The following is a 56330-nucleotide window of genomic DNA, read 5'->3' as shown; positions in this document are numbered from 1 at the left end:
ACCGCCAGACGCTCCGGCACCTGCGGTACCCCAATGTGTGGTCCTTGGGCGACGCCGCGGGGACCACCAACTCCAAGTCTGGCGGCGCCCTGCGCAAGCAGACCAAGGTCCTGGCCAGGAACCTGGTGGCCGCCCGCAAGGGAAGGCCGCTGCGCGCGAAGTATGACGGCTACTCGGTGTGCCCGTTCACGGTGTCGCGGGACACCGTGGTGTTCGCCGAATTCGACGACCAGTACCGGATCAAGCCCACCATCCCGCAGGTCCCCACGTGGAATGAAAGCAGATTGTCCTGGATGGTGGACCGGGATCTGTTCCCGAAGATCTATTGGAACCTGATCCTCAAGGGCCGGGCGTAGGGTTCCTGTCCCGGCTCCATTCGTCGGCCAGGACGGCATAGACCAGTTCGGTGGCCCACTGGTCTTTGTAGAACCACTTGTCCACATGCCGCGCTTCCAGCCGCATCCCCAATCGCTGGCAGATGCCGGCGGAGGCGGTATTGAGTTCGTCCAGCCGCGCCTCGATCCGGTGCAGGCCGAGCTCCCCGAAGCCGAGGTCCAGGACCGCCGCTGCCGCCTCGGTGGCGTACCCCTTGCCGCGCGCCTGCGGTGCCATGGACCAGCCCACCTCGGCCTGCCCGCGGCCCGGGAGCCACTTGAGCACCACTTCGCCCAGGAGGCCCGGCTCCTCCTTGGCCTCGATGGCCAGGCAGATCCAGTCGCCCTCCTTTTCGTACACGAAGTTGGCGTACTTGCCCACAGACTCCATGGACTTGGTGTAGCTCTTGGCCGGCCCGGGCAGGAACCGGGCGGTCTCCGGCAGGCGATGGTAGGCGTGGAAGGCGTCCAGGTCGCTTCCTTCGAAGCGCCGCAGGACCAGCCGGTTGGTGCGGATTGGCAGCAGAATGTCCGGCATGCCGGCTACCGGGTTGAACTTACGACGGCGGCCGTCGCCTCGGCGATCGCGCGTTCCTCGTCCGTGGGAACCACCAGGACGGGAATCGCGGAGGACGGCGTGGAAATCACGCGGGGTTCCTTTGACCGCCCGGCGTTCAGGCCGGCGTCGAGCTCTATGCCCAGGGCGCCCAGCCGGTCCGCCACCAGGGCCCGGAACTGGGCGGAATTCTCACCAATGCCCGCGGTAAACACCACTGCCTTGGCCCCGCCGACTGCCACGTGGTAGCCGCCGATGTACTTGGCCAGCCGGTAGGACGCCACCGCCAGCGCCATGGAGGCTTTGGCGTCGCCGGCTTCGGCGGCTTCCACCACGGAGCGCATGTCGTTGTTGCCGGCCAGGCCCTTGAGGCCCGATTCGCGGTTCAGCATGGTGTCGATGTCCTCCGGCGACCATCCGGCGCGACCGAGGAACACCAGGATGGAGGGGTCCAGGTCGCCCGAGCGGGTTCCCATCACCAGGCCCTCAAGCGGGGTGAATCCCATGGACGTGTCCACGGAGTGTCCGCCGCGGATGGCAGTCACGGAGGCGCCGTTGCCCAGGTGGGCGATCACGCCGTCGAACTCCTCCAAGGGGAGGTCCAGCAGCGCGGCGGACCGGCGGGCAACGTACTCGTTCGAGGTGCCGTGGAAGCCGTACCGGCGGATCCCATGGTTGGTGTACAGCTCGTCCGGGACGGCGTAGCGCCAGGCATGCTCTGGCAGGGTGCGGTGGAAGGCGGTATCGAACACGGCCACCTGGGGCATCGAGGGCCACTTTTTGGTGATGGCGCGGATCCCCAGGACGTTGGCAGGGTTGTGCAGCGGCGCCAACGGGTTGAGGCGTTCGATGGCACGGGTGATCTCGTTGTCGATCAGCACCGGCTCGGCGAACCGCTCGCCGCCGTGGACCACCCGGTGGCCCACCGCCTCCAGCTCCAGGCCGCCAAGCTCCCGGTGGATGGCCGCGTCCACTTCCTCCAGCGCCTCCGCATGGTCCCGGGGCCCCTCGATCTCGCCGTCGCCGCTGCCACCGTTGCCCATGCCGATCTTCTCGATCAGCCCCTCGGTGAGGACCGTCCCGGCCGCCACGTCGCGGACTTGGTACTTCAGCGACGACGAGCCGGAGTTGATGACGAGCACGAGCATGCGGGGCCTCCTCAGCCTGGCGTCAGCAGTTCAAACCCCACTATATGTGCCGGGCTACAGCGAGCCCTTCCTTGCGCATGCACCCCGGCTGTGCCTATGGTCGGCGGACAAGGCTGGACCACGCCGAGAGGACATTTCCATGACGAACGAGCCCACTTCGATCGACGAGAACGACCCCACCAACACGGGATCCAGCAGCACCGCCCAACTCAATGCAGGCTCCGGTTCCGGCTCCGGGAAGAAGGACCCCACCGTCGTGGAGGGCGCCAACCCGGCCCTGGACGACACCGGCAACCTCAAGGCAGCCGAAACCGGTGAAGCGCCGGAGGCCCCGGAGAACACCGAGGACCTGGACCTGACCCCGCAGGGCCTCTCCGACGAACCCGCCAAGCAGGAGGACCCGGAGAGCCCCGCCAAGCCGGACAACAGCTAGGCGCCTCAGGCGCCAAAACACCCCCAAGCGACGAAAGACGCCGGCACCCACCAGGGTGCCGGCGTCGTACGTTTTTGCATCACAACTACGCCCGCGCCTCCTGCCGCTGCGCGGCCAGGTACGCGAACAGCCGGCGAAGGCCGAATGACCACTCCGGCAGTTCTTCACAGGGCCCCACCCGGTTCATCAGGGCGCCCAGGTGGCGGCTGCGAATGGTCACCCGGTCACCGTGTTTGTGGGTGAAGCCCTGGCCGGGCACGTCGCGGTCCTGCGTCGGGGCGAACAGGGTCCCCGTGAACAGTGCGAAACCGTCCGGATACTGATGGTGCTTCCCGTGCGTTGCCGCCACGAGCTCCTCGAACGGCCTGCTGATCCGGGACACGCTGTTCCGGCCCTCCAGCAGGTAGCCGTCCGGGCCTTCGACGCGCAGCAGGATCTCCTCGTCGCGAAGCGTATCCAGGGTGAATTGCGCGTCGAACAGCCGGATCAGCGGTCCCAGCGCGCTGGAGGCGTTGTTGTCCTTGGCCTTGCCCAGCAGCAGCGCGCTCCTGCCTTCAACATCACGCAGGTTCACGTCGTTGCCGAGCGTCGCACCCACCACTGTGCCGCCGGAGGTGGCGATCAGGACCAGCTCCGGCTCCGGGTTGTTCCAGGACGAGAAGGCAGGGATGCCGATCTCGGCGCCCAGGCCCACCGAGGAGAGGACCGGGGCTTTGGTGAAGACCTCCGGGTCCGGGCCGATCCCCACTTCCAGGTACTGCGACCACAGGCCTTCGGAGACCAGGACGCGTTTGGCTTCGGCGGCTTCCGGCGATCCCGGCCGCAGGGCGGAAATGCTTCCGCCCAGGGCGCGGCCCACCAGCTCCCGGACCTCTGCTGCGCGTCCGGCGTCGCCCCCGCAGCGCTCCTCGATGACACGTTCGATCATGCTGTCCACGAACGTGACGCCGCAGGCCTTGATGACCTGGAGGTCCACGGGGGCCAGCAGCCGGGTCCGGGTGTAGTCACCCTCCAGGGAGGCGTTGATGACGTCGGCCGTCTTCCACCGCGGTTCCGCCAGGGTGGGATCTGTCAGGGCTACGCGGACGGCTGCGGCGGGATCGGGCAACTCCAGGAGATCCGCGACCGTTTCGGCGAGGCGGTGCAGGTCAAAGACATTGCTTCCGCTGACGGCCACGACGCGTGGTCCGCCGCTGCCGACATCCCAGACCCGCCCGATCAGCAGGGCCTGGTCCGCGTCCTCGGGAAGGACTGCGTGGACGTCCTCCAGGCCCATGCCGTTCATCGCTTGTCCTCCTGGATGGCCTCGGCCCCGGCTGCGGCGCCGGACGGGCGCTGCCAGACGCCGTCGACCCTTTGCGGGACCTGCCAGGGATTGCTGTCCCGCAATGGTTCGGGCAACCGCTGGGCGGGGAAGGACTGGTACGCCACAGGCCGCAGGAACCGGCGGATCGCCGCCGTCCCTACCGAGGTGGTGTTTGAGGTGGTGGCCGGGTATGGGCCGCCGTGGTGCTGGGCGTAGCTGACGGTGACGCCGGTGGGCCAGCCGTTCCACAGGACCCGGCCGCTGATGTCCGCCAGCCGGGCAGCGAGCGCGGCGACGTCGTCGTCCGCTTCTGCCTGGAGCGTGGTGGTCAGCTGCCCTTCCAGCAGTCCGGCCAAGGCCGGCAACCCGGACTCGTCGTCGTACTCGACCAACAGGCTGGCCGGCCCGAACATCTCCTGGCGGAGCAGCTCCGGGTTCTTCCGGACCTCGTCGGCGGTGGTGAGCAGGACAGTGGGGGCCGGTTCCTCGGCAAAGTTGCCTTCCACCAGGACGTCCACGCCGTCGGTGTCCCGGAGCCGGCTGACGGCATCGCTGTACCCGTCGTGCAGGCGGGGGCTGAGCAGCCGGGCGGGTGTGAATCCTGCCAGCGCCTGCGCCAGCTCGCGGCGAATGGTGTCAGCCTGCCCTGCAGGGACGAACAGCAGCCCGGGCTTGGTGCAGAACTGGCCCATGCCCAGGGTGAACGAGGCAGCATAGTCGGCCAAGATTTCCGTGCGCCGGGCCGCCCAGGCCCCGGCCGTGACGAAGACAGCGTTGATGCCGCCGAGCTCGCCGAAGAACGGGATGGGCTCGGGCCGGGCGGCGATGCGGTCGAGCAGGGCCCGGCCGCCCGCGGTGGACCCGGTAAAGCCGATGGCTTTCACCGAGGGGTGGTCCACGAGTGCCTCGCCGGCCTGCCGCCCGGTCACCATGGAGAACAGGCCCGACGGCGCCCCGGTACCCTCCAGGGCACGGATCACCGTGGCCGCGGTGCGGGCCGCAAGTCCGCCGTGGGCATCATGGGCCTTGTGGACCACCGCGCAGCCGGCCGCCAGGGCCGACGCGCTGTCCCCGCCCATCACGCTGAACGCAAAGGGGAAGTTGGAGGCGCCGAAGACGCCGACGACGCCGAGCGGGACGTTGTAGCGCCGAAGGTCCGGGCGCGGGCCCATGGGCCAGTTGGGGTCGGCGTGGTCGATAGTGGCGTCGAAGTGCTCACCAAGGCGGATTTCCGCCGCGAAGAGCCGCAGCTGGAACACGGTGCGCTTCAGTTCGCCTTCGAGCCGAGCCGTCCCGAGGTGCGTTTCGGCCACGGCGGTCTCCACCAGTCCCGCAGCGTCCTGCTCCAGGCCGGCGGCAATGGCTTCAAGCCAGCCGGCGCGCCGGTGAGGGTCCGCCATACGGGCCTGCTCAAAGGCGCGGCGGGCGGCCCCGACGGCGGCATCGAGCTGCTCCCCGGTGGTGGGTTTGGCGGGGGCGGCCGTTGCCTGGGGGGCCGCGGTCATCGGCCGGCTCCTGCCGCCGCGGCCAGGGATCCGCCGGTGACGGCGGCCCGGTTGCCCACTTCCTGCCAGCCTGCGCCGCTAGGGAATTCCCAGCGGGCACGGGAGGCGGTGAGCATCTCGGCGCCCGTGCCGGGCAGTGCCGGTGCGGCATAGCGGCCGTCGATAATCCGGACGGGTTCGGCAAAGTGCTCGTGCAGGTGGTCCACGAATTCGATCATGCGGTTTTCCTGGCTGCGGCCCACCACTGCGTAGTCGAAGAAAGAGAAGTGCTGGACCAGTTCGCACAAGCCCACTCCCCCGGCGTGCGGGCAGACGGGGACCCCGAACTTGGCTGCCAGCAGCAGGATGGCGATGTTCTCGTTGACGCCGGCCACGCGGGTGGAGTCCAGCTGCAGGACATCGATGGCGCCGGCCTGGAGGAGCTGCTTGAAGACGATCCGGCTCGCCACGGCCTCTCCGGTGGCCACCCGTACCGGGGTGACACCCTTGCGGATGTCGGCGTGGCCCAGGATGTCATCCGTGCTGGTGGGCTCTTCGATCCAGTAGGGGTTGAATTCGGCCAGCTGGTTCACCCACTCGATGGCCTCGGAGACTTCCCAGCGCTGGTTGGCGTCAATGGCGATGGGCAGGGCGCCCACTGCTTCCCGGGCCAGGGCCATGCGCCGGCGGTCATCGTTGATGTCGCCGCCCACTTTGAGCTTGATCATGGAGAAGCCTTCCGCGGCCGCCTCCTTGCTCAGCCGGACCAGTTTCTCATCGCTGTAGCCGAGCCAGCCCGGGGAGGTGGTGTAGGCAGGGAAGCCGTCTGCCTTGAGGGCGGCGATCCGTTCGGCCTTGCCTTCCTGGCCAGCGCGGAGGATCTCAAGGGCTTCCTCCGGGCTGAGGGCGTCGCGGATGTGGGTGAAGTCCACCACGCTCACCAGTTCCTCGGGCGTCATCTCGGCAAGGAGGAGCCAGAGCGGCTTGTTTTCGCGGCGGCCACGGATGTCCCACAGGGCGCTGACCAGGGCGCCGCAGGCCATCTGGGTGACCCCCTTCTCGGGCCCCAGCCAGCGGAGCTGGGAGTCGTGGACCAGGAGCCTGGAGGCGCCACCCAGGTCCTGGATGAGTTCGTCGATGTCACGGCCAATCAGAAGGCGGGCGTAGGCGTCGATGGCGGCGGTCAGAATTTCATTGCCGCGGCCGCAGCTGAAGACGAATCCGTGGCCTTCGTCGCCCGCATCGGTGCGGATGACGACATAGGCGGCGGAGTAGTCGGGGTCAACGTTGACCGCGTCGGAACCGTCGAGCTCCAGGGACGTGGGGAAACGGACGTCCTGGGTCTTGATGGAAGTGATGGAGGGCATTGGAACTCAACTTTCGGTGCAGTGCTGGGAAGAGAAGGGAAAGATTCGATTCCTATACGAATTAGAAAAATCATATAGGACATGTGACGCAGGTCAACCCCCGCCGCTTCTTTAAGCGCGAACAGCCCCGGCGTTGCAGGCCGGGGCTGTTGGCGTGGTGCTCCTAGATGATGATGCGCCTGCGCGGCTGCCCACCGTCTTCCAGGGGTGCCAACTCGCCCTTGAAGGCCTGCGCAAAACGGTCGAAGGAGTTGCGGATGTGGGTAGTCATGGCCGCCTCGGCCCCCTCGGGATCGCAGGCCTCGATGGCCGCGCGCACAGCCGTATGCTCGGCCACTGTGATGGCGCCGTCCACGTCTGCCGGGTACAGCCGGAAGGTGTGGAGGTGGCAGTGGGTCTGGGCGAAGGCATGCCGGACCACGGGGTTGCCGGAGGCGGCGAGGATGGTGTCGTGGAAGCGGGTGTCATGGGCCACCAGGTCCTGCCGCAGGTCCTTGGTCTTGCGCATGGTGCTCCGGAAGCCGGCAAGCTCCTTTTCCAGGGCCGCCGCCGGGTTGGCGAGCCGGTCCACGGCTGCCGCCCGGGCCGCCCACGGCTCCACCAGGAGCCGGAATTCGAACAGGGCCCGAAGTTCCGGCAGGTCCAGCAGTGGCGTTGTGCTGTAACCGCGGCCAGGGCTGTACACCACCAGATTGTCCCCCTCCAGGCGCTGAAGCACCTCGCGGACGGGGGTCTGCGAAACCCCAAGGCTTCGGGCTACGGCGTCGATGTTGATCCGGGTGCCCGGGGCGATCTCTCCCTCCAGGATGGATGCGCGCATGGCGGAGTAGACGTCGGGGACGGCCGCCTTGCCGCGGGAAGTATCGGACGGTTGACGTGGGGGCACGCGGTTACCTCTTGCCTTGGGGCCGGACTTGTACTGGATCGGCCTGGAGTCGCTGGGGGAATCATAAGCCACGAGCTTCCCTGGGAACTTTTTTGCCATTGCACTTGATCCCCATCACATTATCTATATGATTAACCCGATTCCTATATGATTTGGCGTCGATATCTTCGGCGTCTTCCCCTCCCGCCGGTGCGCCCCGCACCCGAAGCCATGTATATGTCGAAGGAGACCGCATGACTACGCTCGGAAGTAAGACAGCCATCAACACCTCACCGCAGCCCCGCCTGATGACCCGCAAACGCTGGGTGATCATCTGGCTTGCGTTCCTGGGACTGAGCATCAACTACCTGGACCGCTCAAGCCTCAGCGTCGCGCTGCCCTTTATGGGCAAGGACTTTGAGCTCACGGCCACGCAGCAGGGCCTCATCTTCGCGGCCTTCTTCTGGGCCTACGACTTCTGCCAGCTCGCCGCTGGCTGGTATGTGGACAAAGTGGGCCCGCGCCGGTCCTTCTCGCTTGCAGCGCTCTGGTGGTCAGTCTTCACCATGGTCACCGCCGCGGCCTCCAGCTTCTGGTCGCTGTTTGCGGCCAGGTTCCTGCTGGGCGCCGGCGAAAGCCCGGCCCCGAGCACGGCAGCCAAGGTGGTGGCCACCTGGTTCCCGGTCCGGGAACGTGCCTTCGCCACCAGCATCTGGGATTCCGGTTCACGCGTCGGCGCCGTCATCGCCCTGCCGATCGTTACCCTCATCGTGGCCGTCACCTCGTGGCACGCCGTGTTCATCATCATCGGCGTCCTGGGAATTATCTGGGCGGCCGCCTGGTGGAAGTACTACCGCAGCCCCGAGGAGCACACCGGCGCCAACGCGGCCGAGGTCAGCTACATCCAGGAAGGCGGAGCACGCGGAACGGCAAGCGATGACGAAGGGGCCACCAAGCTTCCCTGGCGAGCGCTCTTCAAGTACCGCACCATCCTCAGCATGATGTTCGGCTTCTTCTGCCTGAACAGCGCCATCTACTTCTTCATCACGTTCTTCCCTAGCTATTTGGTGAAGGAGCGCGGCTTCAACCTCCTGACGCTCGGTTTCTTCGGTGCCATCCCGGGCATCTGCGCCGTCCTGTGCGGCTGGCTGGGTGGTTACGTGGCCGATCGCGCCGTCCGCGCCGGAGCCTCAGTGAGCAAGGTCCGCAAGACCGCGATCGCCGGCGGCCTGGCGGGCGGCTCGGTCATCATGTTCGCCGCACTCGTCCCGGAAGCCTGGATGGCCCTGGCTCTGCTCTCCATTGCCTACTCCAGCCTCACCGTGGCCGCCACGGGCATCTGGTCCCTGCCGGCCGACGTCGCACCCAGCTCCCGGCACGTGGGCTCCATCGGCGGTCTGCAGAACTTCGCCTCCAACCTCGCCGGCATCTTCACCCCGATCCTGATCGGGGTGCTCGTTGACCAGACCGGATCCTTCGTTGCGCCGCTGGCGGTGATCGGCGCCGTATCGCTGATCGGGGCGGCGAACTACCTGTTCGTCATGGGCAAGATCGAGCCGCTGAAGGTCACGGCGGCAGCCTAGGACACAGCACCCCCCAAAAAAGGCCGACGGCGGCACCCACCCGGGTGCCGCCGTCGGCCTTTGTCAGGCCTGAGCCTGGATTGCGGTGATGGCCACGGTGTTGACGATGTCCTCCACGGTGCAGCCGCGGGAGAGGTCGTTGACCGGCTTCCGCAGCCCCTGCAGGACCGGCCCGACAGCGACGGCGCCGGAGCTTTGCTGGACCGCCTTGTACGTGTTGTTGCCGGTATTCAGGTCCGGGAAGATGAACACCGTTGCCTGGCCGGCCACGGTGGAGCCGGGCATCTTGGACGCCGCGATGGAGGCGTCCACGGCGGCGTCGTACTGGATGGGCCCCTCCACCGCCAGGTCCGGCCGCCGGGCCCGCACCAGCTCGGTGGCCTGACGCACCTCGTCCACCGCCTCGCCGGACCCCGAGCCGCCGGTCGAATAAGAGAGCATGGCCACCCGCGGCTCCACTCCAAACTGGGCGGCAGTCTCGGCCGAGGCCAGGGCAATGTCCGCCAGCTGCTCAACGTTCGGATCCGGGTTCACGGCGCAGTCCCCGTACACCAGCACCCGGTCCGGCATGAGCATCAGGAACACCGAGGACACGATCTTCACCCCGGGGCGCGTCTTCACGAACTCCAGGGCGGGCCGGATGGTGTGCGCGGTGGTGTGCGCGGCGCCGGACACCATGCCGTCCACCACGCCCAGCTGGACCATCATGGTGCCGAAGTAGCTGACGTCCTGCATGATCTCCAGGGCCTTGGCCAGGTCCACCCCTTTGTGGGCCCTCAGCTCGGCGTACTTCTCCGCGAACTTCTGCCGCAGCTCGGAGATGGCGGGATCGATGACGTTGATGCCGGACAGGTCGATGCCGTTGGCTGCTGCCAGCTCGCGGACGTCCGACTCGGGCCCGAGGAGGGTGAGGTCGCAGACGTCCCGTCGGTGCAGGATCTCTGCCGCGCGCAGGATGCGGACGTCCGTGCCCTCCGGCAGGACCACATGGCGGCGCTGGGCCCGGGCGCGCTCGATGAGGTCGTGCAGGAACCGCAGCGGCGTCATCCGTTCCGCCCGCGGCAGGTGCAGCCGTTCCACCAGCTCGGCCTCGTCCACCCTGCGGGACCAGAGGCCCAGCGCGGAGGCCACCTTGCGACGGTGCCCGGACCAGATCTCGCTGCGGACTTCGGAGACCCGGCGGGCCGTCTGGTAGGTGTCCTCGTCTGCCGCGAACACCGGGAACGGCGCCTGGGCCAGCAGCGGGTAGATGTTTGCGTCCGGTGCCAGGCCGCCGGTGAGGATCAGCGCCGAGGCCACGGGAAACTCGGGTGAGAAGGAAGATGCCAGGCAGGCCACCATCACGTCCGCCCGGTCCCCCGGCACGATCACCAGGGCGCCCTCGTCCAGCACATTCAGGAAGTTGCCCACGTTCATGGCGGCAACCTTGATGTCCTTGACGTCGCGTTCCATGTCCGGGGTTCCCGCGATCTGCCGGACACGCAGGGCCGTTGCCACCTCGCCCGTAGTGGGCCGGGCGATTTCTTCGAGTTCGGGCAGGATGTACACGGGCCGACCGGAGGCTCCCGGTTTCAGCGCCGCCGCGATGGCGTCCAGGTCTTCGGCGTCGGCCCTGTTGACCATGATGGCCAGCAGCGAGCACCGTTCGGCGGCAAGTTCCTTGCGGGCAACTTCGACGGCGGCGGCAGTTTCGGCGACAGTCCGCCCTTTGGCCCCCACCACAGCCACCACGGGCGTGGCCAGGTTGTTGGCCAGCCGGGCATTGAGGTCGAACTCGACGGCGGAGTCCTGGCCCACCAGGTCCGTCCCCTCCACGATCACCACATCGCAGTGCCGGGCGATGTCCGCGAAGATTTCAACGCACCTGGCATCAATCTCGGCCCGGTTTCCTTCCGCGAGAAGCCCACGGACTTCCGCATACGTCAGGCCGCCGCGGCACCGCTCATCCTCCAGCGCGAAGCGGGCTTTCATCAGCGCCACCATGGGGTCATCCGCGGACGAGGGGCCGTGGACCACCGGTTTGAAGAAGCCGATCCTGTCCGCATGCCGGTGCAGGGTGTCCGCCAGGCCCAGGGCCACCAGGGACTTGCCCGAGCCGGGGGTGGTTGCGCTGACGTAGATGCCTTTGGCCATGGTCCGCCCTTTGCTGTTCTTGCTGCTGCCGGTTCTCCCATCCTTGCACTTCGCGGCAACCTGCAGGGCACCCCCTCCATAACTGCCGCCAAGTGCCCTCTCGCCCAGGGGTGCAGCGGAAGGTGCCGGCCGCCGTCGTGCATTCCCGCCCGGTTGCTTTCAACGCATCCCAGCGGCGCACCGCGCACCACGGCGTGTCCCCGGCCGAGCCACGGGAAGTCGCGGAGGTAAGCGGGCAGGAGCGCCCGTCCCGATGCCGCATCCCCTTGACACCGGACCCCCTCATGGGATTACCTAATGAACATTCGGTAAATAAAGCTGGAGGCAATGACGCATGGCTGAAGCAACACTTTCCGGGGCCCCCCACCCCCTCCTGGACAACGACTATGCCTCCGAATGGATGGGCATCGAGGTCCTCGCCCTCAGCGACGGGCACGCCACCATCCGGATGACGCTCCGGCAGGAAATGCTTAACGGCTTCGGCATGGCCCATGGCGGAATGATCTTCGCCTTCGGCGACACTGCTTTCGCCCTCGCGTGCAACCCCATCCACCCTGCACCGGGCGAGGAAAACACCATCACCGTGGCGTCCGGCGTCGACATCAATTTCCTCAAGCCGGCGTTCCGCGGCCAGGTGCTCACGGCCGTGGCGGAACGCCGTTCCAGTGCCGGGCGCAGCGGCCTGTACGACATCCAGATCTTTGCCGCCGACGCCGCCCCGGCCTCCGAAACCCAGCCCAGCTCCCCGGGCGAACTCATCGCCGAGTTCCGCGGACGCAGCCGCACCATCCCCAAGAAGTAGGACAACCATGACCCTGCATGCCCCCGAAACCCCCACTCCCGCAGCCGCCGGCATCGACCCCGGCCTGGACCGCGAGGAAACCATCTCCCGCGACGAGCTCGAGGCCCTCCAGCTCAGCCGCCTGCAGCACACGGTGGCCTACGCCTACGACCGGGTACCCCTGTACAAGCGCAAGTTCGACGACGCCGGCATCCACCCCAGCGACCTGCGGGAACTCGAGGACCTGGGCAACTTCCCCTTCACCACCAAGGAAGACCTGCGCCAGGAATACCCGTTCGGCATGTTCGCGGTGCCGCAGAACGAAGTAGCCCGCATCCACGCCAGCTCGGGCACCACCGGCCGGCCCACCGTCGTCGGCTACACCAAGCAGGACCTGGCCGACTGGGCCAAGCTGGTGGCGCGCAGCTTCCGCGCCTCCGGCATCCGACCGGGCATGAAGGTCCACAACGCCTACGGCTACGGCCTGTTCACCGGCGGCCTGGGCGCGCACGCCGGCGCCGAAGCCCTGGGCTGCACGGTCATCCCCATGTCCGGCGGCCAGACCGAACGCCAGATCCAGCTGATCCAGGACTTCAAGCCGGACGCCATCCTGGCCACCCCCACCTACCTGCTCACCATCGCCGACGCCATGGCGCACATGGGCATCGACCCCGCCTCCACCTCGCTGAAGTTCGCCGTCCTGGGCGCCGAGCCGTGGACCGAGGAGATGCGGCACGAGCTCGAGGTCATGATGAACATCAAGGCCTGCGACATCTACGGACTGTCCGAGGTCATGGGCCCGGGCGTCGCCGGTGAGGCCGTGGAGACCCAGGACGGCAGCCACATCTGGGAGGACCACTTCCGGCCCGAGATCATCGACCCGTTCAACCCGATCGCTGGCAAGGAAAACGTCCTGCGGGACGGCGAAAACGGCGAGCTGGTCTTCACCTCCCTCACCAAGGAAGCGCTGCCGATCATCCGGTACCGCACCAAGGACCTCACCCGCCTGCTCCCGGGCACCGCCCGCCCCGCCCACCGCCGCATGGGGCGCATCACCGGCCGCAGCGACGACATGATCATCCTGCGCGGCGTGAACCTCTTCCCGTCCCAGATCGAGGAAATCGCCCTCCGCATCCCTGAGCTCAGCCCGCATTTCCAGCTCGAGCTCACCCGGCCCGAGGGCCAGCGGATGGACCAGCTGACCGTCCGGATCGAGCGCCGGGACACGGTCACCGTTGAACAAAGCACGACGGCGGCACGCACCTTGAAGGAGCAGATCAAGATCCACGTGGGTTCTTCATGCACGGTGGACGTGGTGGAACCGGGCGCGCTTGAGCGGTCCAACGGCAAGCTGCGCCGCATCTATGACCTCCGGCCGAAGGGCTGAAGTTCCGTTGGTGGCGGGCCGTGCCCGGACTTACCGACCGTTCGTGAGAAACTAGCGATTATGCCCAGCGCCAGCAGAACTGCCAGCACCGACGCCCCAGCCGCCAATGGAACCAAGCGGGGGCGTCCCGGCTATGACCAGCAGTCGGTGCTGCGGATTGCTGTCGACGTCTTCAACCGGCACGGCTACGACGCCACCTCGATGGGCATTCTGGCGGAAAACCTGGGCATCTCCAAGTCCGCCATTTACCATCATGTGCCGTCCAAGGGCGATCTCCTCAAACTCGCCCTGGACCACGCGCTGGGCGGCCTCGAAGCCATCCTGGAGCGTCCCGAAGCAACCTCCGGTGCGGCCGACGCCAGGCTGGAGTTTGTGCTGCGGCAGACGGTTGCCGTGCTGGTGGAGCGCCTGCCGTTCGTCACCCTGCTGCTGCGCCTTCGTGGCAACACGGACATCGAGCGGGACGCCCTGGAACGGCGCCGGGCATTCGACCACAAGGTGGCCGGCCTGATTTCGGCGGCCCGCGACGAGGGATCGCTGCGGGCGGACATCGACCCCCGCACCGTATCGCGGCTGCTGTTCGGGATGATCAACTCCATCGTGGAGTGGTACAAGCCGGGCGGCCCCCTCTCGCCGCAACGGCTGGCTGACGACGTCATCACCATGGCGTTCGACGGCCTGCACACCGAAGCGTAGGCTGCCGCTATGGCATGCCGCCGTTAATAATAAGCGTGCTTGGTATTTCTCCTGCTCTCCCGTTACGGTGGGGGGAAGACACCACCCGCTGGAAGGAATTGAACATGAGCCACTCCAAGGAAGAGCCGGACGCAGGATTCATCGTTCCGGATCCATCGAAGCTCCGCGAAGACATTCAAGGCGACTCGGGCGACGAGGCCAACGCGATCCGCTTCAGCGAGGAGCAGGCCCTGATCGAGGAACAGTCACACGGCATCCGGCCGGATACCTACAGCGTTCCGCCGGGCGGCCCCACCATGGAGGAGGCCCGCGGCAACATGGACCTTTCCGACCGCAGCGAAGAAGGCCACGGTACGGGCCGCGAGGACGACAGCAGCGACGACGGCCTGCACGGCGGCGCCGAGAACTGACCGCAAGGTCCCAAGCGTTCCACAACAGGCAGCAGGGGTGCCCCGATCCGACCGGGGCACCCCTGCTTCTGTTTGCGCGTGAACGCGCTTCCTAGACCTGGTATTCCGGATTGGCCGCGAGGCTCTGGTGGACGCAGAGGATGTTGTGCTCTGTGTCCATGAACCATGCGCATTTTTCGGATTCCGTGGTGCAGATGTGGTTTTCCGTCTTCAGGGTGGGCAGGTCGTAGTCCTGGAACATGACACCCCTGGCTTCCATATCGCGGACAGTTTCTTCGATGTCCGTGACCTCGAAGCTGAGCGCCGTATGGTCGGAGTGCTTCCCGTCCGAGACCGGCATCAGCTGCAGCATGGGGCCGCCGTCGGTGCCGAGTAGTTCGCTTCCATCATCTGTCTTTCCGCGGTGCGGGAGTCCGAGCTTTTCGGTGTAGAAGCTGCGGGCGCGGGCTGCATCGTCGACTGGCAGGATGGTTGTGGCTGTGCTCATTCTAAGGGTCATGTGGCCACCTCCTACGGGCAGAATCTTACGCCCGGCCGGCCCAAAAAGCCCCCGACCCCAAACGCCCGCTCACCTTTGACCACCAACGGCCAAACGCCCGCTCACTTTCCCGAGAAAAGTGAGCGGGCGTTTAGAGAGACGCTGCCAAAGGTGAGCGGGCGTTGGGGGGTTACTTCTCCACCAGGGTGAGGACGTCGTAGGTGGCCACGATTTCGTCGTTCTGGTTGGTCAGGACCGCGTCCCAGGCCACCTCGCCGTACTCATCCGTTTCGCGCGGGGTGATCTTCTTGGCGGTCAGGGTCACCCGGATGGAGTCGCCTGCGGCCACCGGCTTGGTAAAGCGGCAGTTTTCCAGCCCGTAGTTGGCCAGGACGGGGCCCGGGGCCGGCTCGACGAACAAACCTGCCGCCCAGGCCAGGAGCAAGTAGCCGTGCGCCACAATTCCCGGGAAGATCGGGTTGGCCTCCGCCGCCTCTTCGTTGGTGTGCGCGTAGAACGTGTCGCCCGTGGTCTGCGCAAAGGCGCTGATGTCCTCCAGCGTGACCTGCCGCAGGTCCGAGCGGACGGCGTCGCCGATCCGGAGCGTGGAGAGGGACTTCCGGAACGGGTGCTCGCCTTCGGTTTCCAGCGTGAAGTTGCGGTCCGCGCCGGTGTGCCAGACGCCGGTGACGGCTGTGAGCATGTTGGGCGAGCCCTGGATGGCGGTGCGCTGCATGTGGTGTAGCACCGACCGTATGCCGCCGAGTTCCTCGCCGCCGCCGGCGCGCCCCGGGCCACCGTGGACCAGGTGCGGCACCGGCGAACCGTGACCGGTGGATGAACGGGCATCCTCACGGTTGAGCATCAGGACGCGGCCGTGGTGGGCGGCGATCCCGGTGACCAGTTCCCGCGCCACTTCGGGGTCGTTGGTGCAGACCGAGGCCACCAGGGAGCCTCCGCCGCGGGCGGCGAGGCGGACGGCGTCGGCCAGGTCCCGGTAGCCGATCACGGACGATACCGGCCCGAACGCTTCGAGCGAGTGGATCGCCTCCGCCTCAGGGTTGTCCCAGTTCAGGACCACGGGGGCCATGAATGCCCCGCCCTCCACCACTCCGGTGGTTCCGTCGGCTGAGGTGACCGACGGCGAATCGAGGGTTCCGTACGCAAGCTCACCGCCGGCGTCGAGCATGGACTGCACGGCCGCACGGACGTCCTCCAACTGTTCCACCGAGGCCAGCGCGCCCATGGTGACGCCCTCGCCGCGGGGGTCGCCAAGGACGATGCGCTCCGCTATGCGCTTGCCGATGGCGGCGGAAACTGCGGGAACCAGTTCCTGCGGCACGATGGCGCGGCGGATGGCCGTGCACTTCTGGCCGGCCTTGACGGTCATTTCGGTGACCACGGACTTGACGAACGCATCGAATTCGGGAGTGCCCTCCGCGGCATCCGGGCCCAGGATGGCAGCGTTCAAGGAATCCGTCTCGGAGGTGAAACGCACACCGCCCTCCACCACATTCGGGTGCGCCTTCAGCGACTTTGCGGTGGAAGCGGAGCCGGTGAAGGCCACGAGGTCGCGGTAGTCCAGCACGTCCAGCAAGCCGCGGACGGATCCTGAAATCAGCTGCAGCGAGCCCTTGGGCAGGATGTTGGATTCAACGATGGCCTTGACCACGGCTGCGGCGACGTAGCCGGTGGGGGTGGCCGGCTTGACGATGGTGGGGACGCCGGCCAGGAACGCCGGGGCGAACTTCTCGAGCATGCCCCAGACCGGAAAGTTGAAGGCGTTGATCTGCACGGCCACCCCGGGGATGCGGGTGTAGATGTGCTCGCCGGCGAAGGACGCGTCCTTGGACAAGACCTCCATGGGGCCGTCCACCACTACCTGGGAGTTGGGCAGTTCGCGCCGGCCCTTGGATCCGAAGGTGAACAGGACGCCGATGCCGCCGTCGATGTCCACCATGGAGTCGATCCTGGTGGCGCCGGTCTGGAAGGAGAAGCCGTAGAAGTGCTCGCGGCGGGCATTCAGGTACTGGGCAAGTTCCTTGAGCTTGAGGGCGCGCTGGTGGAAGGTCAGCTTGCCGAGTTCCGCCTGGCCGGTGGTGCGGCCGTACTCGACGACGGCGGCCAGGTCCAGGCCCTCCGTACTGACCTTGGCCAGGATCTCCCCGGTGCTCGCATCCCGGACGGGCACCGCGGAAGCCGACGAGCCGGCGTCGGGCGTCCACCAGGCATCCCTGACGAAGCTGGGCACTGTCTCCACGGTGTCGACCGTGGCCTGGGGAGCTGTGGCTGTGGTGGTCATCGTTGACGGGTCCTTCCAACACGGGGGCAGGCGAACAGCAGTCATTACTGACCGTCCGTTCGGTAATATATTCACCATACATGAAGTGCCATGCCGCACACTAGAAGGCCGGGACTGAAATGGCCAACCCAAAGGAGAACGTATGAGCGCCCCGCACGAGGATTCCGGCGACAACCAGCCATCGCAGCATGAACTGTGGAAGATCACCCTGGGCGAGCTGGACGAAAAGATGGGTGTGAAGATCCTGGAGGAGTCCGTGGAGCGGGTGGTGGCCACCATGCCGGTGGAGGGCAACCGGCAATCCTTCGGCCTCCTGCACGGCGGCGCCTCACTGGCCGTCGGCGAGGCCGTGGGCTCCTGGGCCGCCGTGATCCATGCCAGCACCATGGGCAAGACCGCGGTGGGGGTGGACGTTTCCGCCACCCACCACCGTTCCGCGCGGGAGGGACAGGTGACCATCACGGCCACGCCCATTCACCTGGGCGGCACGCTGACCACGCACGAGGTGCTGATCACCAACGAGGCGGGCCAGCGGCTCTGCACCCTGCGCATCACCAACCTGCTGATGCGCCGCCACAAGTAGCGGTAGCTGGACCTGGCGAAACCTAGTCGGATCCCCGCTTCCGGCGCCTCACCAGCAGTGTCAGCAGGATCCCGACGACGAGCGCGGCCGCGGCGGCAATGGCTGCGGGAACCAGCGCAGATGATCCTGTGGCGGCCAGGCTCCCGGCCGTAATGTTCCCCACAGGGAGCACGGATGGCGGCGCATCGATGGTGAACGCGAGCTGCGTCGAAGTGGAGGCTACTCCGTCCACGGCCTGCGTTACCGACACCGTGTGGACGCCAACGGCCAGTCCGGCGGGGAACGGAACCTGCCAGGTTCCACCAGCGGCCAGGACCAACGGCGCCAACAGCGTTCCGACGGCACGGGATCCCGTTGCCCCTGATCCAGCGGCGCCGCCCGCCGCCGCGCCGGAGAGTGGCTTCCCGTCGACGGACACCGTCACGTCCGCACCGTTCACTCCCGTTCCCCCAATGATTGCCGGCAGGGAGTCCCGTTGGAGGTGCTGTCCGTCGGAAAGGCTGGTGACGCCCGGTGGCGGAGGCATGACGGCAAAGGCCACCGTGGTCGCCGGGCTGTCGGTAAGGCCCGGGTAGGACTGCACGGCGGTGACGTCCACTTTGCCGGCCGGGGCGGGGGCGGCCAGGGCAACAGTCCAGTGGCCGTCCGACCCAACTAGGACCGAGCCGGGGGCGTCACCGGACAGTGTGATGGTGGCGCCCGGCGTTCCCGTGCCGTCAATGGCCTCCAGCCTGGCCAGCGGCTGGTTGGCACTGGTGGTGATGGTGGGTGCGGGAAGGAACGATGGCGAAATGGCGATGTCCAGTGACACCGGACCGGAGCGGCTGAACCCGTTTACGGTCTCTGCCGTGAAGCTGAACGGACCCGGCGCGTCCGGTGCCGTAAAGGACCAGGTGCCGGCGTCAATGTCCGCGTCGAACGGCTGCCGGCCGGCATAGGTGATACGCACTTGGGAACCTTGGGCTACGGCGGAGGCGGGTGCGGCCGGAACCCGGCCCGTGACGCTGGTGCCGGCTTTGAACGTCTTGCCTGCCGGGGCTGCGAGCTCGGGCTTGTTGAGGAAGAGTTCCAGCTGGTAGCCGGGCAGCACTTTGAGGGAGTCCTCGAGGGTGGCTGCGACGGCGATCGTTTTAACAACGTTGCCCAGCCTGTCCCTTTCGACGGCACCCGCCGAGTGGGTACCCACGGCGTAGTTTCCACTGATCCATGGGCCGCCGGAGTCTCCCGGGCCGGACTGGACGTCATATGACAGGAAACCGTTGAACGCCCGGACGTCATTGGGATCCGCGGGGTAATTCGGACCGCCCACGAGGATGATTCCTATCGCGTCGATGTGGCCGCAGGACCAGTGCGTGGCCCATCCCGAACGGCAAACGGCCTCGCCAACCACTGGGGCCTTGGTACCTATGATCTTGGCGTCAAGCCCGGTGCCGTATCCGTAAGTGTCAGTAGCAGGCGCAGGATCCCAGTTAGGTCGAATGGCTCCGATGACAGCAATGTCAGTGCTAACGTTGCCGGGATCGGTGACGGCCGTGTAGTCGGGGCCCGTAGGAGTGTTTGGATTAAGTACGGGGGAGTTTCCCGGGCCACCGAACTGGCTGAACTCAAAGTTGCCCAGCAGGCTGTCGGACGCACGGGGAAGCAGTGTGGCCGTCTTGGAGGCACCGTCCCCACCACAGTGCCCAGCGGTAAGGACGGCTGGGAGCCCGCTGCGGTCGAAAGCGGAAAAACCGGTGGAGCAGGTCCAGTTCTGGTCTGTCTGGTAGCCGACCCCGCCTGCAACGTCCGCTTCCGGTTTGAGGGGAGCGCCGCCGTCGAGCTCCACATTCGCATACCGGGAGACGAACTGCGTTGGGGAAATCTTGCCGGGGGCGGCCGTGTCCGGCGTGCCGGCCGGGGTGGAGGCCGTTCCCGTGCGGCCACCCTGCGTTGACTGCGCGGACGTAATGCCCCCCGTCCTGATGACGAATTTGCCGCCGGAAGTGACCACTGCCTGCAGCCCTGCCGTCCCCACCTCGCGGACGTACTCGTGGAAAAGCTGTTCGGTGCTCACCGCCACCTGCGACCGCACGCCCTTCGCGGGTGCCGCGGGCGCATCTCCCTGTGCCGTGGCGGCCGGGGAAGCGGCCGACGACGGCGCAACGGCGGATGCCCCGGCGGAAGGCCGGGTAGAAGGCTGAGCAGGGGGCGCCTCGAGGGACAAGCCGGGAATGGTCCCCGCGAGCGCGGCCACAGCAGCCTGCAACGCATTTCCGGAGCCGCTGACAATGATGGAGCCGCCCTCGATCCGGATTCCCACGTTGCCCGGGACCTGGCGCAGCTGAACGGCTGCCGCTGCCGCCTGCGCACCCAGCTCCCCGGCCGCCTCGAACTGCTGGGGGGTGAGCTTGAGGTCCCGCCGTACGGCGTCGTCGAGGGCAGCCTGCGAGAGGCCCGTGGATGGCCCGGAACCCGAGGACGAAGAGGAGGGCGGCGGGCTGGTTGGTGCCGCAGGAGCCGCAGCAGTGCTGCCTGGCGTCGGGGTGGGGGATGCCTCACCGGCGCCGAAGGCGGGATTGGCCACCAATGCAGAGGATGCCAGCATCCCTGCGGCGGCGCCCAGTGCGAGTACCCGGCGCAGGGTGTCGGCGCTGACCCCCCGCCGTTGCTCCGGGGAGGTCCTTTTCCTTGGTGCTGTTGTGTTGCTCATGTCCGTCTCTCTGCCGGTCAACGTGACTGAGGAAACAACAGCACCTCACGTCACATGCGTCACATTGATCCCAGTGTATCCGCGCCTGTGCGGCAAATGGCCAGGACGGCGTCCAGTTCCGCCTCCGGCAACCCGTTGGCCAGGAGGTAGCTCCGGGTATCCAGGCCGCGGACGAACGCCACCACCGCGAGCCCTCGCCGCTCCAGCAGCGGCGCGAGTTCCGCCTCCGCCAGGTACCGTTCGCGGCTGTGCGGCGGTCCGTGCGTGCGGTACCGCTCGTTAATGCCGCGGGCAGCCCGCCGGTATCCCTCGGCGATCGCTTCGTCTGTGTCCCCCGCCAGGTCCTGGACCATGGCAGCGACCAATCCGCTGCGGTCCCGGCCCGCAGCGCAGTGCAGCAGGACGTCCCCCTTCGGCGCTGCCCGGGCTATGCTCCGGAAGATGGCCACCAGATTCTCGGGAAAGAGCCGGGCGTTCTCGGCGTAATGGGCGGGATCATTCATATAGGGGCCGGTAACTGTGGTGAAGCGTGGGTCATCGGGTTCCTCTGTGGGTGCCTGCACCAGGTCGATATCGGACCAGGCCGCGGCCGGAACCACCGGGTCGGTGTCCCGGCGCCGGACCTCCGCTGTGTTACGGAGATCCACGACGGTGCGGATGCCGTCGTCGAACACCTGCCGCCACCCTGACGCCGTCAGCCACTCACGCCGCCCCATGCGGTAGACGCCGCCGGCCACGTGCCACGCGTTGACCGCTCCATCCCAGTCCATGGGCCTGCCAGGTTTTCTTGGCGTCATCCGTGGGCACCCTCGCCGCGGCGGTCCAGCCGGTACTCGAGCCCGGCGCGGACGGCGGGCCATTCGTGGTCAAGGATGGAGAACACCACCGTGTCCCGCAGGTTTCCGTCGCTGGTCCTTGAGTGGCTGCGGAGCACGCCGTCCTGCTTGGCGCCGAGCCGGGCGATGGCCTCCCGCGACTGGCGGTTCAGCCAGTGCGTGCGGAATTCCACGGCCGGGCAGCCTACGGCCTCGAAGGCGTGCCTGAGCAGCAGGAGCTTGGAGTCGGGGTTGGTCCCGGTCCCCTGGACGGACGCCGCGTTCCAGGTGGAGCCGATCTCCACCCGGGGCGTGGCGGCGTCGATGTTCATGTAGGTGGTCATGCCGATGATGCGGCCCGGGCCGCCGGTTGCCGGGTCGATCAGCCGGGTGGTGAACGGCAGCATGGATCCCTGTTCCTGCAGGGCAAGCCGTCGCCTGATTTCGGCGGCCATAGCATCAGGAGCGGGGACCGACGTGTACCAGAGCTTCCAGAGCTCGCCGTCCCTGGCGGCGGCCACCAGGCCGTCGTGGTGCTCCGCGGTGAGCGGCTCCAGGATTACGTGCCGCCCGGTCAGGGTAAGGGGTTCAAGGAAAGTCACTGCACCAGCCTAGGCCCACTCGTTCGGCGGTTAGGCTGGGCAAGCACCTGGACGGCGAGCGAGGGAGTTATTGTGTCAGGAACCAACCCGGATCCGGAGGACGACAAGATCACCGGCCTGGAGCCTGGCGGCGGAGTGCCGCCCGGCGAAACCCCGCCGGGCGAAGCATCCACAGTCGGCCCCCAGGGCCGTGAGGAGCGCGCGCCGCGGAAGGGCACGCAGTTCCTTTGGATCGCCATTATCGGCGTGGTGGTCCTGCTGTGCCTGCTGTATTTCATCGGCTACATCGTGGGCTTCTTCGACTAGGACCGGCAATCCTTAGCTGGGCCAGTCGAAGAAACCTTTGCCGGCCTTGCGGCCCAGTTCGCCGCGGGCCACCTTGTCCCGCAGGATCTGCGGTGGGGCGAACCGGTCACCCAGGGTGGACTGCAGATACTCGGCGATGCCCAGGCGGACGTCCAGGCCCACGATGTCAGTGGTCTTCAGCGGCCCGGTGGGGTGCTTGTAGCCCAGGACCATGGCGTTATCGATGTCCTCCGCGGACGCCACGCCCTCTTCCACCATCCGCATGGCCTCCAACGCGATGGCGACGCCCAGCCGCGAGGACGCGAACCCCGGAGCATCATTGACGACGACGGCGGTCTTGCCGAGTGCCTCCACCCACCTTTTCGCCTCCGCGGCGAGTCCGGGCGAGGTTTGTTCGCCCAGGACCACCTCGATGAGCGTGGACGCCGGAACCGGGTTGAAGAAGTGCAGTCCCAGGAAGTTCTCGGGCCGCTTCAGCTCTTTTGCAAGCCCGTTGACGGACAGCGAGGACGTGTTGGAGGCCAGGCAGGCGTCCTCCGCCAGCCGCTCCTCGATGCCCCGCAAGGCTGTGACTTTCAGGTCCCAGTCTTCCGGGACGGCCTCCACCACCAGCTGGCGGTCCTTGAAAGCGTCATAATCCACGCCGACAGCCAGCCGGGAGACCAGCTCGTCCAGGTTTGCGTCCGTTGCCCCGCGTTCGATGCTCTTCGCCGCCGCGGATTCCACCCGCTCCCGGGCAGCCTCCGCGGACTGTTCGTCGCGCTCCACCACCAGCACGTCGGCACCCTTGACCAGGAAGGCGTGCGCAATCCCGGCACCCATCCGGCCACCGCCCAGGACACCCACCCGGGCCGGGAGGGCTGGGGTCACTTGCGATTTACTCATGGTCTACTTTCCGTCTGCGGGGTTGGCCGGGTTGGACTTCTTCCGGGCACTGCGGTCGAGGAACGCCTGCATGCGGTCGAACTTGGCCTGGGACTCGAAGAGGATGCCCTGGGCCAGCTGGTCGATCAACGGGTGGGCTTCGGCGGGGGCGTGGAACACGGACTTGGTGATACGGACCGCCAGCGGGTCCTGGCGCCCGATCCTGTCAGCAAGGCTGTGGGCGGCGGCCAGCAGGTCTGCGGGGTCGTGGATTTCAGTAATAAGGTTGGCTGCCCGCGCCTCGTCAGCGCCGAGGACCAGGCCGGCCAGGAGGATCTGCTTGGCCAGCGGTTCACCCACGAGTTCCCTGAGCCGCCAGCTGGCGCCGGCGGCGGCCAGGATGCCCAGCCCTGTTTCGGGGTTGCCGATGCGCACGTTGGGGGTGCCGATCCGGAAATCCGCCGCGTAAGCCAGTTCCGCCCCGCCGCCCAGGCAGTAGCCGTCCAGCGCGGCGATGACCGGCATGGGCAGCTTGGCGATCCGGACAAAGATCGTGGAATTGATCCCCTGCAGGGCATCGTCCCGCCGCCGCTCGCGCAACTGGGCAATATCGGCCCCGGACGCGAACACCCCGTCCACGCCGGCAATGATCAGGACCCTGGGATTCTGCTCCAGCGCCGCGCACACGGTGTGGAGTTCGTCCACCATCTGTTGATCGATCGCGTTCTTCACCCCGGGCCGGTTGAGCAGGACCACAACCCGGTCCTCCCGCTCCTCTACCAGAAGGGCCGAAAAGTCCTCGGTGGAGAGGTCCGCCGCGGCCGCCATCAGATCTTCTCCAACAGCATCGCGGTGCCCTGTCCGACTCCCACGCACATGGTGGCGAGGCCGATCTTCGCGTCCTCGCGTTCCATCCGCCCCAGTAGGGTGATGGCGATCCGGGACCCGCTGGAGCCCAGCGGGTGGCCCAGCGCAATGGCGCCGCCGTCGCGGTTCACGATTTCCGGATCCAGGCCCAGGCGCCGGATGGAGGCCAGTGACTGGGTGGCAAAGGCTTCGTTAAGTTCGACGGCGGACAGGTCACCAACGCTGAGGCCGCTGCGCTTGAGCACCTTTTGGGTGGCGGGGACCGGGCCGATGCCCATGATCTCGGGTTCACAGCCGGCGGAGGCGCCGTCGATGATGCGGGCACGCGGTGTCAGGCCCAGGCGCTCTATCGCGGCTTCGGAGGCGACGATGATGGCCGAGGCGCCGTCGTTGAGGGAGGACGAGTTTCCGGCGGTGACCACGGATCCGCCGTGTGTCACCGGCCGCAGGCCAGCGAGAACGTCGAGGCTGGTGCCTGTGCGCGGGCCTTCGTCCGTGTCCACCACGGTCTCGGACTTGCGCGTCTTCACCGTGACGGGGACGATCTCATTCTTGAAGCGGCCGGCGGCGATGGCGTCCAGGGCCAACTGGTGGGAGCGGACGGCGAATGCGTCGGCGTCCTCGCGGGAGATGCCGTCCACGCGGGCCACTTCCTCCGCCGTTTCCGGCATGGAGTAGGTCATCTTCCCGTCACGGGAGAGGCCGCCATGCTGGAACTGGGGGTTGGTGAATCGCCACCCGATGGAGGTGTCGAAGATCTGGCCGGGTTTGGCGAACGCGCTGGTGGGTTTTTCCTGCACCCAGGGCGCCCGGCTCATGGACTCCACACCGCCGGCGATGACGATGTCCGCGGCGCCGGCCTTGATCATGTGGCTGGCCTGGATGATGGCGCTCAGTCCGGAGGCGCACAGCCGGTTGACGGTAATCCCTGGAATGTGGAGCGGAAGGCCTGCCAGCAGGGTGGCCATGCGGGCCACGTTCCGATTCTCCTCCCCCGCGCCGTTGGCGTTGCCCAGGATCACCTCGTCGATGCCCTCCGGGTCCAGGCCGGCGCGGTCCACGGCCTCGCGGACCACCAGGGCGGCGAGGTCGTCCGGCCGCACGGCGGACAGGGCACCCCCATACCGGCCCACCGGTGTTCGGACCCCGCCTACAAGGAAAGCCTGCGGACCTGCGGTTGCAGCCATGGAAACACCCTTCACGCGATAAACAGCACTGTCATCGGCGGCCGGCTGAGCAGACTAGTCCACTTACCGACCGTTCGTTCTGTAAATGGTACACGGCAAGGTTCTGCTCCGCACCCGGCTAGAGGACCGTGACACCCAGGTGCCCGGCAATCAGTGGCGCCAGGAGGCCCAGCTGATACTCGTCTATGACCAGGCCGGAGAGGCTTCCCAGGCCGCTGACCTTGCGGAACTCCGTGCCGCGTATGTCAAAGTCCTTCAGCTTGGCGCCGGCAAGGTCCAGGGATCCAATGGTGCAGTCCTCCAGCTTCACCCGGACGGCTCCCGCGGCTCCAAGGTCCAGTTCGTTGATGATGCACCCGCTGATCAGCACGTCCGTGAGCTTGGCGCCGCGCAGGTTCAGGAAGTCCACTTTGCCGCCGTCGATCCGCACGGACTGCCAGCCGGTTTCGTAGAGCTCCGCGGAGCCCAGGCGGGGATTCCGCAGCTCCACGTCCTGCCAGGTGCTGCGGGCACCTCGGAAAACGGGCGCGTACAGCTCCGCCAGGACGCAGTCGCGGAAAGATGCGCCGCGGAGCTGCGCGTCATTGAAGGAAACGGCATCGAAGCGGCACTCGGAAAAGACGGAGCCGCCCAGGTCAAGGCCGTCCGCGTCTGCGCGGGTAAACCGGGCGCCATCATGCCGGTCGCCGCGCCGGAAGGCGGAGTCCGGCCGGTCCTCGAGGTCATTGAGCTCTACCGGGGAGATCCGGGGCGCTGCCACACCGGCCGGCCCCCTGCCGCGCGTTTTGTCCATGCCCCGAGCCTATCCGCCCCGGCCGGCCCTTGAATTAGTAAGCAAGCTGTGTTTATGGTGAAAAAGTAAGCGGTGGATCGACGGAAACGAAAGGAGGCCAGCACCATGGGCCTCGGAGACAAGATCAGCAACGAAGCCGAAGAACTTGGCGGCAAGGCCAAGGAAGCGGCGGGCAACGTCACCGACAACGACCGGCTGAAGGCTGAAGGCCAGGCGGACCAGGTCAAGGCAGATGCCAAGAAGGTCGGCGAAAGCGTCAAGGACGAGTTCAAGCGCGACTAATACCCAGGTTGCTGCAGCCGAGCGAACGGCGTGCTGCACCAGCCCCACGGCGGCGGATCGGATCGATCCGCCGCCGTTCCGCTGTCCACTCACAATCGATTGCTCCCCACCGGCCCCCTGGCCTCGCAAGCTCGGCCAGGGAATCCTGCCGGCGTGGGCCCACTTGTCGTTTATGGCGTCATAAGGACAAATACTCAGCAGTCGATGGGGGTTACCATCCACTGCGGGTGGGAGTGTGGCCCTGCCGCGAATCGTCAGGCATGGTCATTTCTGCCCGCAGCCCGAGCAGCCGGATGGGGCGGCCGGGCTCGATCTTCGCCGCAAGCTCCAAGGCCTGCGCCAGAACTTCCGCAGGGGCGGACGTTTCGGGGATCTTCCGGCCGTATGTGGTGGTGGTGAACGGCGCGTAGCGCACCTTCAAGGTCAGGCCGATCACCGGCCGCCCCTCCGCCGCGACATCGTCCCAAACGTGCGCAGCCAACTCCCTGATGGCGTGGTCGATGTCCGCGGCAGCCGTCAGGTCGCGCTGGAAAGTGGTTTCACGGCTGTGCCCCCGGGCCACCCAGGGCGTGTCATCAACCACCCGCGACCCATCACCGCGTCCCAGCTGGGCGTACCACGGACCCATCTTGGGACCGAACTCGGGAACCAGGGCATCGGGGTTGGCGGCTGCGAGTTCGGAAACCGTCGTAATGCCCAAAGTGGCGAGGCGCCGCGACACCTTCGTCCCCACGCCCCACAGGTCGATCGTGGGCCGGTCCCCCATCACCTGGAGCCAGTTGCCGTCCGTGAGCCGGAAGATGCCCGCGGGCTTGCCGAACCCGGTGGCCACCTTGGCCCGGACCAGGGTGTCCCCTATGCCGATGCTGCAGTGCAGCCGGGTCTCGGCCAGGACTGCCTGCTGCAACTGCCGGGCGATGTCTTCGGGGACGTCACTCTCGATGCCCACGAACGCTTCGTCCCAGCCCAGCACCTGGACGGTGGCGCCCGGCTGCGAGCGCAGCACTGCCATGACCTTTTCCGATTCCCTGAGATACGCCTCGTGATCCACAGGCAGGATGACCGCGTCCGGGACTTTCCGCGCGGCGATGCGCAGCGGCATCCCGGACCCCACCCCAAACGCCCTGGCTTCGTAGGACGCCGTGGATACCACGGCGCGTTCAGTGGGGTCGCCGCGGCCGCCCACGATCACCGGTTTGCCCGCCAGCTCGGGCCGGCGGAGGACTTCCACGGCAGCGATGAACTGGTCCAGGTCCACATGCAGCACCCACGGTTCGCTCACAAGCCCAAGTCTGCCCCGGGCCGCCGCCACAGGCCACCTTTTGGCCGCGCGCTCCAGGACCGGAAACGGCAGGAGGACTCCCCCACTGCGCCGTTAGCCTTAGGCATGACCTACGTAGACCTGGGCACCGAAAGCGCCGCCGCCGGCGGATCCACCTCCCTGCGCGGATACCTTGCCGTGCCGCAAGGGCAGGGCCCGTTTCCCGCCGTCGTCATGATCCACGAAGTGTTCGGCCTTGACGACCAGACCCGCCGGCATGCCGACCGGCTGGCCCGGGCCGGGTACCTGACCCTGGCACTGGACCTGTTCAGCGACGGCGGCCGGCGGCGATGCCTGGTGGGAACCATGCGCGCCATGGCGGCCCGCACCGGCCGGCCGTTCGTTGACATCGCCACGGCACGCACGTGGCTCGCGGCATCGGAACTGGGCAACGGCAGGACCGGGGTGATTGGCTTCTGCATGGGCGGCGCGTTCGCCCTGCTGGTGGCCCGGGACGGGTTCGACGCCGCCTCGGTCAACTACGGCCGGCTCCCGGGTAAACAGCAGGAGGACCTGGTGGATGCACTGCGCGGCGCCTGCCCCATCGTTGCCAACTACGGCGGTGCGGACAAGTCCCTGAAGGGCGCCGCGGCCCGGCTCGACTCGGCCCTTGACCAGCTGGGCATCGATCACAGCGTCAAGGAGTTCCCCACCGCCGGCCACGCTTTCCTCAACGATGAAGAGCTGGGTCCGGCACTCCTGCGCCCCCTGATGCGGGTCATGGGCGTCGGCCCGGACCCGGAGTCCTCCCCTGAGGCCTGGCAGCGCATCGAAGACCACTTTGCCCGCTACCTGAAAAACTGAGCCCGGGCACCGCAGGGCTGTCCAGCGCATACGCCGACGGCGGACCGCCCCACCAAAGGGGACGGCCCGCCGTCGAACGTTGTTCCAGGAAGATCCGGCGTCAGCTGTAGAGCTCGCTCTTGGGCTGGTTGTCCTTGACCTTCTGCCAGCCCAGCCACAGGACCAACGCGAAGAACGGGATGGTGCCCAAGGTCCAGAGGCCCAGGTAGAACACCTCGCCGTCCTTGCTGGTCATCGTGTCAAAGCCGATGAGCACAGTGATGGCAAGCAGGCCAACCAGGCCGGCCCAACTGGTCCACGGCGAACCGGGCATGGGCAGGGTGGAGGTGATGCCCTTGCGGCGGCGCAGCACGATCTGGCTGGCGAAGATCGATCCCCAGCAGAAGATCACGCCGATCGAGGCGGTGTTCAGCGCGAGGTCGAACGCATGCGAGCCGCCCAGCCAGATGTTCAGCAGGATGCCCACCAGGTAGAACGCGGCGATGGCCAGGATCGCTGCATACGGGACGTGCCGCCTGGACATCTTCGTGAGCCACTGCGGAGCGTGCCCGTTGTTGGCCATGGTGCGGAAGACGCGGCCGATCGAGTACAGGCCGGAGTTGCAGGAGGAAAGGGCGGCGGTGATGACGATCATGTTCATCACATCACCCACCCAGCCCAGGCCCATCTGGCCGAAGACGGTAACGAACGGCGAGGTGCCGGCCTTGTACTGGTCCGATGGCAGCAGCATGGCCAGCAGCAGGACGGAGCCTACGTAGAACACGACGATGCGCAGCACGACGGCGCGGATCGCCTTGGGCACTTCGCGTTCCGGCTTTTGCATCTCGCCGGCAGTGACGCCGACCAGCTCGATGCCGTTGTAGGCGAAGATCACGGCGTTCAGGACCAGGACCATCACCAGGGCGCCCTTGGGGAACATGCCGCCGTCCGCTGCGAAGAGGTTGCTGACGGAGGCGTGCCCGTCACCCACCTTGGCGTTGGTGACCACCATGAACGTTCCCACCACCAGGAAGATCAGGATGGCGCCCACCTTGAGGCAGGAGGCCCAGAATTCAAACTCACCGAACGCCTTCACGCTGAGCAGGTTCACTGCCACGAGGAGCGCCAGCGCCGCGATGGCCGAGGCTTCCACCGGGACGTTGGGGAAGAAGAACTGGAAGTACAGGCCGATCGCGATGAGTTCGGCGATGCCAGTCATGCCCCAGTTGATGAAGTACATCCAGCCGGACATGTATGCGCCCTTTTTGCCGAACATCTCGCCCGAGTAGCTCACCAGTGAGCCGGAGGTCTGGCGGTACATGATGAGTTCGCCCAGGGCCCGCATCAGCAGGTAGGCGATGACGCCGGCGATGGCGTAGGAGAAGATCAGGGCCGGGCCGGTGGAGGCGAGGCGGCCGCCGGCCCCCATGAAGAGGCCCACGCCGATGGCGCCGCCCATGGCGATCATGGTGACGTGGCGCCGGCCCAGGGTCTTGCTGTAGCCCTCGGCACTGAGGGAGGGGTCGACGGCGGGGGTTGCCGCCGTGATGTTCTTAAGGTCTGTGGGGGTACTTTGAGGCACAACTGTTCCTTGTGGGTTGGGGGTTGGCCGCATCCGGAATTCGTATGATCGGGCTCACAAAATTCGACCTTCCGGCCGTGGAACCAGCGATTGTGAGCGTAAATCATCGAACTGCCGAAGCTTCACGCGGCCTGTCCATCCTACAAGACCGGGCGGGGTGGTACGTGACGCGCACTACACGGCACCCCCGGCGATAGGCTGAAGTCATGGCCACAGCCCACCGCGTACCCCCCGCCCCGCAGCCGCAGCTCTACCGTTTTTCGCGCCTGGACCTGGCGGCACTGTGCCTCTATGTGGCCATCGCGGGATTCTTCGCGGCAGCCGGCGATCTGGTGGCGCCGTTCCTGCGGCAGGTCGCGCCGTCCCCGGCCGCCGCCTCCTACGCGGTGAACCTGCTGTTCTATGCCTCGGTGGGAATCGTGGCGCTCCTGGCTGCCCGGAAAGTGGTGGTCCGCGACCTCAAGGTCCTGGCCACCCGCCCCTGGTTCACCCTGCTGATGGTCCCCGCGGCCGTGATCGCGATGCTGATCCTCACCGCGATCCTGGTGGCGGTGAACGGGCAGGTGGAAACCTCCGCCAACCAGGCCGGCCTGCAGGCCCTGATGCAGCAGGTGCCGCCATGGCTCATGGTGCCGCTGCTGGTGGTGGTGGGACCGTTCGTGGAGGAATACATCTTCCGCCACCTGCTGATCGGCAAGCTGGCCGGGCGGGTGAACATCTGGATCTGCTGCGTCTTGTCGGCGGTGCTGTTCGCGGCGCTGCACATCGTGGGGCAGGAGGCAATTACCTTGACGGCACTGCTCCCCTACCTCGCTATGGGCGCCACGCTGGTGTTCGTCTACGTATGGACGGGGAAGAACGTCATGTTCTCCTACTTTGTCCACGCCGCCAAGAACCTGCTGGCCGTGGTCCTGGTCTACGCCATCCCGCCGGAATTTTTCGAGCAGATGCAACACGTCCAGGCGTAGGCAGGGCCGGTACTCAGTCCGGCTGCGTGTACCCCCGGAGGGTGAACTGTTGGCGGCCACGCGTCCGGCCCGTGATGTAGACCTTGGTGCCGGCGGCCGCATTGGTTCCGCCCAGGTAGCGGTAGCTTTCGCCGGGGTTGTAGGCCGCAGGGCTGTCCGGGTCTGCGGGCAGCCCGGGGCCGAACTCAATCACGTCCGCGCCCACCCGGTACGTGCCCGTACCGGACACCAGCTGGTAGGTTCCGGGCGCACCTGCCGGCTCCACGCCGTCGAGCACTCCGCCGGGCTGAAAGGTCAGCTCGAGCGCGAAAGCTGTGCAGGTGCCCTCGAACCCAATGTCCAGGCCGACGTGCCCGCCCGTGGCCTGGACCCTGATCTCCGTGCCGAGCCGGTGGACGTCGGCGGCGCGGGCACTGAATTCCATGCCGGCGCTGAACCTGCCTTCATGCTCCAGGGCGTATATGCCGTCCGGGCGCTGCTTGGCCGGCGGCAGGGGCTGGTAGAAGTTGGCCTCCAGCTGCTCGGAGAGCACCAGCGCACTGCCCTGCCGGACCGTGTTCTCGCTCCGGAAGGGGCCAAGGTCGAAGAAGCTCCTGGACAGCCGCAGATCAGACAGCACTGCCGCGCCATGCCCGAAACGGAGGAGGGTGGGGTTGGTGGCCAGCCCGGAGCCTACCCCCGGGACCAGGGGGTCGCAGCCGCCGAACACGGTAGCCACGGACCCTGCGGCGCGGAACCGGTAGGCGCCGCAGTTCCCGAGGGCCGCCTCGGCGGGAGCGAGGGGCGCCGGGAGGCCGGCGTCCGACGGCGGTTCGGCCGGCAGGGCCGCTGACAGCCACGGGTCCAGCCGGGTGAGGGCAAGCAGCTTCGCGGGTTCGTGCAGGGGCAGCCGGGCCAGCCAGGTGGCCGCGGCGGCGAAATCGGCCCGTCCGGCCTGGGCCGCCAGCCGGCGGTACAGGTGGAGGAACGGGGCGGCGCCGAATTGCATCCACTGGTCCTGCCGGCGGGAGAATACGGATTCCACGGTGCCGTCGGCGTTGAACCATGGCAGGAAGGCGGCGAGGTTCTCCCGGACGTGGTCCAGGAGGTCCGCCCGGCCGGTGGCGTCAGCGATGGTCAGCAGCGAGGGATTGGTCACGGCGGTGGCGTACAGCGGGCTGCGCTCGGAGTACATGCCGTCCGGGAGCTGGTCGATGCCCTCGGCCAGCCATTGTTCAATCCGGGTGCCGATGTCCTGCCGCGGGTGGAGCGCGTTTATCTGAGCCAGGGCGGCAGAGAGCTCCCAGCGGTGGTTTGGGGTGTGGACACCGCCCGCCACCATGGCGTCAACGGACCTGGCGATGATGGCCTCCAGCCGCTCGTCCACCTCCGCCAGGAGGGCGTCCGGGGTTTCCGTGCCGCGGACCAGCCGCACCGTCAGGCACACGTCGTTCAGGGTGAACGCGGAGTCCGGCGGGGAGGACAGGTTGGTGCCGTCGAACAGGCCGGTGGGCCCTTGCAGCGCCTCAAGCCGGTCCAGGCACCGCCGCATCGCCGCGGCAAGGCTTTCCTGCCGGTAGAAACCGGAGCCGGGCTCGGTGAACACCGCGGCCAGGGCCAGCAGCCGGGCCATGGCAGGCCGGTGCGCCAAGGCCGGGGCCTCGTCGTCGTGCGTTGCCAGGAACGCCGCGACCTCCCGGTCCGCTTCCGCCGCCACCCGTTCCAGGAAGGCTGTGTCCGTTGTTGCTGTCTGCACTGTTGCTGCCTTTCACCGGGCCGCCGTGGCGGGACCGTCCTAATCCTTCAGCCCGGCGCTGACGTCCGCGTTGAGCACGTATTTCTGGAAGACGAAGAACACCAGGACCAACGGCAGGAGCGAGATCACGGAGGCCCCCAGGAGCACCGGCCAGTCGATGTTTTCCGCGCCCACGATGCTCCGCAGCGCCACCTGCAGGGTGTACCACTTGGGGTCGTTGAGAACGATCAGGGGCCAGATGTAGTCGTTCCACCGCCACTGGAAGGAGAAGATGGCCAGCGTGAACAGGATGGGCTTGGACAACGGGAGCATGATCCGGAAGAAGATGGCCAGCTCGCCCGCGCCGTCGATCCTGGCGGAGTGCAGCAGGTCATCGGGCACCGTAAGGAAGAACTGCCGGAACATGAACACACCGGTGGCCGTGAGCACCGACGGGACGATGATGCCTGCCAGTGAGTTGTAGAGGCCCAGGTCCCGGATCACCGAGAACGTGGGGTTCAGGATCACCTCCGTGGGCAGCATGGTGGTGGCCAGGATGCACACGAAGAACAGCCTGGTGCCCTTGTTGTTGTACTTGGCCAGCGCATATCCGGTGCACGCGCTGAAGAAGACCGTCAGCACCGTGGTGGTGATGGACACGGTGGCGGTGTTCAGGAAGTACTGGGCAAAGTCCACCCGCTCCCATGCGTCCGCGAACCCCTGGAAGGTCCATTCCCTGGGAATCATGGACAAGGGGTAGCTGAACAGTTCGCTGCCTGGCTTGAACGAGCTGAGCAGGAACCAGAGCAGGGGCAGCGCGTAAATGGCGGCGATGACCCACATCAGCAGGGTCAGGGGGATGGAGGCCTTGGCCCGGATCTCCCGGTTTCCCGGCTGGTTGCGGCCGTCCTTGCGGTGTGATGCGGCGGCCTTGCGTGTTTCCGGTGCGGGCTCCCCCGCCACCGCGGGAGGCAGGTTGGCAGCTGTTGCCATGGATCAGCCCTTCTTCCTGTTGAACCGCAGCTGGATGAGGGCGATGGCCAGCAGGACCACCATCAGCACCATGGAGGCGGCGCTGGCGTAGCCCACCTTTGACTGCTCAAAACCGGTCTTGTAGATGTACTGCACGATCAGGGTGTTCTGTGTTCCGGGGCCGCCGCCGGTCAGGGCCTGGATCATGGCGAATTCCTTCATGGCGTGGATGGTGGAGAGCAGGACCACCATGAACGACGTCGGCGCGATGCCCGGCAGGGTGACGTGCCGGAAACGCTGCCAGGCGTTGGCTCCGTCCAGTTCCGCGGCCTCCAGCAGGGACTCCGGGATGTTCTTCAGCGCGGCGATGAACAACAGCATGTTGAAAGCGGTACCGCCCCATGCCGAGGCGAAGATGACCACGGCGAGGGCCAGGTTGCCGTCGCTGGACCACGGCAGCGGATTGCCGCCGAGGCCGGAAATCAGGAAGTTGATGAACCCGAAGTCCTGGCCGAACAGCCACTTCCAGATGACGCCCACCACGATGGGTGAAATGAGCCACGGCAGGAAGATTACGGTCTTTGCCGCGGTGCGACCGCGGACGGCCTTGCTGACCAGCAGCGCGGCCACGCCCAGGGAGCAGACATATACCAGCGGGACCGACAGGACGGTGTACACGAAGGTCCGGCCCAACGCGGCGTAGAACGAGCCGTCCGCGAAGAGCTTCTGGAAGTTGGCCAGGCCGATGAAGTGCAGCTTGCCGATCCCGCGGTAGTCCGTGAAGGAGTACAGCATCCCCAGCGCCCCCGGCCAGACGAAGAACACCAGGAAGAGCACCACGTTAACGCCGATGAGGACCAGCGGGGCGATGACGTAGCGGTTGCGGCGCTTCAGCGCCGACTTGCTGCGGACCGGTCCTGCCTGCGGTGCGGGGGGCGCCGTCGGCGTGATGGTTGGTTGTGCCACGGGATCAGGCGCCGTTGTAGAGCTTCACGATGTTGTCCACCGTGGTCTTGGCGTCCTGGCTGCCGGAGAGCATTTTGACGGTCTCCTCCCGCAGCGGGTCGCCGGAGAACGGGGTTTCGGCGTACGCCTCGATGACCACGCGCTTGATGGCGTTGTCCCCCTTGGCCTGGTTGCCGGCGATCTGCTTCTGGTACAGCTCGAACGATGACTGCTGGAACGGGTAGTCCACCTTAAGGTCCTTCACCGGCAGGTAGCCGCCTGTCTTGGCGAATTCGGTGTAGTTGGCGTCGTTGTAGAACCAGTCGATGAACTTCTTGGCTTCCTCATCTGCGCCGGTGTCCTTGAAGGCCACCATGAAGCCGCCGCCGAGGTTGGTGGCGTTGACTTCCTTCTTGGGCAGCGGCACGGACAGCCACTCGAAGTCCTTGATGTTCTTGTTGAAGTCCGCCACCTGCCAGCTGCCGGAGTAGTAGGCGGCCACCTGGCCGCTCTTGAACATGGCGTTGCCGTCCTCGCCGCTGAGCCAGACCGATTTGGGCATGGTCTGGTCGTCGTTGATCTTCTTGAAGTAATCCAGCGCTTCCACGGCTTTGCTGTCGCCGGCGTACTTGCCGTTTTCCTTGGCGAACGCGGTGCTGCCGAATTCGTACATCATGGCGCGCAGCCGGTGGCCGGAGCGGTCCATCACCACACCGTATTTGGCGCCTGCCTTCTCGCGGACCTGGTTCACGGCTGCGATGAACTCATCCCAGGTCCAGGTGGTGTCGATCGACGTGGGGAAGGCGACGCCGGCCTTGGCGAACAGGCTCTTGTTGATGAACAGGCCTACGGCGGTGAGGTCCGAGGGGATGGCGGGGATGATGCCGTCCGGTGATTCCTGGAGGAAGTTGGGATCGATGTTGTGTGACTTGGCGATGTCCGTGAGGTCCTGGAGCTGGTTGGCCCACAGCGGGTCGATGGCGGTGACGCGGGCCAGCGCCGGGAGGTCGTTGGCGGTGGCAGCATTCTTCAGCTTGGTGGTGATGTCCGCGGTGGGGACATCGACAACCTCGATGGTGATCCCGGTGGCTTCCTTGTACTTCTTGGCGGCGGCAGCGAACGCGCCACCCTGGTTGGTATCGCCGGACAGGATAAGCTGCAGGGTCTTGGAGCCGCCGTCCGAGGAGCTGCCTCCCCCTCCTCCGCTGCAGGCGGTGAGGCCGGCTGCCAGGGCCGAGAGTCCGAAGGCCGTCAGCCCGAACTGGCGGCGGGTAATGCTCGAGGTTCTTGTCGTCTCTGACAATGCTCTGTCCTTCTCTCGCTGTAGCGGGGAAAACCCTTTCCGCTAGAAACTGTGACCTATGTCATGACATATTGTCAAGAATACTTTTCAACGCTGCAGGAGCGGACCACTCGTTAACGGCACCCCCTTCCCCAACTCCGCAGCCGCCCTTACCGTGGACGGATGGGCCTAAATATCCAAATCGTGATCGACTCCTCAAACCCGCATGAGCTCGCCGACTGGTGGGCCGAAACCCTGCAGTGGGCGGTGGAACCCCAGGATGCCGGCTTCATCCGCTCCATGATCGAGCAGGGCCATGCCACCGAGGACCAAACCATGACGCACCGCGGAAACCTGGTGTGGAAGGACGGTGCCGCCATCCGGCCGCCCGAGGAAATTGACGCCAAAGCCCCCGCCCGGCGCATGTTGTTCCAGACCGCGCCCGAGGAGAAGACCGTCAAAAACCGCGTGCACTGGGACGTCCGGCTGGACGGCCGGGACAAGGACGAGGTGCGTCGCGAACTCGAGGCGCGCGGCGCCTCCTTCCTCTGGACGGCGGGGCAAGGGCCACACTCCTGGCACACCATGGCGGACCCCGAAGGCAACGAGTTCTGCATCAGCTGAAGCCGATTACTAGACTTGGACGGTGAGCAACCAGATCCCCTCCCCGGTGTCCGACGTCTTCGATCCCATGCGCTGGCGGGTGGTTTCCGGCTTCGAGGACTTCCAGGACATGACGTACCACCGCCAGGTGGAGCGGGATTCCGACGGCGGCTGGGTGCGTGACCTGCCCACGGTCCGCATCGCGTTCAACCGGCCGGAGGTCCGCAACGCGTTCCGTCCGGGCACCGTGGATGAGCTCTACCGCGCCATGGACCACGCGAGGATGACCCCGGACGTTGCCACCGTCCTGCTGACCGGCAACGGCCCCTCCGCCAAGGACGGGGGCCACTCCTTCTGCTCCGGCGGCGACCAAAGGATCCGGGGCAGGGACGGTTACCGGTACGCCGACGGCGAGACGCAGGAGACCATCGACCCCGCCCGCGCCGGACGCCTGCACATCCTGGAAGTCCAGCGGCTCATGCGCACCATGCCCAAGGTGGTCATCGCCGTCGTCAACGGCTGGGCAGCCGGCGGCGGCCACTCGCTGCATGTGGTCAGCGACCTCACCATCGCATCCCGGCAGCACGGCAAGTTCAAGCAGACGGACGCCACGGTGGGAAGTTTCGACGCCGGTTACGGCTCCGCGCTGCTGGCCCGGCAGGTGGGCCAAAAGACCGCCCGGGAGATCTTCTTCCTGGCCCGCGAATATTCCGCTGAGGACATGGTCCGGATGGGCGCCGTGAACGAGGCCGTGGACCACGAACGCCTGGAGGAGGTGGCGCTGGAATACGCAGCGGACATCGCCCGGCAGTCGCCGCAGGCCATCCGTATGCTGAAGTTCGCCTTCAACCTGGCCGACGACGGCTTGGCAGGCCAGCAGGTATTTGCCGGCGAAGCCACCCGGCTGGCGTACATGACCGACGAAGCTGTGGAAGGAAAGGAAGCCTTCCTGCAAAAACGCGACCCCGACTGGTCACGCTTCCCGCACTACTTCTAAGGGAGGAACGGCAATGAACAGCGAAGAAACACCGGCCGCCGGCACCGGCGGCCCCCTCAATATCGAACCTGCCCTGAAAGCCCTGGCGGCCGCCCTCCACGGCGAGGGCCCCGCCGTCGAACTCTCCGTCGGGGCAGACGGCGCCCTGGTGGTGGGACACGTTGAAACCCCCGGGTGCGATGACGCCGTGGCCGTGGTCCGCACGTCCGGATCCACCGGCACCCCCAAGGCAACGCTGCTGACGGTGGAGTCCCTGGCAGCATCCTCGATGGCCACGGCGCTGCGGCTCAAGGGCGAGGGGCAGTGGCTGCTGGCGCTGCCCGTGCAGTTCGTTGCCGGGATCCAGGTGCTGGTCCGGTCACTGTTCGCCGGCACGCGGCCCTGGGTTATGGACATGTCCGGCGGTTTCACGCCGGAGGCCTTCACCGCAGCCGCGCTGGAACTGACGGACAAGATCCGCTTCACCTCCCTGGTCCCCACCCAGCTCCAGCGGCTCCTGGATGACCCGGCGCCGGAAACCCTCGCCGTGCTCCGCCGCTTCAACGCCATCCTGCTGGGCGGCGCCCCGGCGCCGCAGTCCCTGCTGGCAGCTGCCCGTGACGCCGGCGTCCGCGTCGTCACCACTTACGGTTCCGCCGAAACCTCCGGCGGCTGCATCTACGACGGCTACCCCCTGGAAGGCGTCTCGGTGCGGGTGGCCGCGGACGGCCGGATCCTGCTGGGCGGGGACACGGTGGCCGCCGGCTACATCGAGGCGCCGGATGAAGAAACCGGGACGTTCTTCGAAGAGGACGGCGTGCGCTGGTACCGCACCAGCGACCTCGGCTCCATTGACGACGACGGCCGCCTCACCGTGCTGGGCCGGGCCGACGACGTCATCATCACCGGGGGCATCAAGGTTTCCGCCGCGCACGTGCAGGAGCAGTTGGAAAAGTCCGATGCCGTCTCCTCGGCTTTCGTGGCCGGCGTTCCTTCCGCGGAATGGGGCCAGGCCGTGGCCGCCTACGTCGCCCTGGCCGGGGACGGCAACTCCGGCCAAGGCGGCCCGGGGCAGGCCGGCGCGGGGCAGGAAGCCGGGCACCCCGCCGTCGTACTCCAGCAGCAGTGGCAGCAGGAACTGGGGGTCCTGGCGCCCAAGACCGTCCTCACCGCGTCCGGGCTGCGGATGCTGCCGAACGGCAAACCCGACCGGCTCGCCATGACCGCGGAACTCAGCGCCCTGCACCGGGGAAAGTAGAGTGGACCTGCACCACCGCGGCGGGTGCGCCCGTTCCATCCTGCCGTCTTATCGAAACAACACGAGGTACTAACCGTGGCCACAGCCGCCCAATGGATCCAAGGCGCCCGACTCCGGACACTGCCGGCAGCGATCGCTCCGGTGCTGATCGGCACCGCCGCCGCCTACGAAATGGACTCGTTCCTGCTGCCCAACGCCATCCTCGCTGCGCTGGTGGCGCTCCTGCTGCAGGTGGGCGTGAACTTCGCGAACGACTACTCGGACGGCATCCGCGGGACCGACGACGACCGGGTGGGGCCGTTGCGGCTGGTCGGCTCCGGCGCGGCCAAGCCTGAACACGTGAAGTGGGCCGCGTTCGGCACGTTTGCCCTGGCCATGCTGTTCGGCCTGGTCCTGGTGGTGCTGACCCAGGCGTGGTGGCTGATCCTGGTGGGGCTGGGCTGCGTCATGGCCGCCTGGGGCTACACGGGCGGCAAGAACCCCTACGGCTACATGGGCCTGGGCGATCTCTTCGTGTTCGTGTTCTTCGGCCTCGTGGCCACCCTGGGCACCACCTACACCCAGGCCGGGCATATCAGCCTGCCGGCAGTCATCGGCGCGATCGGCACCGGACTGATTGCCACGGCGCTGCTGATGGCCAACAACGTCAGGGACATCCCCACGGACATGCAGGCCGGAAAGAAGACCCTCGCCGTGCGGCTGGGCGACAAGCATGCGCGCGAAAGCTACGTCCTGATGCTGGCCGTTGCCATCCTGCTGGTGGTGATCCTGGCGCCGGGCCGGCCATGGATCCTGATCGTGCTGCTGCTCATTCCGGCGTGCCTGATGCCGGCCTGGCTGATGATCAACGGGCGCAAGCGCAAGAGCCTGATTCCGGTCCTGAAGCAGACCGGGCTGATCAACCTCGGCTACAGCGTGTTGTTCTCACTGGGCCTGATCCTCAGCCACGGGTTCTAGGCGTTCTTGTTGCCCTTGGCGTTGTTGATGGTGATGTCCGGGTTGGCATCGAGCAGGGCATCCTCCGCGTTCGCATCCTGGATCTCCCCCGCCGAGCGCAGCGGCTTGGCCTTACCGGAAAAGCGGTGCTGGAGGGCTGCGGTGGCAGCGTCCCGCTGCTTCTGGAAGAACAGGTAGCTGATAGCGAAGGCGATCAGCGCGGCGCAGATCACGGACATCAGCACCCCGACCTGCAGGAACGCGAACAGGACGAACAGGGGCACGAAGATCGCCAGCCGGATCAGGGAATATTTCAAAAAGGCCACTATCCAAGTTTAGCCGCCTCCGCCCGCGGCCCCTGCGCGTCCGGACGATAGACTTGATGGCATGCTCTTCCGTGTGGCTTTGGCCGTCGCAGTCCTCGTCATCTTTGTGTATGGCCTGGTGGACGTGATCCGTACAGAAGGCCGCCTCACCAGGGGCATTTCGAAACCGGCGTGGATTATCGTCCAGATCATCCTGCCCGTCCTGGGCGCCATCCTGTGGCTGCTGATCGGCAGGCCGCGCGGCACCGCGCAGCCCCGGCCAAGCTATCCCCATCCCACCGCCCCGGACGACGACCCGGACTTCCTCCGCAACCTGGAGGCCCGCCGCCGCAACCAGGCCGAGGCTGAACGGCTCAAGAAGCTCAAGGATGAACTGGACGCCAAGGCCAAGGACGGCGAGCGGAAACCCCGGCACGGTACCGACGAACACGATGCCGACGGACTGAAATAGGGGCCATGACGTCCCCGCCGGGAGGAGACGAGCGGCGCCTGCCAGCTCCGCCGCCGCGGCCCGGTCTGTCCTGGTCCGCACCGCCGCCCATCCCGGCCACTCCGTCCCTGCCCCGCACTGTCCGGACTGCGCGCACGCTCTGGGTCTTAAGCTTCCTCGCCGGGCTTACCGTCCTGGCCGGCTCCTTCGTGGCACGCGATTCGAACCTGCAACGCCTCCGTGCGGTGGTGGCGGACATGGCGGCGCGCAGCGGCGTGGGGTCCGTGGGCACCGCCGCGGAAATCGTCTTCTGGGGAAGCATGGGCGCCCTGCTGCTGGTCACCCTGCTGGAGGCCGTGGCCCTGGCCGCGGTCCTGGGCCGCCGGGCCTGGGCACGCTGGGTCCTTGTTCCGCTGCTGGCCAGCCACCTGCCCGTCCTGCTGCTGGCGTCCGTCTTCCTGGTCCCCACCGGTGCGGCCGGCAGCTATGTGGTGATGCTGTGGGTGGCAGGACTGGCCCTGGCGTTCGCCGGACTGGTGCTTCTGTTCCTGCCGCCGGCCGGTGCCTGGCTGCGGCAGGGGCGTCACTAGGCTGACCGCGGCCGGCGGTTCCGGTCGGCGCACTCAGCCACTACGCCCTCGCAGCTGCGGATCACCACCCGGCATGCCTCGGCGGCGGACCGGCCGGTCAGGGGGCTCTCGGCGACCGCACGCCAGCGTGCAAGGCACTCCCGGGCCCCTGCGGCAAGCGCCTCGGGCCCGGAACCGGCGTCCAGGTCCAGCCGCACCCAGGCTGCCGCGCCGCTGCCGCCGAGGAGCCGTTCAGCTTCCGCAGCCAGTTCGGGCGGCAGGTCCACCCCCGTGGTCCGCAACACCGCGAGCAACTGGAGTTCCCGGAACTCGTGGGCGTTCGCCTGGAGCCGTTCCAGGGATGCCGCCAGGCGCTCGGTCCCCTCGCGGGGGCGGCTTGCCAGGAGGTTCTCCACCGCCGCCAGCGCGGTCCTGGCCTTCAAAGCCTCGGACCTCGCCTGGAACTGGCGGTCCAGCACGTCCAGCAGCGGGTCCAATCCGCTGCGCCGGGCAAGCTCATGGGCAAGGGGCGTGGCTTCCGTGAACCCGTTCCGGATAAGGACCGAGGCAAGCCGGATGCCAAAAAGCCCGTAACGCTCCAGGAGTGCCGTCCGTGCCTCCTCCGTCAGTCCTTCGGGGTCGGTGGACCGGCGGAACCTGTCCGCGGAGAGCAGGGCGCGTTCGCGCGCTGCCCGGTCAAGGCCTGCCAGCATGCGGAGGGCTTCGAAGTCCGCCTGGCGCAGGGTGCGGGCACTTTGGGCCAGGAGTCCTGCAACCGGGACTACCGCCAACGCCAGTTTCCGCAGGTTGGGATCGCGGCTGTACCTCTCGGCGATGCTGCCGGCGGAGATCAACGAGTCGATCCGGCCGGCCCCCACTTCATCGGCCCGGGACAGCACCGCGATGGCGTTGACGGTGCCGGAGCGCCCGGCCCGGGTGTCCCGAAAGGATTCGAGGAAGCGAAGGTCGGAGGCGTGCATGTGGCGCATCAGGTAGATGACGGCGTCGGCCTCCGACGCCGAATCCTCCGGGGTCAGGAACGCCAGGGTCCGGGCGGACACGGCCCTCGACAGGGAAGCGATACCGGGGGTGTCGATCAACGTCATGGCCTGCAGCGCGGGCGAGGGCCATTCGACGTCCAGCCTCTCCACTTCCTCCGCCCGCATCCCGTCCAGGACGAAGACCAGGCGCCCGTCCACGCGTTTCAGCGGCAGGGTGCGGGGCGCGCCGTCGATGGGGTGCAGCGTGATGCGGGGCGTGGGCCCGTGCCGGTACCACGTGACGATCCTGGTGCATTCGCCGGTGTCCGTAGGAGCGATTTCCTCGCCGATGATGGCGTTCAGGAGGGTGGATTTCCCTGCTTTGACCATGCCGGCCACGGCGATCCTAAGTGGCTCGGCCAGGCGCCGGGCATAGCCCTGAAGCACCTCTGCGGCTTCCGGGTCGTCGCGGTAGGCCTCCAAGGTGTCCCGGATGAGCCTCGCCGCCCCGGCCATGATGGCCGCTGTCATCCCACCCCCGCGGCGGTGCGGACGCCGGAGGCGCGGACCTCGGCAGACACAGCTTCGGCAGCCCGGTGCAACGCCTCCACCCTCTTAAGCTCGCTCCTGATGTCCCGGATGCGCCCTTCCCTCTCCTGGGCGTAGGAGTTGGCGGCTTTCTGGGCCGCTGCCACAGAGTCCGAGAGCGAACGGTGGTATTCGTCTGCGATGTCGGTGAAGTGGTCCCGGGTGGTCCGCTGCACCAGGCGCAGCCTGTCTTTCAGTTGTTTTCCCACCTGGAACGTCACGTCATCCAGCTGGCGCCTGACCAGTGTTTTGGCTTCGCCCTGGCGGCGCTTCAGCCGCGCTTCCTTGTCCTCCCGGTAGGCCTTGCGTCCCAGCAGCAGGCCAGCGCCCACCGAGAGGGGATTGATCAGGGCCATCCCGAAAATCCCCGTGAGGAGGCCGAACATCAAGACGCCGCCGTAGGATCCGCGCATGCCGATCAAGACCTTCTGGACCGGGTTCACCCGGCCGGGATCCAACCCGGGCATCTCGTCCACCGGATCAAGGGCGTCCCCCGATTCCGAGACGTGCACGACGGGCAAGGACACCTCGTCCGCGGCAAAGTGCCCGGCCACCTGTGCCGCGAGCCATTGGGACCGTTCGCTGGTCCAGACGAAGGTGTCGGAGACCGCCGCGGCAACGCATTCTTCGAGCCATTGGGAGAACTCGGCCCAGACCGGCCCGGGATCGCCTTGGTCGATCGCGGCCTCGGCTTCGCGCTGGATCCGGCGAAGACGGTCCCGCAGGTCGTATTCCATGTCGGCAATGAGGTCGTTGATGCCGTCGCTGAGGGTCAGCTGCCAGCGGGCGGAGCGCTTGCGCAGATCATCGGCCTCGGTCTTGGCGTGTTCCAGGGCCTCCAGCATGTGCGGGGTCCCGTCCGGATTCTCCAGGGCCTCAAGCTCGGACTGCAGGGACAGCTGGAGGTTCACGGTGACTGAAAGCAGGTCCTGGCTGACGGAGCGCCGCTGGAGGCGCTGGGCCTTCGCCACGATCTCGTTGCGCAGGTGCGCCACCAGGCCGGGAAAGCCGGATTCGGCGTTGAGCTCGTTGTCCTGGAGCCGTGAGGCCTCCAGGCGGAGGTCGGCGGAGACGGGGAACAACGGAATGTCCGGTGCCACCTGGTCCAGGTGTGCCCTGTCCAGCTCCTCCACGCGCCGCCAGTCGGGGTAGAGGTCTGTCTTGGAGAGCACCGCTGCGACGCTGGGGGTGATCCGCATGGCCTGGCGCAGGAAGCGGAGTTCCGGTTCGGTGTATTCCTGGGACGCATCCGAGACCAGCAGCATGGCATCGGCGGTGGGCAATGCGGTGAGGGTGGTCAGCGTGTGGGTGGACCCCATCCCGCCCACCCCCGGGGAGTCGATGATGGTGAGGCCCCCGGTCAGGACCCGGCGGGGCAGGCATACCTCCGCAGCCGTGAGCTTCCTGCTGTTTCCCGGGTTGCCCTGCTCGGAGACGAGGGCAGGCAGGTCCGCCAGGTCCACCGGACGGCGCTCCATGCTCTCTTCCCCGCCGTCAGGGGTGCCGGCCGTAGGCACCAGGATGGCGGCGGACGCCGGCTCCCCGTACCGGACGGCCGTGGGAACGGAGGTGGCAATGTCATCATCCACCGGGCACACGGGGGCGTTCACCAGGGCGTTGATGAGCTTGCTCTTGCCCTGTTTGAACTCCCCCACCACGATCACCCTGATGCTTGGGTCCTGCAACCGCGCCGCGGCCTGCTCCAGCCTCTTTCGCAGGTCCCCGCGGTCACCGCCGCCCACCAGCTGCAGGCCCTGCTCAACCAGCTTCATGAGCTGGCCCGCCGTCATGGGATCAGGCGGCCTTGCGGGTCCTGCTTCTGCCACAGCGCGTCCTTCGTTCCAGTACCCAATGTCCCGGGCGGGAGGTGGACGCCTCCTGCCCGCCGGTTTAACTTCCGGCACCAGCGTGTTACAGCCCGGCGGAGTCGTCAACCACCGGAACGTCGATAATGTGGTGGGTCTCCAGGTCCGCATCGGGGTGGGCGGGCTCGTCCTCGGCAAAATCGAGCTGGGAGTCCCCGGCCAAGCTGGCGGCGGCGTTGTCGTCGAAGGGGTCGTCCATGTGCAGGTCCACCGGAAGGGAGCCATGGCCGGAGGCATCGCTGTACGGGTCCCCGGCAGTGGGGACCAGGCCGCGATCCAGGGCGTGGCCGGAATGATCGAGTTCCCCGGCGAACGCGTTATCCGTGTCCAGGCTGGGGTCTGCGGTCAAGGAGCGGGACAGCCCATTGGCATCGTCCTCCATGGAGATGTCCGGTGTACCGGCGTCCGCGATGCCCGCGTCCCCGGTGCCCGCGTCTCCGGTTCCGGCGTCCCCGAGGCCCGCCGGGGCATGGCCGGCGGCCACCGTTGCGTGGTCATCTGTTGCCGCTGCCAGGCCGTTGTCGAACCACTGCTCCACGTCCCCTTGGGCCCAGACGTTCTGCTGCGCGGACTGGCCGGCAATGGTGGCCCGCTCGTCCACAATGGTGGCGCCGGCGGTGTAGGAGAAGTGGTTCACCACGTGGTGGAGCTGTTGGACCGCGTAAGCGTGGTCGTCAGTGTCGTAGGCAGTGCTGCCGTTGCCCGGGCCATAGCCGCCGTGCCCGGCTGCCGCGCCCGCGGGACCGGCCCCTGAGCCGTTGCCGCCGGTGTTGTAGTTCCGCTCGAACCAAAGGGTGTTGACTGTGATGGGCGCGTAATCGAGGACAACAGGCATCGCCGCATCAACATCGGCCGAGCACACGTTGCCCAGCCCGTGATCCGCCAACGCCCGCTCCGGGTTGTCCAGGAACTCCTGGACTGCTTCCCGGTCGCCGAAGAGTTGCATGAGGAACTGAACGAGGTCGTTCGCGAGTGTTGGCATCTGCGTGGTCCTCACATCTTTTTCGAGTTTCGGATCGGCCGGCGCGGTACCCTGGCTGGTTCAAACCTAGGTTCGCGGCCGCGCAGGGGCATCGGGGCTCATTCCCCTAACGACGGGCCCGGCTGCGGGGTACGGACACCCCCGGCGCTAGGGGCATTAGGGGTTTCACTCCTGCCGCGGGTGCAGGCGCTGGGGGTTTGCCGGTGGGGAATTGTCGGTGCCGAGGGCAAGGCGCAGGCGTGCCAGCAGGTCGGAGCGGTTTTCGGCGCCCAGGCGCCGCCGGATCCGGGCGATATGGTGCTCCGCCGTCCGGGGCGAAATGTAGATGGACTCCCCTATTTCCCGGTAGGTCTTGCCCTCCAGCACCAGCCTGGCCACTTCTTTCTCCCGCTCGCTCAACCCCGAGGCGTCCGGCTGGGCCTTTCCGCCATGCTCGGCACCGGTTCCTGCCGGTACCTCCGGCGTACCGGTTGCCCCGCCGGCCGGTCCGCCCTGCGGGTGAAGGTCCCGGGCACAGGAGAGCAAGCGCATCATGTCCCTGCGGTCATCTGCCCGCGCGGCCGCGTGTCCGGCGAGCCGTGCCCCCTCCCACGGCATCCCTACGGCACCCAGCAGCCGGGCCGCACCCTCCACTTCGGCGGGACGGAACCTCCCGGCCAGCACCGATACCCAGGCCTTGCCCGCGGCGGCAAGGATTGCGGCGAGGTGGCTGTGGGTGGCGGCCTTCGCCAGCGCCGTCGCATGCGGGGCAAGATCGGCAGGGCTCTCGTTCAGCAGGGCGGCCTGGACCGCGGCCCAATGCAGTGGAACTGCCCACAATGAAGGTTCCCCCAGGCGGCCAAGCAGCTTCCACGCTTCGTCCACATAATGCGCCACGCGGCGCCTCTCACGCAGCCGGGAGGCAGCAATCAGGAGTTCGCCCCAGGGCAGGAGGCTGTAGAGGTCCACCGACGTGTGCAGCATGGCCTCGCGGGCCCGGTCCCATGCCCGGAGGAGCTCCGGAACCTCACCGTTCCTGCGGGCCAGCCCCACATCAAGCGCAGCACTGAGGAATTCGTCGCGCGGGACAAGCGGCCAATGGTTGATTTTGGCGGCCTCCGTGGCAGCCAGCCGTGCGTCCTCGGGTTTGTCCTGCATCATCGCAGCCCAGGCCTGGAGCAACAGGAGCCTGGGCTGGGCGGCGCTGCCCCCTTGGCCCGCTGCCACCGCCGCCCGGCAAACGGTTTCGGCCAGGTGCGGCTCCCCGCTGTGCAGGGCCAGCAGGGCGGCCAGTGCGCCGGGTGTTTCCGGCAGCGGAAGCGCTGCGCCCGCCGAGTTCAGCAGGTCCGAGGCATGGATCAGCACGGCGATTCCCTGTTGCGGATTCTCTCCCAGGGAGGCGAGGATTCCCTGGCCGGTCTGCAGCAGGGCGGACGCGAGGAGTGTTGGGGAGCCCTGCGGAGCCTCCGGCGGGAAGAAAGCCTGCGCGCCTTTGAGGTCTCCTGCCCCAAGGAGGGCGACGGCGGCCAGCGGCGCGGATGCCTCCACGCGTTCAGTGCCCAGCCAGTTGTAGACGTCCGCGGCGCGGGCCAGCATTCCCCGCTGCGCCCAGACGGAGGCGGCCACGTCCATGCCACGGCGCACGTCCGGAGGGTCGGTGCTGACCAGGAGGGTATCGATGATCCGTGCGGCTGCGTCGAGTTCCCCGTCACCGGCTGCGGCCTGCGCGCGCCGGGCCGCCGTGGCCAGGGGGTCTGCACCGGCCAGGAGTGCCTCCTCGTACAGCTGCGAGGCGAGCCTGGGGTCATGCTGCAGCGCGGTGTCGGCGGCCTGCTCCAGTTCCCTGGCTACGCGCGGGTCTGCAAGGCCGCCCCGTGCCAGTTCACGGGCAAGGTTTCCGAGCGGTTGTCCTGCGGACGCGAAGACTGCCACGAGTTCCCGCTGGAGGGCGTGGATCTTGGCGGTCGGGGTGACGGTCAGCAGGGCATGCCGGGCCGGCCCCGCCACGGTTCCGTCCGGCATCAGCAGTCCCGCAGCCTCCGCGCGGTCCACCAGGGCGTCAAGGTCTTCCACCGCGCCCCTGCCGACCTTGTGGCGGAGGTCTGCCGGCAGCGGACCGGGCAACGCGAAGCCCACCGAGAGCGCCAGGAGCAGTTCGCGTACTGCCGCATTGGCTCCCCTCAGCTGTTTCGTCATCAATTCCGCGGCGTGGGGCAGGTGCTCCGGGTGGTCCAGCGCAGCATGCAGGGATGCGGGCAGCTCCACACGTTGCAGGTGCCCGTCCATCTCAGGCCGCCGGCGACGTCGTCGGGGCCGTTGCCACGGCAGCGTCCGCAGGCGTGGGCGTGGGGTTGGTTTCCTCTGGCGTAGGGGAAGGGGCGGTGGCGGGTACGGGCGTCAGGTCAACGGAAGTCGGGGACGCGACGGGATCAGTGGCTGGATCCGAAGCCCCGGTGGTGGAGAGCGGCGTTGGCGTGGGGGACGCAGAGGTCGCCGGATCGGTGGGGCTCGTGGAACCCGAAACAGGCGTGGGCTCGGTGGTGGTACTGGGCGATGCGGTCTCCGACGGAGTTGCGGTCTCCGCCGGCGTGGTGGTTCCCGTGCCTGTAGTGCTTGGCGGCGCAGTTTCCGCCGGCGGCGCGGGCGCCACGGTCACTGAATCGGGCACCACACCGGTGCCGGACGTTCCCGTTCCTGCCGGCGCACCGCCGGCGGCGGCAACATCGGCGGCGCCGGTGCCCGCGGTTGCCGCACCGCCCAGGTCCTGCTGTTTGCTGGTGGGCGAGGCGGAAATGTCCAGGCCGACCCGCGGCGAAATCGGGTTCCTGGCGCTGGCCTCGATGCCGGCCAGCGGCTGCGGGTTCGCGGCAACGGCGGCTCCCCCGGCGGCTGGCCCTTCCGTCCTTGCCGGCCCGGAGGAGCCTGCGGGACCGGAGCCGCCGGTGTCGGCCCCCGCTTGCGGGACGAACATCGCAGTCAGGTTCCCTAAGCCATCCGGGCTTTGCGCGGCCGTGGCCGTGAGGATCGTCAGGATGGCGGCAGCGGCGGCCACCGCCGTGACACGGACCGTCGGTCTCGGGGCGTGCGCGCCCCTTCTCGCACCCCGCGCTCCGCCGAGCGGCCCCGTCACTGCCCCGGCCCCCGCCGTCGTGGTGTATTTGCGCGACCAGCTGGGCATGACCGGGGCGCCCGGAACGTCCGGAACGCCCGGTGCGGCAGGAACAGGTACGACGGCGGCCGGCACCCCGGCTGCCGCGGCAACAGGCCCGGACGCGGTGGCCAGGGCCATGGCGGCAGCCGTATGCGCGAGGACGGCCGCTACGGCGGCGCCGAGGCAGATGGAGGATTTCGGGTCGGCGTCCACCGCGATGGGCCGGTCCAGTTGTTCGGACACCAATTGTGCCACCAGTGGGATCCGGGACGAGCCGCCGATCAGCAGGACCGCGGACAGGTCTGCCGGTTCAAGGCGGAGCCGGGACAGCGACTGTTCCAAGGCATCCACCGTGTCCCGCACGGGTTCTTCGATCAGGGCCTCGAACTCCGCCCGCACCAGCCGGACCTGCTGCTGGACGCCGGGCAGGAGCACCGGGATGGTGGCTTCGCTGTCCGCAGAGAGCGCTTCCTTGGCCTCGACGCATTCACGCCTAAGCCGGGTCAGCGCGCCCATCACCGCGGGGTCGGTGAGGTCGGGGTCCGTCAGGGCATTGCCGGTGTGCTCTGCGACGTAGCGGAACACGGCGGCGTCAAAGTCGGCGCCGCCCAGGTCCTCGATGCCGTCGGGGCGTCCCAGGAGTTCAAAGCGGCTGCCGCCGGACTTCTTCAGCACGGCAGTGTCGAAGGTGCCGCCGCCGAGGTCGTACACGGCGACGGTGCTTCCTTCCTCCACCCGCACCTGGGATGCGTAGTGCAGGGCCGCGGCCTCGGGTTCGGGAAGGAGCGTCACGTCGTCCAGGCCCTGGGCGGCCAGGGCGGAGCGGATGGCGGACAGCCGGTGGATCCCCCAGGATGCCGGGTGGGTCAGGAAGATGGCCGACGGGAGCGCGCCCTCGCGTTCGGCCGCCCGGTTTGCCACCCACCGGGCCATGGTGGCGAACACATCCTCGGGCCGGACCGTCAGGGTGCCCAGGGCGAAGGGAACGTCGTCGCCAACGCGCCGCTTGAATTCCCGGATGACGCGGTGGGGTGAGTCCAGGCCGCGGCGTTCTGCGGCTTCCCCCACCAGGACCGGCCCCTCTTCCGGGTAGTACACCACGGAGGGCACGGACGTTCCCCGGAGCCCCAGTGGCAGGCACTCCGGGAGGGGCGAAGCACCTTCGTCGAAACGGACAACAGCGGCCGCTGTGTAACTGGTTCCGACGTCGACGGCGAGAGCATAGCTCATGGGTACCTCGGAAAGCTGGTGATCCGCCTGCAAACTTCATCACAGGGAACCTGACCAAAGTAGCATTTCCGAAGGACCGCGGAACAGCCCTGTTGCTACATCGAATGGGTATTTGTTGGCGGCCGGCTCAGAGCCCGGAGTAGGAGTGGAGCCCGTTGAAGAACTGGTTCACGATGGTGAAGTTGAAGACCACGCACACGTAGCCGACGATCGAAAGCCACGCTGCCCGTGTTCCGGTCCAGCCGCGGGTGGCACGGGCGTGCAGGTAGCCGGCGTAGACGACCCAGATAACGAATGTCCACACTTCTTTGGTGTCCCATCCCCAGAACCGGCCCCAGGCCTTTTCGGCCCAGATCGCACCGAACATGAGGGTGAACGTCCAGCCGATGAAGGCGATGGCGTTAATGCGGTAGGACAGGTTTTCCAGGCTCAGCGCCGAGGGCACCAGGCGCATGAAGCCGAGCTTGTCCGTTCCGCCAGCGGCAACAGTTTTCTGCCGGTGGGACTGCACCAGTTGCAGGGCGGACATCGCGAAAGTCAGTGTGAACAAGGAAGAGGAAAGTACTGCGATCGAGACGTGGATGAGCAGCCAGTAGCTCTGCAGGGCAGGAACCAGGTGGCCGACGGGGGTCCAGAAAGCCACCGACGCCGCCACCAGCATGATGATGACCAGGCCCACCACGAAGGTGCCCAGGAAGCGGAGGTCGCGGCGGATCAGCGAGACCAGGAACACGGCCGCCACCAGGAACGCGCCGGTTGTCAGGAATTCGTACATGTTGCCCCAAGGCACCCGCCCGGCGCCCAGGGCCCTGGTGACCACGCCGGCACCGTGGATGAGGACGGCAAGGGTGGTCAGGGCCACGGCGACCCGAGCCGGTACCCGGCGCTCGGCGGCGTACTTCATGTCGCCGTCGGCCGTGACAACGCCGCCGGAACCTGCCGCGTTGGCCTTGGCAGTTGACGACGACGGCCGTTCCGCCCGGCCCGCGGGCCCGTCCAGTCGGGCCTCGGCGGAGCCGGCGCCCACACCGGCGGCTACGGGAACCTTGACGGCGGCGCCCGCCTGGGCGGCCTTGAGGTCCACTGCGCGCAGCGCCTTGCTGCTCTTGGCCAGGTCCCAGGCGAAGGCGATGAAGGCCACCGTGTAGGTACCCGCCGCCAGCAGCATGAAGAGTTCGCTGTACTGGCCCATGGTTTCGTTGATTCCAAATGGCATTACTGGTCCTTTTCGGGCCCGGTGGGGCCTGCTGGGGTGCTGACGGAGCCTGCGACATTATCGCTTGTCCGGCTGGGAGTTTGCTGGGACCCGTCGGTGGTTTCGGGGTCGACGTCGCCGGATGCCGCTTCTTCGGTGGCAGCATCGTCGGGCAGTTGCCACTCCGCGGAGAAGAGTTTCCGGAGGGCTGCGGCCTCGCCGGCGAGACGGTGGTCCTCGCCGCGGGCCAGGAGCCCGTACTCCACCATGGTGCGGCCGTCTGCCGCCGTGCCGGTGCGCACCCAAACGCGGCGGCGGTTCACGTAGAGCGAGATAATCAGGCCGGCCACCGCAAGGAGCGCAAACACCAGGGCATAGACCTGGCCCGGGTTGTGGTGGATGTCCACGCCGATGTAGCGCTTCACGCCGTCAAAGCTGATAGTGCCCTTGCCGTCCGGGAGGGTGTACGTAGAGCCGGGCGCAAGGGAGATGCCGCCTGCGGCCAGGTTCCGCGCATTGAGGGGGGTCAGGTTCCTGACGTCGAGTTCGAAGACGTTCTGTGGCGCGCCGCTGTTCAAGCCCAGGTCACCGTAGTAGGAGTTCAGGGTCAGCTGCGGGTTGAACAGCTCGGGATCGGCGCTGAACGAGACATTCTTGTCGTTGACGAACGCGGTGGGGAGGAAGAAGCCCACGAACCCCAGCTGGTCCGGTTTCGCGTCGGGGACCTTGATCACCACGGAAGAGTAGTAGTTGTCCCCCTGCAGTTTGGCCACCACCGGGCCTTGCATGGCCACGTTGCCTGCGCCGTCCCGGACGGTCACCACCGGGGCGTAGCCGTTGCCGGTGAGGTAGATGCTGGTGCCGCCCAGGCTAACGGGATCGTTGACCTTCAGGATTTCCTGCTTGGGCGGGGCGTCCGGGTTTTCCTTGGTGGTCACAGTGGCGGCGAAGTCGATGGGCTGGCCGAACTTGCCCTTCGATTCGCGGTCAAAGGTGATGTTGAACTTGTCCAGCTGCAGCGAGTACGGCTGGAGCTGGCTGGACTGGAAGTTGGTGCCCGGATTGAACTGGTCGTAGCCCACCAGGGTGTTCACGAACGTATCGCCTTCCACCAGGATGCGCTGGCCGCTGTACCCGAACAGGCCGCCGGCAGCCACCGACACCAGCACGCCGATCAGCGAGGTGTGGAAGACCAGGTTGCCCACTTCCTTCAGGAAGCCGCGCTCGGCACCCAGGGACGGCAGTGCGCCGTCGGCGTCCCTGACCTCCACCCGGTAGCCGCGCTTGCGCAGCAGCCCGGCGGCACTGTTGATGGCCTCCGACGCCGGGATCCCGGCGTCGGCGGGAACCACCAGGGTGCCGTATTCGGGGAGCCGGGACAGGCGCTGCGGGGTACGCGGCGGCTGGGAGCGCATGGCTTTGTAGTGGGCGATGGCGCGGGGCACCACGCAGCCGATCAGCGAGATGAACAGCAGCAGGTAGATCGCGGAGAACCAGGCCGAGGAGTAGACGTCGTAGAGCTGCAGGGAGTCCAGCAGCTTGCCGTAGTCCGGGTGGTCCTTGATGTACTGGGTCACCACGGCGGGGTTGGCCGGCCGCTGCGGGAACAAGGAGCCCGGGACGGCTGCAACGGCGAGGAGCAGCAGCAGGAACAATGCTGTCCGCATGCTGGTCAGCTGGGTCCAGGCCCACCGCAGCATGCCCTTGGGGCCCAGGGCCGGAAGGGCGGCCTCTGCCTTGGCCTCTGCGACTGGGGCGGATTGCTTCTTCTTTACGTTCACACGCTCGCTCATCAGATCGGCAACTTCACGTCGGTTTGGAACCAGTACTGCAGCCCGGTCACCCAGGCCCCCCAGACGCCGGTGGCCATAAGCAGGCCCAGCACCACCAGGATGCCGCCCCCGGTCCGCTGGATGGCAAGGCGGTGTTTGCGGAAAAACGCCATCACGCCCATCCCGCGGCGCACCGCCAGCGCGATCAGCAGGAACGGGATGCCCAGTCCCAGGCTGTAGACGAACGCCAGGAAGGCGCCCTTGGCGGCGGAGGACCCGCCGGAGAGGCTGAGCAGCTGCACGGCGGAGTAGGTGGGCCCGATGCACGGCGCCCAGCCCAGCCCAAAGGTGAGGCCCAGCAACGGTGCGCCCCAGAGACCAGCGGGCGGTTTGGCATGGATCTTCGCGTCCCGCTGGAGCCAGCTGAAGCCGCCCATGAACACAATGCCCATGATGATCACCAGGATCCCCAGGAGCTGGGTGATCCAGGCGTTCCGGCTGCCGCTGATCAGGGTGCCCAGCTGCCCGAAGGCGCCGCCCAGCAGGACGAAGATCACGGAGAATCCCAGGACGAACAACCCGATGCCTGCCAGCATCCGGCCGCGCTTTTGCTTCTGCAGGTCAACGCCGCTCAGGCCCGTGACGTACCCGAGGTAGCCCGGAACAAGGGGCAGCACGCAGGGCGAGAGGAAGGACACCAGGCCGGCGAGCAGCGCCACCGGGATGGCCAGGAGGAGCGAGCCGCTGAGGATGGCTTCGGCGAAGGGACTGTTCACGGTGCCTGGCCTGCCCCTACTCCGCCACGGCGGCGGTGATGAGGGCCTTCAAGGTGCCCTTTTCGATCTCGCCGAGGACCCGGGAAGCCACCCGGCCCCTGCTTGTCCAGGACCAGGGTGGTGGGGACTGCCCCGGGCGGAACCAGGCCGGACACGGACAGCAGGACGCCGCCGTCCTTGTCGTCGAAGCTGGGGTAGGTGAGGTTGAAGGTCTTCTCGAACGCCTCCGCCGTGGGCTTCTCATCCCGGAGGTTAACGCCGAAGAACTGCACGCCCTGGTCCTTGAACTCCTGGTGGAGTTCTTCCAGGACGGGCGCCTCCACCCGGCACGGGGCGCAGCCGGCGAACCAGAAGTTCAGGATGCTGACTTTGCCCTGGAAATCGGCAGGGGTCACCTTGGCGCCGCTGAAGAGCGCACCTTGGATCTGGACGGCTTCCTTGCGGTCGCCCGCGGCGAACTCGGTCACCGAACCGTCGCCTGCCACGTAGTTCTTGTTGTCCCCGGCCTTTGCCTGCTTGGCCAGGGTGTCTTCCTGGGCGCAGCCGGACAGGCCAAGGGTCAGTGCGCTCAGCGCCAATCCGCCGGCGGCGAGCATGCTGCGGCGCGAGGGAAGGAATTCGTTGGTCACTGCTAGGCTCCAGGGGTGCTGGCGGCACCGGGAAGAAGGGACGCGGCGGGTTCGCTGTACTCGACCCGCACCAGCGAGCCGTCGTCGGCGAACACCAGTGAGGTGACGGATGTCAGCGTGCACTCGCGCTTGCGGGGGTCGTGCCACAGGGGCCGGCCTTCGGCACTGAGCCGCGCAGCCCAGATGGGCAGCTGGTGGCTGACGAGGATGGCCTCGGGCCCCTCGGCGCCAAAGTCGCCGGCAGCCAGTTCAATCGCCCGGAGCCGGGCGTCCTGCGCTGCTGCCGCGATGCGGGCGGCCTGCTGCTTGTAAGGCTCGCCCCAGGACGGGCGGAGCGGATTGACCAGCCGGGGCCAGTGCTTGGGCCGGCGCAGCTCTGCTTTCGTGACTTTCATGCCCTCGAAGTAGTTTTCCGCTTCGATGATCCGCGGTTCGGTGTGGATCTGCAGGTGCAGGGCCTCCGACGTCGGCCGCGCGGTTTCCTGTGCACGCTCAAGTGGCGAGGCGGCCAGGTACGTGATCCGGGCGCCCCGCTCCGCACGCTGCCGGAAGTGCTCGGCGAGGGTGCGGGCCATCTCCTGCCCCAGTTCGGAGAGGTGGAATTCGGGGAGCCGTCCGTACAGAACGCCGTCGGGATTATGGACCTCGCCGTGGCGGAGCAGATGGACAGTGGCTTGGGGCATGTTTACCAGTTTCTCAAAGATGGCGTGCGATCCGAAATCTTCTACGAACAGTAGAACTTAAGTTTCTGAAGAAATGTTCCGAACGCGGGAACAAAACATGCAAACGCATGTTTATACTGGATGCAGCAAGTTAGTTGAGGCTTCAACCGATGAAGGTTCAACCGCAGGACCACAACAGGCATTAAGAACAAGGAGCATCATCATGGCACTTCCCGCAGACGTCACCACCGGCACCTGGACCCTGGACAACTCCCACAGCGAGATCGGATTCACCGTCCGTCACGCCGGCATCAGCAAGGTCCGCGGCCAGTTCACCGAAGCCGCCGCAACGCTTGACCTCGTCGAGGATGTGGCCGATTCGAAGATCAACGCCACCATCAAGACCGCCAGCTTTGACTCCGGCGACGCCAACCGCGACGGCCACGTCAAGGGCGAGGACTTCTTTGACGTGGAGAAGTTCCCGGAGATTTCCTTCGTCTCCAACGGCCTGGTGGCCAAGGGCAACAGCTACGAGCTCACCGGCGACCTCACCATCAAGGGCGTCACCCGCCCGGTGACGCTGGAGACCGAGTTCAACGGCGTGGCCGTTGATCCGTTCGGCAACACCCGCGCCGGCGTCTCCGCCGGGACCACCATCAGCCGCAAGGACTTCGGCCTGACCTGGAACGCCGTCCTGGAGACCGGCGGCGTGTTGGTCAGCGACAAGGTTGCAATCAACCTGGAGCTCGCCTTCATCGCTCCCGCGGCCTGATTCCGCTCCGGCCCACCCCGGCAGCAGGCATTTCCCGCCTGGTGCCGGGGTGCCGTATTTAACGCCTCCGGCGCTGTGAACAGCCCTCCGAATCCCGCACAAGGCGGGCCGCCGGGGGTACGGTGGACTTAAGCCATGTTGGGGGCGGCACAGGACCGATTCCCGGCAGCCCGCCTGGATCCCGACCTGCAGAAGGAACGCCCATGAGTACTCCTCCCGTCCCGCCTCCCGTGCCCCACGATCCCCAATCCGGAAACGGCCAGCCCGGCAACGGCCAGCCGGCAGCCGAGCAGCCCGGCGGCCAGCAGCCCCGCTACGGCCAAAACGCACCCCAGTACGGGCAGAACGCACCGCAGTACGGCCAGAACGCACCCCAGTACGGTTCGCAGCCGCCGGCCCCACCGCAGTATGGCCAGAACGCTCCGCAGTACGGCCAGAACGCACCCCAATATGGGCAGAATGCCCCGGCGGCCCCCGGCTACGGACAGCAGCAGCCCTACGGCCAGCCGCCATACGGCCAGTCCCCCTATGGCCAGTACCCGTCGGAGCAGCCGCAGCCTGCCGCAGGCGCCGGAATCCCGCAACTGGTCAACATCTCCTTCTGGATGCTGATCGCGGCCGCCCTGATCTTCGTCATCTCCCTGCTCACCGGACTCACCCAGCTGGATGATCCCGCGTTCCGCCAGGCCTTTGACCAGCAGGTAAAGGCCAGCAACGCCGGCATCACGTACGACGACATCAAGGGCGTCATCGCCGGAACCCTGGTGGTCTTCGCCATCATCGGCGCCGGGCT

General features: G+C 67.3%; 52 protein-coding genes and 1 pseudogene (2 of these 53 cut by a window edge). 20 read left to right on the top strand and 33 right to left on the bottom strand.

From position 1 onward, the window contains the following. On the top strand, nt 1-356 hold the 3' end of the coding sequence (locus tag QF050_RS07980) for an FAD/NAD(P)-binding oxidoreductase (RefSeq protein ID WP_308929957.1). The gene continues 841 nt to the left of window position 1, outside the view; 356 of the gene's 1197 nt are visible here — the last part of the coding sequence; its start codon lies beyond the left edge, outside the window; the stop codon is at nt 354-356. Here the strand turns inward: QF050_RS07980 and QF050_RS07975 are convergent. Together QF050_RS07975 and QF050_RS07970 are read right to left on the bottom strand one after the other, a co-directional pair. After that, nucleotides 340-912, bottom strand: coding sequence for a GNAT family protein (locus QF050_RS07975; RefSeq protein ID WP_308929956.1), 573 nt, complete (start codon nt 910-912; stop codon nt 340-342). The genes QF050_RS07980 and QF050_RS07975 overlap by 17 nt on opposite strands. Before the next feature lie 5 nt (nt 913-917). Next, nucleotides 918-2078, bottom strand: coding sequence for an acetate kinase (locus QF050_RS07970; protein WP_308929955.1), 1161 nt, complete (start codon nt 2076-2078; stop codon nt 918-920). A gap of 139 nt (nt 2079-2217) precedes the next feature. On the opposite strand from QF050_RS07970, the gene QF050_RS07965 reads away from it, so the two are divergent. Then, nucleotides 2218-2511 carry a hypothetical protein gene (locus QF050_RS07965; RefSeq protein ID WP_308929954.1) on the top strand — a complete coding sequence of 98 codons (294 nt, stop codon included), beginning with the start codon at nt 2218-2220 and terminating at the stop codon, nt 2509-2511. 85 nt (nt 2512-2596) lie between these two features. Here the strand turns inward: QF050_RS07965 and QF050_RS07960 are convergent, their stop codons facing one another. The 4 genes from QF050_RS07960 to QF050_RS07945 form a co-directional block, all read right to left on the bottom strand. Next, nucleotides 2597-3796 carry a fumarylacetoacetate hydrolase family protein gene (locus tag QF050_RS07960; protein WP_308929953.1) on the bottom strand — a complete coding sequence of 400 codons (1200 nt, stop codon included), beginning with the start codon at nt 3794-3796 and terminating at the stop codon, nt 2597-2599. Next, nucleotides 3793-5322 carry an aldehyde dehydrogenase (NADP(+)) gene (locus QF050_RS07955; RefSeq protein ID WP_308929952.1) on the bottom strand — a complete coding sequence of 510 codons (1530 nt, stop codon included), beginning with the start codon at nt 5320-5322 and terminating at the stop codon, nt 3793-3795. The genes QF050_RS07960 and QF050_RS07955 overlap by 4 nt, the downstream gene beginning before the upstream one ends. Then, on the bottom strand, nt 5319-6668 hold the full coding sequence (locus QF050_RS07950) for an L-fuconate dehydratase (protein WP_308929951.1): 1350 nt from the start codon (nt 6666-6668) through the stop codon (nt 5319-5321). The genes QF050_RS07955 and QF050_RS07950 overlap by 4 nt, the downstream gene beginning before the upstream one ends. Before the next feature lie 163 nt (nt 6669-6831). Further along, a complete protein-coding gene (locus tag QF050_RS07945) occupies nt 6832-7554 on the bottom strand; it encodes a GntR family transcriptional regulator (protein ID WP_308929950.1) in 723 nt (240 codons plus the stop codon). Between the two features lie 233 nt (nt 7555-7787). Here QF050_RS07945 and QF050_RS07940 point away from each other — a divergent pair, with 233 nt between their 5' ends. Beyond that, on the top strand, nt 7788-9116 hold the full coding sequence (locus tag QF050_RS07940; RefSeq protein ID WP_308929949.1) for an MFS transporter: 1329 nt from the start codon (nt 7788-7790) through the stop codon (nt 9114-9116). Between the two features lie 63 nt (nt 9117-9179). On the opposite strand, the gene pta is transcribed toward QF050_RS07940, so the two are convergent. Beyond that, nucleotides 9180-11249 carry a phosphate acetyltransferase gene (pta, locus tag QF050_RS07935; RefSeq protein ID WP_308929948.1) on the bottom strand — a complete coding sequence of 690 codons (2070 nt, stop codon included), beginning with the start codon at nt 11247-11249 and terminating at the stop codon, nt 9180-9182. Between the two features lie 334 nt (nt 11250-11583). Between pta and QF050_RS07930 the strand changes: the two genes are divergently transcribed. From QF050_RS07930 to QF050_RS07915, 4 genes are all read left to right on the top strand, one after another. After that, the gene (locus tag QF050_RS07930; protein ID WP_308929947.1) at nt 11584-12051 is read left to right on the top strand and encodes a hotdog fold thioesterase; all 468 of its coding nucleotides are present in this window, start codon (nt 11584-11586) and stop codon (nt 12049-12051) included. A 7-nt stretch (nt 12052-12058) separates the two neighbouring features. Further along, nucleotides 12059-13417 (top strand): phenylacetate--CoA ligase PaaK, encoded by a 1359-nt coding sequence (gene paaK, locus QF050_RS07925; RefSeq protein ID WP_308929946.1) that lies wholly within the window; start codon nt 12059-12061, stop codon nt 13415-13417. A 60-nt stretch (nt 13418-13477) separates the two neighbouring features. Continuing rightward, nucleotides 13478-14113, top strand: coding sequence for a TetR/AcrR family transcriptional regulator (locus tag QF050_RS07920; RefSeq protein WP_308929945.1), 636 nt, complete (start codon nt 13478-13480; stop codon nt 14111-14113). A 104-nt stretch (nt 14114-14217) separates the two neighbouring features. Further along, a complete protein-coding gene (locus tag QF050_RS07915; RefSeq protein ID WP_308929944.1) occupies nt 14218-14523 on the top strand; it encodes a hypothetical protein in 306 nt (101 codons plus the stop codon). Nucleotides 14524-14614: 91 nt separating this feature from the next. Here QF050_RS07915 and QF050_RS07910 read toward each other — a convergent pair whose 3' ends face one another. Together QF050_RS07910 and paaZ are read right to left on the bottom strand one after the other, a co-directional pair. Further along, entirely contained in the window at nt 14615-15010 is a 396-nt protein-coding gene (locus QF050_RS07910; RefSeq protein WP_308929943.1) for a VOC family protein, read from the bottom strand. A gap of 181 nt (nt 15011-15191) precedes the next feature. Further along, complete coding sequence (paaZ, locus tag QF050_RS07905; protein ID WP_308929942.1) at nt 15192-17303, bottom strand: phenylacetic acid degradation bifunctional protein PaaZ; 2112 nt, start codon at nt 17301-17303, stop codon at nt 15192-15194. A 142-nt stretch (nt 17304-17445) separates the two neighbouring features. On the opposite strand from paaZ, the gene QF050_RS07900 reads away from it, so the two are divergent. Next, a complete protein-coding gene (locus tag QF050_RS07900; RefSeq protein ID WP_133830564.1) occupies nt 17446-17886 on the top strand; it encodes a PaaI family thioesterase in 441 nt (146 codons plus the stop codon). 22 nt (nt 17887-17908) lie between these two features. Here QF050_RS07900 and QF050_RS07895 read toward each other — a convergent pair whose 3' ends face one another. The 3 genes from QF050_RS07895 to QF050_RS07885 are packed head-to-tail and all read right to left on the bottom strand — an operon-like array spanning nt 17909 to nt 21992. Beyond that, on the bottom strand, nt 17909-20575 hold the full coding sequence (locus QF050_RS07895; RefSeq protein ID WP_308929941.1) for a trypsin-like serine protease: 2667 nt from the start codon (nt 20573-20575) through the stop codon (nt 17909-17911). 59 nt (nt 20576-20634) lie between these two features. Then, on the bottom strand, nt 20635-21345 hold the full coding sequence (locus tag QF050_RS07890) for a tyrosine-protein phosphatase (RefSeq protein WP_308929940.1): 711 nt from the start codon (nt 21343-21345) through the stop codon (nt 20635-20637). A gap of 23 nt (nt 21346-21368) precedes the next feature. Then, the gene (locus QF050_RS07885) at nt 21369-21992 is read right to left on the bottom strand and encodes a GNAT family protein (protein ID WP_308929939.1); all 624 of its coding nucleotides are present in this window, start codon (nt 21990-21992) and stop codon (nt 21369-21371) included. A gap of 72 nt (nt 21993-22064) precedes the next feature. On the opposite strand from QF050_RS07885, the gene QF050_RS07880 reads away from it, so the two are divergent. Next, nucleotides 22065-22298, top strand: coding sequence for a DUF6480 family protein (locus QF050_RS07880; protein ID WP_308929938.1), 234 nt, complete (start codon nt 22065-22067; stop codon nt 22296-22298). A gap of 12 nt (nt 22299-22310) precedes the next feature. Here QF050_RS07880 and QF050_RS07875 read toward each other — a convergent pair whose 3' ends face one another. From QF050_RS07875 to QF050_RS07860, 4 genes are all read right to left on the bottom strand, one after another. After that, nucleotides 22311-23183 (bottom strand): 3-hydroxyacyl-CoA dehydrogenase family protein, encoded by an 873-nt coding sequence (locus QF050_RS07875; protein ID WP_308929937.1) that lies wholly within the window; start codon nt 23181-23183, stop codon nt 22311-22313. 3 nt (nt 23184-23186) lie between these two features. Then, a complete protein-coding gene (locus tag QF050_RS07870; RefSeq protein ID WP_308929936.1) occupies nt 23187-23990 on the bottom strand; it encodes an enoyl-CoA hydratase/isomerase family protein in 804 nt (267 codons plus the stop codon). After that, entirely contained in the window at nt 23990-25216 is a 1227-nt protein-coding gene (locus QF050_RS07865) for a thiolase family protein (protein WP_308929935.1), read from the bottom strand. The genes QF050_RS07870 and QF050_RS07865 overlap by 1 nt, the downstream gene beginning before the upstream one ends. Nucleotides 25217-25334: 118 nt before the next feature. Beyond that, nucleotides 25335-26009, bottom strand: a complete 675-nt coding sequence (locus tag QF050_RS07860; RefSeq protein ID WP_308929934.1) for a pentapeptide repeat-containing protein — start codon at nt 26007-26009, stop codon at nt 25335-25337. 105 nt (nt 26010-26114) lie between these two features. On the opposite strand from QF050_RS07860, the gene QF050_RS07855 reads away from it, so the two are divergent. Continuing rightward, the gene (locus tag QF050_RS07855) at nt 26115-26291 is read left to right on the top strand and encodes a CsbD family protein (RefSeq protein WP_308929933.1); all 177 of its coding nucleotides are present in this window, start codon (nt 26115-26117) and stop codon (nt 26289-26291) included. A 211-nt stretch (nt 26292-26502) separates the two neighbouring features. On the opposite strand, the gene QF050_RS07850 is transcribed toward QF050_RS07855, so the two are convergent. After that, entirely contained in the window at nt 26503-27558 is a 1056-nt protein-coding gene (locus QF050_RS07850) for a DNA polymerase IV (RefSeq protein ID WP_308932126.1), read from the bottom strand. Nucleotides 27559-27678: 120 nt separating this feature from the next. On the opposite strand from QF050_RS07850, the gene QF050_RS07845 reads away from it, so the two are divergent. After that, nucleotides 27679-28416, top strand: a complete 738-nt coding sequence (locus QF050_RS07845) for a dienelactone hydrolase family protein (RefSeq protein WP_308929932.1) — start codon at nt 27679-27681, stop codon at nt 28414-28416. 100 nt (nt 28417-28516) lie between these two features. On the opposite strand, the gene QF050_RS07840 is transcribed toward QF050_RS07845, so the two are convergent. Then, on the bottom strand, nt 28517-29977 hold the full coding sequence (locus tag QF050_RS07840) for an amino acid permease (protein ID WP_308929931.1): 1461 nt from the start codon (nt 29975-29977) through the stop codon (nt 28517-28519). Between the two features lie 206 nt (nt 29978-30183). On the opposite strand from QF050_RS07840, the gene QF050_RS07835 reads away from it, so the two are divergent. Next, a complete protein-coding gene (locus tag QF050_RS07835; RefSeq protein ID WP_308929930.1) occupies nt 30184-30945 on the top strand; it encodes a CPBP family intramembrane glutamic endopeptidase in 762 nt (253 codons plus the stop codon). Between the two features lie 13 nt (nt 30946-30958). Here the strand turns inward: QF050_RS07835 and QF050_RS07830 are convergent, their stop codons facing one another. The 4 genes from QF050_RS07830 to QF050_RS07815 are packed head-to-tail and all read right to left on the bottom strand — an operon-like array spanning nt 30959 to nt 35879. Continuing rightward, nucleotides 30959-32680 (bottom strand): hypothetical protein, encoded by a 1722-nt coding sequence (locus QF050_RS07830; protein ID WP_308929929.1) that lies wholly within the window; start codon nt 32678-32680, stop codon nt 30959-30961. Nucleotides 32681-32719: 39 nt separating this feature from the next. Next, a complete protein-coding gene (locus tag QF050_RS07825; protein ID WP_308929928.1) occupies nt 32720-33652 on the bottom strand; it encodes a carbohydrate ABC transporter permease in 933 nt (310 codons plus the stop codon). Nucleotides 33653-33655: 3 nt separating this feature from the next. Further along, nucleotides 33656-34597 carry a sugar ABC transporter permease gene (locus QF050_RS07820; protein ID WP_308929927.1) on the bottom strand — a complete coding sequence of 314 codons (942 nt, stop codon included), beginning with the start codon at nt 34595-34597 and terminating at the stop codon, nt 33656-33658. 4 nt (nt 34598-34601) lie between these two features. Continuing rightward, nucleotides 34602-35879, bottom strand: coding sequence for an extracellular solute-binding protein (locus QF050_RS07815; RefSeq protein WP_308929926.1), 1278 nt, complete (start codon nt 35877-35879; stop codon nt 34602-34604). Between the two features lie 162 nt (nt 35880-36041). Here QF050_RS07815 and QF050_RS07810 point away from each other — a divergent pair, with 162 nt between their 5' ends. The 4 genes from QF050_RS07810 (at nt 36042) to QF050_RS07795 (ending at nt 39652) form a co-directional block, all read left to right on the top strand. After that, the gene (locus tag QF050_RS07810; RefSeq protein ID WP_308929925.1) at nt 36042-36482 is read left to right on the top strand and encodes a VOC family protein; all 441 of its coding nucleotides are present in this window, start codon (nt 36042-36044) and stop codon (nt 36480-36482) included. 22 nt (nt 36483-36504) lie between these two features. Further along, a complete protein-coding gene (locus tag QF050_RS07805) occupies nt 36505-37458 on the top strand; it encodes a 1,4-dihydroxy-2-naphthoyl-CoA synthase (protein ID WP_308929924.1) in 954 nt (317 codons plus the stop codon). Between the two features lie 13 nt (nt 37459-37471). Beyond that, nucleotides 37472-38695 (top strand): AMP-binding protein, encoded by a 1224-nt coding sequence (locus tag QF050_RS07800; protein ID WP_308929923.1) that lies wholly within the window; start codon nt 37472-37474, stop codon nt 38693-38695. 75 nt (nt 38696-38770) lie between these two features. Beyond that, nucleotides 38771-39652, top strand: coding sequence for a 1,4-dihydroxy-2-naphthoate polyprenyltransferase (locus QF050_RS07795; RefSeq protein ID WP_308929922.1), 882 nt, complete (start codon nt 38771-38773; stop codon nt 39650-39652). On the opposite strand, the gene QF050_RS07790 is transcribed toward QF050_RS07795, so the two are convergent. Further along, nucleotides 39649-39957 (bottom strand): DUF4229 domain-containing protein, encoded by a 309-nt coding sequence (locus QF050_RS07790; RefSeq protein ID WP_308929921.1) that lies wholly within the window; start codon nt 39955-39957, stop codon nt 39649-39651. The two genes, QF050_RS07795 and QF050_RS07790, sit on opposite strands and share 4 nt — an antisense overlap. A gap of 61 nt (nt 39958-40018) precedes the next feature. On the opposite strand from QF050_RS07790, the gene QF050_RS07785 reads away from it, so the two are divergent. Both QF050_RS07785 and QF050_RS07780 read left to right on the top strand, forming a co-directional pair. Further along, complete coding sequence (locus QF050_RS07785) at nt 40019-40408, top strand: PLD nuclease N-terminal domain-containing protein (protein WP_308929920.1); 390 nt, start codon at nt 40019-40021, stop codon at nt 40406-40408. A gap of 5 nt (nt 40409-40413) precedes the next feature. Beyond that, on the top strand, nt 40414-40977 hold the full coding sequence (locus QF050_RS07780) for a hypothetical protein (protein ID WP_308929919.1): 564 nt from the start codon (nt 40414-40416) through the stop codon (nt 40975-40977). Here QF050_RS07780 and QF050_RS07775 read toward each other — a convergent pair. The 10 genes and pseudogenes from QF050_RS07775 to QF050_RS07730 form a co-directional block, all read right to left on the bottom strand. After that, the gene (locus tag QF050_RS07775) at nt 40974-42467 is read right to left on the bottom strand and encodes a dynamin family protein (RefSeq protein WP_308929918.1); all 1494 of its coding nucleotides are present in this window, start codon (nt 42465-42467) and stop codon (nt 40974-40976) included. The genes QF050_RS07780 and QF050_RS07775 overlap by 4 nt on opposite strands. Then, nucleotides 42464-44314 carry a dynamin family protein gene (locus QF050_RS07770; protein WP_308932125.1) on the bottom strand — a complete coding sequence of 617 codons (1851 nt, stop codon included), beginning with the start codon at nt 44312-44314 and terminating at the stop codon, nt 42464-42466. The genes QF050_RS07775 and QF050_RS07770 overlap by 4 nt, the downstream gene beginning before the upstream one ends. Before the next feature lie 121 nt (nt 44315-44435). Continuing rightward, on the bottom strand, nt 44436-45371 hold the full coding sequence (locus tag QF050_RS07765; RefSeq protein WP_308929917.1) for an IniB N-terminal domain-containing protein: 936 nt from the start codon (nt 45369-45371) through the stop codon (nt 44436-44438). A gap of 165 nt (nt 45372-45536) precedes the next feature. After that, nucleotides 45537-47636, bottom strand: coding sequence for a LuxR C-terminal-related transcriptional regulator (locus QF050_RS07760; RefSeq protein WP_308929916.1), 2100 nt, complete (start codon nt 47634-47636; stop codon nt 45537-45539). A 1-nt stretch (nt 47637) separates the two neighbouring features. After that, nucleotides 47638-49731 carry an Hsp70 family protein gene (locus tag QF050_RS07755; RefSeq protein ID WP_308929915.1) on the bottom strand — a complete coding sequence of 698 codons (2094 nt, stop codon included), beginning with the start codon at nt 49729-49731 and terminating at the stop codon, nt 47638-47640. Nucleotides 49732-49858: 127 nt separating this feature from the next. Next, nucleotides 49859-50947, bottom strand: coding sequence for a c-type cytochrome biogenesis protein CcsB (gene ccsB / locus QF050_RS07750; RefSeq protein ID WP_308929914.1), 1089 nt, complete (start codon nt 50945-50947; stop codon nt 49859-49861). Continuing rightward, nucleotides 50947-52719, bottom strand: coding sequence for a cytochrome c biogenesis protein ResB (locus QF050_RS07745; protein WP_308929913.1), 1773 nt, complete (start codon nt 52717-52719; stop codon nt 50947-50949). The genes ccsB and QF050_RS07745 overlap by 1 nt, the downstream gene beginning before the upstream one ends. Beyond that, on the bottom strand, nt 52719-53474 hold the full coding sequence (locus QF050_RS07740; protein ID WP_285245318.1) for a cytochrome c biogenesis CcdA family protein: 756 nt from the start codon (nt 53472-53474) through the stop codon (nt 52719-52721). Before QF050_RS07740 ends, QF050_RS07745 begins: the two co-directional genes overlap by 1 nt. Before the next feature lie 16 nt (nt 53475-53490). Beyond that, nucleotides 53491-54070, bottom strand: a pseudogene (locus QF050_RS07735) (TlpA family protein disulfide reductase). A 35-nt stretch (nt 54071-54105) separates the two neighbouring features. Next, nucleotides 54106-54786, bottom strand: a complete 681-nt coding sequence (locus QF050_RS07730) for a histidine phosphatase family protein (protein WP_308929912.1) — start codon at nt 54784-54786, stop codon at nt 54106-54108. 202 nt (nt 54787-54988) lie between these two features. Between QF050_RS07730 and QF050_RS07725 the strand changes: the two genes are divergently transcribed. Next, entirely contained in the window at nt 54989-55537 is a 549-nt protein-coding gene (locus tag QF050_RS07725) for a YceI family protein (protein ID WP_308929911.1), read from the top strand. A gap of 203 nt (nt 55538-55740) precedes the next feature. Then, nucleotides 55741-56330, top strand: the 5' portion of a protein-coding gene (locus QF050_RS07720; protein WP_308929910.1) for a hypothetical protein. The gene runs 241 nt beyond the window's last position; 590 of the gene's 831 nt are visible here — the first part of the coding sequence; its start codon is at nt 55741-55743; its stop codon lies beyond the right edge, outside the window.

It is taken from the genome of Arthrobacter sp. SLBN-112 (assembly GCF_030944625.1).
Taxonomy (GTDB): domain Bacteria; phylum Actinomycetota; class Actinomycetes; order Actinomycetales; family Micrococcaceae; genus Arthrobacter.
The sequence above is the reverse complement of the archived record's forward strand: the minus strand, read 5'-3'. Positions and strand labels throughout refer to the sequence as shown.

What these genes read in the sequence shown, in the direction of transcription:
- QF050_RS07965 (WP_308929954.1), top strand. Translation starts at nt 2,218, where the DNA reads ATGACGAACGAGCCCACTTCGATCGACGAGAACGACCCCACCAACACG.
- QF050_RS07785 (WP_308929920.1), top strand. Translation starts at nt 40,019, where the DNA reads ATGCTCTTCCGTGTGGCTTTGGCCGTCGCAGTCCTCGTCATCTTTGTG.
- pta (WP_308929948.1), bottom strand. Translation starts at nt 11,249, where the DNA reads ATGGCCAAAGGCATCTACGTCAGCGCAACCACCCCCGGCTCGGGCAAG.
- QF050_RS07910 (WP_308929943.1), bottom strand. Translation starts at nt 15,010, where the DNA reads ATGAGCACAGCCACAACCATCCTGCCAGTCGACGATGCAGCCCGCGCC.
- QF050_RS07730 (WP_308929912.1), bottom strand. Translation starts at nt 54,786, where the DNA reads ATGCCCCAAGCCACTGTCCATCTGCTCCGCCACGGCGAGGTCCATAAT.
- QF050_RS07810 (WP_308929925.1), top strand. Translation starts at nt 36,042, where the DNA reads ATGGGCCTAAATATCCAAATCGTGATCGACTCCTCAAACCCGCATGAG.
- ccsB (WP_308929914.1), bottom strand. Translation starts at nt 50,947, where the DNA reads ATGCCATTTGGAATCAACGAAACCATGGGCCAGTACAGCGAACTCTTC.
- QF050_RS07900 (WP_133830564.1), top strand. Translation starts at nt 17,446, where the DNA reads ATGAGCGCCCCGCACGAGGATTCCGGCGACAACCAGCCATCGCAGCAT.
- QF050_RS07775 (WP_308929918.1), bottom strand. Translation starts at nt 42,467, where the DNA reads ATGACAGCGGCCATCATGGCCGGGGCGGCGAGGCTCATCCGGGACACC.
- QF050_RS07835 (WP_308929930.1), top strand. Translation starts at nt 30,184, where the DNA reads ATGGCCACAGCCCACCGCGTACCCCCCGCCCCGCAGCCGCAGCTCTAC.
- QF050_RS07940 (WP_308929949.1), top strand. Translation starts at nt 7,788, where the DNA reads ATGACTACGCTCGGAAGTAAGACAGCCATCAACACCTCACCGCAGCCC.
- QF050_RS07920 (WP_308929945.1), top strand. Translation starts at nt 13,478, where the DNA reads ATGCCCAGCGCCAGCAGAACTGCCAGCACCGACGCCCCAGCCGCCAAT.
- paaZ (WP_308929942.1), bottom strand. Translation starts at nt 17,303, where the DNA reads ATGACCACCACAGCCACAGCTCCCCAGGCCACGGTCGACACCGTGGAG.
- QF050_RS07770 (WP_308932125.1), bottom strand. Translation starts at nt 44,314, where the DNA reads ATGACGGCGGGCCAGCTCATGAAGCTGGTTGAGCAGGGCCTGCAGCTG.
- QF050_RS07870 (WP_308929936.1), bottom strand. Translation starts at nt 23,990, where the DNA reads ATGGCGGCCGCGGCGGACCTCTCCACCGAGGACTTTTCGGCCCTTCTG.
- QF050_RS07845 (WP_308929932.1), top strand. Translation starts at nt 27,679, where the DNA reads ATGACCTACGTAGACCTGGGCACCGAAAGCGCCGCCGCCGGCGGATCC.
- paaK (WP_308929946.1), top strand. Translation starts at nt 12,059, where the DNA reads ATGACCCTGCATGCCCCCGAAACCCCCACTCCCGCAGCCGCCGGCATC.
- QF050_RS07725 (WP_308929911.1), top strand. Translation starts at nt 54,989, where the DNA reads ATGGCACTTCCCGCAGACGTCACCACCGGCACCTGGACCCTGGACAAC.
- QF050_RS07955 (WP_308929952.1), bottom strand. Translation starts at nt 5,322, where the DNA reads ATGACCGCGGCCCCCCAGGCAACGGCCGCCCCCGCCAAACCCACCACC.
- QF050_RS07755 (WP_308929915.1), bottom strand. Translation starts at nt 49,731, where the DNA reads ATGAGCTATGCTCTCGCCGTCGACGTCGGAACCAGTTACACAGCGGCC.
- QF050_RS07780 (WP_308929919.1), top strand. Translation starts at nt 40,414, where the DNA reads ATGACGTCCCCGCCGGGAGGAGACGAGCGGCGCCTGCCAGCTCCGCCG.
- QF050_RS07865 (WP_308929935.1), bottom strand. Translation starts at nt 25,216, where the DNA reads ATGGCTGCAACCGCAGGTCCGCAGGCTTTCCTTGTAGGCGGGGTCCGA.
- QF050_RS07890 (WP_308929940.1), bottom strand. Translation starts at nt 21,345, where the DNA reads ATGGACTGGGATGGAGCGGTCAACGCGTGGCACGTGGCCGGCGGCGTC.
- QF050_RS07960 (WP_308929953.1), bottom strand. Translation starts at nt 3,796, where the DNA reads ATGAACGGCATGGGCCTGGAGGACGTCCACGCAGTCCTTCCCGAGGAC.
- QF050_RS07855 (WP_308929933.1), top strand. Translation starts at nt 26,115, where the DNA reads ATGGGCCTCGGAGACAAGATCAGCAACGAAGCCGAAGAACTTGGCGGC.
- QF050_RS07930 (WP_308929947.1), top strand. Translation starts at nt 11,584, where the DNA reads ATGGCTGAAGCAACACTTTCCGGGGCCCCCCACCCCCTCCTGGACAAC.
- QF050_RS07860 (WP_308929934.1), bottom strand. Translation starts at nt 26,009, where the DNA reads ATGGACAAAACGCGCGGCAGGGGGCCGGCCGGTGTGGCAGCGCCCCGG.
- QF050_RS07760 (WP_308929916.1), bottom strand. Translation starts at nt 47,636, where the DNA reads ATGGACGGGCACCTGCAACGTGTGGAGCTGCCCGCATCCCTGCATGCT.
- QF050_RS07975 (WP_308929956.1), bottom strand. Translation starts at nt 912, where the DNA reads ATGCCGGACATTCTGCTGCCAATCCGCACCAACCGGCTGGTCCTGCGG.
- QF050_RS07765 (WP_308929917.1), bottom strand. Translation starts at nt 45,371, where the DNA reads ATGCCAACACTCGCGAACGACCTCGTTCAGTTCCTCATGCAACTCTTC.
- QF050_RS07950 (WP_308929951.1), bottom strand. Translation starts at nt 6,668, where the DNA reads ATGCCCTCCATCACTTCCATCAAGACCCAGGACGTCCGTTTCCCCACG.
- QF050_RS07825 (WP_308929928.1), bottom strand. Translation starts at nt 33,652, where the DNA reads ATGGCAACAGCTGCCAACCTGCCTCCCGCGGTGGCGGGGGAGCCCGCA.
- QF050_RS07915 (WP_308929944.1), top strand. Translation starts at nt 14,218, where the DNA reads ATGAGCCACTCCAAGGAAGAGCCGGACGCAGGATTCATCGTTCCGGAT.
- QF050_RS07970 (WP_308929955.1), bottom strand. Translation starts at nt 2,078, where the DNA reads ATGCTCGTGCTCGTCATCAACTCCGGCTCGTCGTCGCTGAAGTACCAA.
- QF050_RS07745 (WP_308929913.1), bottom strand. Translation starts at nt 52,719, where the DNA reads ATGAGCGAGCGTGTGAACGTAAAGAAGAAGCAATCCGCCCCAGTCGCA.
- QF050_RS07895 (WP_308929941.1), bottom strand. Translation starts at nt 20,575, where the DNA reads ATGAGCAACACAACAGCACCAAGGAAAAGGACCTCCCCGGAGCAACGG.
- QF050_RS07800 (WP_308929923.1), top strand. Translation starts at nt 37,472, where the DNA reads ATGAACAGCGAAGAAACACCGGCCGCCGGCACCGGCGGCCCCCTCAAT.
- QF050_RS07875 (WP_308929937.1), bottom strand. Translation starts at nt 23,183, where the DNA reads ATGAGTAAATCGCAAGTGACCCCAGCCCTCCCGGCCCGGGTGGGTGTC.